The sequence below is a fragment of the Rahnella sp. CG8 genome (assembly GCF_023701875.1).
In the GTDB taxonomy this organism is placed as follows: domain Bacteria; phylum Pseudomonadota; class Gammaproteobacteria; order Enterobacterales; family Enterobacteriaceae; genus Rahnella; species Rahnella aceris.
The window spans coordinates 57288-114958 of sequence record NZ_JABAED010000018.1; the positions used below are offsets into that span (position 1 = coordinate 57288).

50 protein-coding genes (2 of these 50 cut by a window edge) are annotated in these 57671 nt (G+C 47.8%); 28 read left to right on the plus strand and 22 right to left on the minus strand.

Annotated features, from left to right (window positions below; translation table 11 throughout):
* From HGO41_RS17095 to HGO41_RS17120, 6 genes are all read left to right on the plus strand, one after another.
* Positions 1-278 carry the end of a carbohydrate ABC transporter permease gene (locus HGO41_RS17095; RefSeq protein WP_037034551.1) on the plus strand. It extends 703 nt beyond the left edge of the window, so 278 of the gene's 981 nt are visible here — the last part of the coding sequence; its start codon lies beyond the left edge, outside the window; the stop codon is at positions 276-278.
* Positions 279-280: 2 nt separating this feature from the next.
* Positions 281-1126, plus strand: coding sequence for a carbohydrate ABC transporter permease (locus tag HGO41_RS17100; RefSeq protein WP_250981250.1), 846 nt, complete (start codon positions 281-283; stop codon positions 1124-1126).
* A gap of 35 nt (positions 1127-1161) precedes the next feature.
* Positions 1162-2523, plus strand: coding sequence for a family 4 glycosyl hydrolase (locus tag HGO41_RS17105; RefSeq protein WP_250981251.1), 1362 nt, complete (start codon positions 1162-1164; stop codon positions 2521-2523).
* A gap of 62 nt (positions 2524-2585) precedes the next feature.
* Positions 2586-3695, plus strand: a complete 1110-nt coding sequence (locus HGO41_RS17110; RefSeq protein ID WP_217147261.1) for an ABC transporter ATP-binding protein — start codon at positions 2586-2588, stop codon at positions 3693-3695.
* A gap of 22 nt (positions 3696-3717) precedes the next feature.
* Positions 3718-5373, plus strand: coding sequence for a glycoside hydrolase family 13 protein (locus tag HGO41_RS17115; RefSeq protein WP_250981252.1), 1656 nt, complete (start codon positions 3718-3720; stop codon positions 5371-5373).
* Positions 5373-7031, plus strand: a complete 1659-nt coding sequence (locus HGO41_RS17120; RefSeq protein ID WP_250981253.1) for a glycoside hydrolase family 13 protein — start codon at positions 5373-5375, stop codon at positions 7029-7031. Before HGO41_RS17115 ends, HGO41_RS17120 begins: the two co-directional genes overlap by 1 nt.
* Positions 7032-7532: 501 nt before the next feature.
* Here the strand turns inward: HGO41_RS17120 and arsH are convergent.
* A complete protein-coding gene (gene arsH / locus HGO41_RS17125; RefSeq protein ID WP_023136915.1) occupies positions 7533-8231 on the minus strand; it encodes an arsenical resistance protein ArsH in 699 nt (232 codons plus the stop codon).
* A gap of 85 nt (positions 8232-8316) precedes the next feature.
* On the opposite strand from arsH, the gene HGO41_RS17130 reads away from it, so the two are divergent.
* The 6 genes from HGO41_RS17130 (at position 8317) to HGO41_RS17155 (ending at position 13368) form a co-directional block, all read left to right on the plus strand.
* A complete protein-coding gene (locus HGO41_RS17130) occupies positions 8317-8637 on the plus strand; it encodes a transcriptional regulator (RefSeq protein WP_023136916.1) in 321 nt (106 codons plus the stop codon).
* 44 nt (positions 8638-8681) lie between these two features.
* Complete coding sequence (locus HGO41_RS17135; RefSeq protein ID WP_250981254.1) at positions 8682-9971, plus strand: arsenic transporter; 1290 nt, start codon at positions 8682-8684, stop codon at positions 9969-9971.
* Between the two features lie 12 nt (positions 9972-9983).
* Positions 9984-10409, plus strand: a complete 426-nt coding sequence (gene arsC / locus HGO41_RS17140; protein ID WP_250981255.1) for a glutaredoxin-dependent arsenate reductase — start codon at positions 9984-9986, stop codon at positions 10407-10409.
* A 637-nt stretch (positions 10410-11046) separates the two neighbouring features.
* Positions 11047-11985 (plus strand): hypothetical protein, encoded by a 939-nt coding sequence (locus HGO41_RS17145; RefSeq protein ID WP_032175462.1) that lies wholly within the window; start codon positions 11047-11049, stop codon positions 11983-11985.
* Between the two features lie 78 nt (positions 11986-12063).
* Positions 12064-12543, plus strand: coding sequence for a hypothetical protein (locus HGO41_RS17150; protein WP_353050903.1), 480 nt, complete (start codon positions 12064-12066; stop codon positions 12541-12543).
* A gap of 21 nt (positions 12544-12564) precedes the next feature.
* A complete protein-coding gene (locus HGO41_RS17155) occupies positions 12565-13368 on the plus strand; it encodes a TIGR02391 family protein (RefSeq protein WP_003036327.1) in 804 nt (267 codons plus the stop codon).
* A 420-nt stretch (positions 13369-13788) separates the two neighbouring features.
* Here HGO41_RS17155 and qatD read toward each other — a convergent pair whose 3' ends face one another.
* From qatD to HGO41_RS17185, 6 genes are all read right to left on the minus strand, one after another.
* Complete coding sequence (gene qatD, locus HGO41_RS17160) at positions 13789-14541, minus strand: Qat anti-phage system TatD family nuclease QatD (RefSeq protein ID WP_032175461.1); 753 nt, start codon at positions 14539-14541, stop codon at positions 13789-13791.
* A 13-nt stretch (positions 14542-14554) separates the two neighbouring features.
* A complete protein-coding gene (gene qatC / locus HGO41_RS17165; protein WP_023137337.1) occupies positions 14555-15922 on the minus strand; it encodes a Qat anti-phage system QueC-like protein QatC in 1368 nt (455 codons plus the stop codon).
* The gene (gene qatB, locus HGO41_RS25860) at positions 15919-16794 is read right to left on the minus strand and encodes a Qat anti-phage system associated protein QatB (protein ID WP_023337495.1); all 876 of its coding nucleotides are present in this window, start codon (positions 16792-16794) and stop codon (positions 15919-15921) included. Before qatB ends, qatC begins: the two co-directional genes overlap by 4 nt.
* On the minus strand, positions 16794-18728 hold the full coding sequence (gene qatA / locus HGO41_RS17175; RefSeq protein ID WP_250981257.1) for a Qat anti-phage system ATPase QatA: 1935 nt from the start codon (positions 18726-18728) through the stop codon (positions 16794-16796). Before qatA ends, qatB begins: the two co-directional genes overlap by 1 nt.
* A 125-nt stretch (positions 18729-18853) precedes the next feature.
* Complete coding sequence (locus HGO41_RS17180; RefSeq protein ID WP_250981258.1) at positions 18854-20665, minus strand: ATP-binding protein; 1812 nt, start codon at positions 20663-20665, stop codon at positions 18854-18856.
* A gap of 2 nt (positions 20666-20667) precedes the next feature.
* A complete protein-coding gene (locus tag HGO41_RS17185; protein ID WP_031604802.1) occupies positions 20668-21702 on the minus strand; it encodes an SIR2 family protein in 1035 nt (344 codons plus the stop codon).
* 514 nt (positions 21703-22216) lie between these two features.
* Here HGO41_RS17185 and HGO41_RS17190 point away from each other — a divergent pair.
* Positions 22217-23164, plus strand: a complete 948-nt coding sequence (locus tag HGO41_RS17190) for an ArdC family protein (RefSeq protein ID WP_250981259.1) — start codon at positions 22217-22219, stop codon at positions 23162-23164.
* Between the two features lie 194 nt (positions 23165-23358).
* On the opposite strand, the gene mobC is transcribed toward HGO41_RS17190, so the two are convergent.
* From mobC to HGO41_RS17220, 6 genes are all read right to left on the minus strand, one after another.
* Positions 23359-24048 carry a MobC family replication-relaxation protein gene (gene mobC / locus HGO41_RS17195; RefSeq protein ID WP_250981270.1) on the minus strand — a complete coding sequence of 230 codons (690 nt, stop codon included), beginning with the start codon at positions 24046-24048 and terminating at the stop codon, positions 23359-23361.
* Between the two features lie 66 nt (positions 24049-24114).
* Entirely contained in the window at positions 24115-25974 is a 1860-nt protein-coding gene (locus tag HGO41_RS17200) for a type IV secretory system conjugative DNA transfer family protein (RefSeq protein ID WP_023137331.1), read from the minus strand.
* A 941-nt stretch (positions 25975-26915) separates the two neighbouring features.
* Positions 26916-27497, minus strand: a complete 582-nt coding sequence (locus HGO41_RS17205; protein WP_153376550.1) for a Rossmann-fold NAD(P)-binding domain-containing protein — start codon at positions 27495-27497, stop codon at positions 26916-26918.
* Between the two features lie 45 nt (positions 27498-27542).
* Positions 27543-28100: an NADPH-dependent FMN reductase gene (locus HGO41_RS17210; protein ID WP_250981260.1), complete on the minus strand. Its 558-nt coding sequence runs from the start codon at positions 28098-28100 to the stop codon at positions 27543-27545.
* Between the two features lie 3 nt (positions 28101-28103).
* On the minus strand, positions 28104-29054 hold the full coding sequence (locus HGO41_RS17215; RefSeq protein ID WP_153376548.1) for an NAD-dependent epimerase/dehydratase family protein: 951 nt from the start codon (positions 29052-29054) through the stop codon (positions 28104-28106).
* Positions 29051-30229 carry an MFS transporter gene (locus tag HGO41_RS17220; RefSeq protein WP_153376547.1) on the minus strand — a complete coding sequence of 393 codons (1179 nt, stop codon included), beginning with the start codon at positions 30227-30229 and terminating at the stop codon, positions 29051-29053. The genes HGO41_RS17215 and HGO41_RS17220 overlap by 4 nt, the downstream gene beginning before the upstream one ends.
* 331 nt (positions 30230-30560) lie before the next feature.
* Here HGO41_RS17220 and HGO41_RS17225 point away from each other — a divergent pair, with 331 nt between their 5' ends.
* The 6 genes from HGO41_RS17225 (at position 30561) to HGO41_RS17250 (ending at position 36126) form a co-directional block, all read left to right on the plus strand.
* Positions 30561-30710 (plus strand): hypothetical protein, encoded by a 150-nt coding sequence (locus HGO41_RS17225; protein ID WP_153376546.1) that lies wholly within the window; start codon positions 30561-30563, stop codon positions 30708-30710.
* Positions 30711-30771: 61 nt separating this feature from the next.
* On the plus strand, positions 30772-32583 hold the full coding sequence (locus HGO41_RS17230) for a hypothetical protein (RefSeq protein ID WP_153376545.1): 1812 nt from the start codon (positions 30772-30774) through the stop codon (positions 32581-32583).
* A gap of 14 nt (positions 32584-32597) precedes the next feature.
* Positions 32598-33158 (plus strand): NAD(P)H-dependent oxidoreductase, encoded by a 561-nt coding sequence (locus HGO41_RS17235; protein ID WP_194286523.1) that lies wholly within the window; start codon positions 32598-32600, stop codon positions 33156-33158.
* Between the two features lie 10 nt (positions 33159-33168).
* Positions 33169-33876, plus strand: coding sequence for an O-methyltransferase (locus tag HGO41_RS17240; RefSeq protein ID WP_153376543.1), 708 nt, complete (start codon positions 33169-33171; stop codon positions 33874-33876).
* Positions 33869-34882 (plus strand): pyridoxal phosphate-dependent aminotransferase, encoded by a 1014-nt coding sequence (locus tag HGO41_RS17245; RefSeq protein ID WP_153376542.1) that lies wholly within the window; start codon positions 33869-33871, stop codon positions 34880-34882. Before HGO41_RS17240 ends, HGO41_RS17245 begins: the two co-directional genes overlap by 8 nt.
* An 8-nt stretch (positions 34883-34890) precedes the next feature.
* Entirely contained in the window at positions 34891-36126 is a 1236-nt protein-coding gene (locus HGO41_RS17250) for an ATP-grasp domain-containing protein (protein WP_153376541.1), read from the plus strand.
* A 131-nt stretch (positions 36127-36257) separates the two neighbouring features.
* Here the strand turns inward: HGO41_RS17250 and HGO41_RS17255 are convergent, their stop codons facing one another.
* Complete coding sequence (locus tag HGO41_RS17255; protein WP_153376540.1) at positions 36258-36734, minus strand: GNAT family N-acetyltransferase; 477 nt, start codon at positions 36732-36734, stop codon at positions 36258-36260.
* Between the two features lie 461 nt (positions 36735-37195).
* On the minus strand, positions 37196-38464 hold the full coding sequence (locus tag HGO41_RS17260) for a tyrosine-type recombinase/integrase (RefSeq protein WP_153376539.1): 1269 nt from the start codon (positions 38462-38464) through the stop codon (positions 37196-37198).
* 969 nt (positions 38465-39433) lie between these two features.
* Between HGO41_RS17260 and HGO41_RS17265 the strand changes: the two genes are divergently transcribed.
* The 6 genes from HGO41_RS17265 (at position 39434) to HGO41_RS17290 (ending at position 45948) form a co-directional block, all read left to right on the plus strand.
* Complete coding sequence (locus HGO41_RS17265; RefSeq protein WP_250981261.1) at positions 39434-39697, plus strand: helix-turn-helix transcriptional regulator; 264 nt, start codon at positions 39434-39436, stop codon at positions 39695-39697.
* 140 nt (positions 39698-39837) lie between these two features.
* Positions 39838-40890 (plus strand): pPIWI-associating nuclease domain-containing protein, encoded by a 1053-nt coding sequence (locus tag HGO41_RS17270; protein WP_129544603.1) that lies wholly within the window; start codon positions 39838-39840, stop codon positions 40888-40890.
* Positions 40891-40914: 24 nt separating this feature from the next.
* On the plus strand, positions 40915-41328 hold the full coding sequence (locus HGO41_RS17275; protein ID WP_250981262.1) for a hypothetical protein: 414 nt from the start codon (positions 40915-40917) through the stop codon (positions 41326-41328).
* Positions 41329-41809: 481 nt separating this feature from the next.
* Positions 41810-42184, plus strand: a complete 375-nt coding sequence (locus HGO41_RS17280; protein WP_129544601.1) for a hypothetical protein — start codon at positions 41810-41812, stop codon at positions 42182-42184.
* Positions 42185-42797: 613 nt separating this feature from the next.
* Positions 42798-44534, plus strand: coding sequence for an ATP-dependent nuclease (locus HGO41_RS17285; RefSeq protein ID WP_129544600.1), 1737 nt, complete (start codon positions 42798-42800; stop codon positions 44532-44534).
* Positions 44524-45948, plus strand: a complete 1425-nt coding sequence (locus tag HGO41_RS17290) for a UvrD-helicase domain-containing protein (protein WP_129544599.1) — start codon at positions 44524-44526, stop codon at positions 45946-45948. The genes HGO41_RS17285 and HGO41_RS17290 overlap by 11 nt, the downstream gene beginning before the upstream one ends.
* A 58-nt stretch (positions 45949-46006) precedes the next feature.
* On the opposite strand, the gene HGO41_RS25865 is transcribed toward HGO41_RS17290, so the two are convergent.
* From HGO41_RS25865 to HGO41_RS17320, 7 genes are all read right to left on the minus strand, one after another.
* Positions 46007-46399: a 3-keto-5-aminohexanoate cleavage protein gene (locus HGO41_RS25865; RefSeq protein ID WP_353050902.1), complete on the minus strand. Its 393-nt coding sequence runs from the start codon at positions 46397-46399 to the stop codon at positions 46007-46009.
* Positions 46400-46978: 579 nt separating this feature from the next.
* The gene (astE, locus tag HGO41_RS17295; RefSeq protein ID WP_250981263.1) at positions 46979-48004 is read right to left on the minus strand and encodes a succinylglutamate desuccinylase; all 1026 of its coding nucleotides are present in this window, start codon (positions 48002-48004) and stop codon (positions 46979-46981) included.
* A 12-nt stretch (positions 48005-48016) separates the two neighbouring features.
* Positions 48017-49357 carry an N-succinylarginine dihydrolase gene (gene astB, locus HGO41_RS17300; protein WP_129544597.1) on the minus strand — a complete coding sequence of 447 codons (1341 nt, stop codon included), beginning with the start codon at positions 49355-49357 and terminating at the stop codon, positions 48017-48019.
* An 11-nt stretch (positions 49358-49368) separates the two neighbouring features.
* The gene (gene astD / locus HGO41_RS17305; protein WP_129544596.1) at positions 49369-50844 is read right to left on the minus strand and encodes a succinylglutamate-semialdehyde dehydrogenase; all 1476 of its coding nucleotides are present in this window, start codon (positions 50842-50844) and stop codon (positions 49369-49371) included.
* Positions 50844-51872: an arginine N-succinyltransferase gene (astA, locus tag HGO41_RS17310; protein ID WP_250981264.1), complete on the minus strand. Its 1029-nt coding sequence runs from the start codon at positions 51870-51872 to the stop codon at positions 50844-50846. The genes astD and astA overlap by 1 nt, the downstream gene beginning before the upstream one ends.
* Before the next feature lie 15 nt (positions 51873-51887).
* Positions 51888-53102, minus strand: a complete 1215-nt coding sequence (locus HGO41_RS17315) for an aspartate aminotransferase family protein (protein WP_129544594.1) — start codon at positions 53100-53102, stop codon at positions 51888-51890.
* A gap of 794 nt (positions 53103-53896) precedes the next feature.
* Positions 53897-54817 (minus strand): LysR substrate-binding domain-containing protein, encoded by a 921-nt coding sequence (locus HGO41_RS17320; RefSeq protein WP_250981265.1) that lies wholly within the window; start codon positions 54815-54817, stop codon positions 53897-53899.
* 337 nt (positions 54818-55154) lie between these two features.
* Between HGO41_RS17320 and HGO41_RS17325 the strand changes: the two genes are divergently transcribed.
* The 3 genes in view from HGO41_RS17325 to HGO41_RS17335 are tightly spaced (each overlapping or abutting the next) and all read left to right on the plus strand, a layout consistent with a single transcriptional unit that may run on beyond the window.
* Entirely contained in the window at positions 55155-56336 is a 1182-nt protein-coding gene (locus tag HGO41_RS17325) for an NAD(P)/FAD-dependent oxidoreductase (RefSeq protein WP_250981266.1), read from the plus strand.
* Positions 56317-56613 carry a (2Fe-2S)-binding protein gene (locus HGO41_RS17330; protein WP_129544593.1) on the plus strand — a complete coding sequence of 99 codons (297 nt, stop codon included), beginning with the start codon at positions 56317-56319 and terminating at the stop codon, positions 56611-56613. Before HGO41_RS17325 ends, HGO41_RS17330 begins: the two co-directional genes overlap by 20 nt.
* Positions 56610-57671, plus strand: the 5' portion of a protein-coding gene (locus HGO41_RS17335; protein ID WP_129544592.1) for an NAD(P)/FAD-dependent oxidoreductase. 342 nt of this gene lie beyond the right edge of the window; only the first 1062 of its 1404 coding nucleotides appear in the window; its start codon is at positions 56610-56612; its stop codon lies off the right edge, out of view. The genes HGO41_RS17330 and HGO41_RS17335 overlap by 4 nt, the downstream gene beginning before the upstream one ends.

The following is a 57671-nucleotide window of genomic DNA, read 5'->3' on the forward strand; positions in this document are numbered from 1 at the left end:
AGCGTTTTCGTCGAATCACACTGCCGTTGATCATGCCGGCAATGATTGTCGCGCTGATTTTCCGCGTCATGGATGCGCTACGGGTGTTTGATCTGATTTATATCCTGACCTCCAACAGTGAAGCCACCGTGTCGGTGTCGGGTTATGCACGAGATTTGCTGGTGAGTTATCAGGAGATGGGATCCGGTTCCGCTGCGTCGGTACTGGTATTCATGATGGTGGCAGGGATTGCAGCCTGCTTCCTGATGCTGGGTCGCCGCCGCAATGGAGAGGAATAATCATGAAAATGAAACGTCAGCAGCAAAAACTCGCACAGCGTTCACTGATTTTTGCAGGATCTGCATTTGCCTGTTTGATCTGCCTGTTCCCGTTCTACTACGCGATTATCACCTCGCTACGTTCGGGGGCAAATCTGTTCACCGTGATCTGGTTGCCCGATGAAATGAACTGGGGGAATTACGTGACCGCGCTGATGGATAACGGCATTGCCCGCAGTCTCTTTAACTCGGCGGTGGTGGCAACGCTCACTGTTGGTCTGTGTCTGCTGGTGTCAATCACGGCTGCTTTTGCGCTGTCGCGCATTCGTTTTACAGGGCGAAAATATCTGCTGTTCACCATTCTCTGTGTGTCCATGTTCCCGCAGGTGGCTGTGCTGTCAGGTATGTTTGAGCTGGTGCGGTTTATGGGATTGTATGACTCGCTTGGCGCGCTGGTCCTGTCCTACTCCACCTTTTCATTACCCTTCACAATCTGGGTGCTGACCACCTTTATGAAGGCGATTCCCGTCGAGCTGGAAGAAGCGGCAATCGTCGATGGTGCCAGCACCTGGACCATTATCAGCCGTATCTTTGTGCCCATCATGGGGCCGTCGCTGGTGACGACAGGACTGCTGGCGTTCATCGGCGCCTGGAATGAATTTATGTTTGCCCTGACGTTTGTGATTTCCGGCGACAAGCGAACCGTTCCCGTGGCGATCAGTATGTTGCAAGGATCTTCCCAATTCGAACTTCCATGGGGCGCCATCATGGCTTCCTCAGTCATCGTCACGCTTCCCATTGTGGTGCTGGTGCTTATTTTCCAGCGACGCATTGTCAGTGGATTAACCAACGGCGCAGTCAAAGGCTGATGCCTCAATCAGTATCGTCAGGAGACCCGAATAATATGGCTACAAAAATTGTTTTAGTGGGCGCAGGCAGTGCGCAGTTTGGTTACGGTACGCTGGGTGACATTTTCCAGAGCACCGCGCTGTACGGCAGTGAAATCGTACTCCATGACATCAATCCGGCCTCGCTGGCGGTAACGGAAAAGACGGCCCGTGATTTCCTGGCAAAAGAAGATCTCCCCTTTATCGTCAGTGCGACCACTGACCGTGCCACGGCGTTGCGCGGTGCCGGGTTTGTGATTATCTCGATTGAGGTGGGCGATCGTTTTGCCCTGTGGGATCTTGACTGGCAGATCCCGCAGCAGTATGGCATTCAGCAGGTCTATGGCGAGAACGGCGGCCCGGGGGGATTGTTCCATGCGCTGCGTATTATTCCGCCTATTTTGGACATCTGCGCCGACGTGGCCAACATTTGCCCTGACGCCTGGATATTTAATTATTCCAATCCGATGAGCCGCATTTGTACCACCGTGCATCGTGCCTTCCCTGAGCTGAATTTTGTCGGCATGTGTCACGAAATAGCGTCCCTTGAGCGCTATCTGCCTGAAATGCTGGGAACCTCCTTCGATAATCTGAATCTGCGTTCGGGTGGCCTCAACCACTTCAGCGTGCTGTTAGAAGCCCGGTATAAAGACAGTGGTAAAGACGCGTATGCCGACGTCAGAGCCAAAGCCCCGGACTATTTCGCGACTTTGCCGGGTTACAGCGACATCCTGGCGTATACCCGCACCCACGGTAAGTGGGTGGAAACCGAAGGCAGCACCGAGCGTCATGCGCTCGGCGGCAAAGACAGTTCGTATCCCTGGGCAGACCGTACGTTATTCAAAGAAATCCTTGAGAAGTTCCACCACCTGCCGATCACCGGCGACAGCCATTTTGGCGAATACATCAGCTGGGCGGGCGAGGTCAGCGATCATCGCGGCATTCTCGACTTTTATACTTTCTATCGTAACTACCTCGGTGAGGTGCAGCCGAAGATTGAGCTTAAGTTGAAGGAGCGCGTGGTGCCCGTCATCGAAGGGATTCTGACCGACTCAGGCTATGAGGAGGCCGCCGTCAACATTCCGAACCGCGGATTTATCAAACAACTGCCAGCGTTTATCGCCGTGGAAGTGCCTGCGATTATTGACCGGAAAGGTGTACATGGGATCAAGATCGATGTCCCGGCCGGTATCGGCGGGCTACTCAGTAATCAGGTTGCCATCCACGACCTGACGGCGGAGGCCATCCTTGAAGGGGCCCGCGATCTGGTGATTCAGGCACTGCTGGTTGACCCGGTGAACAACAAATGCCGTGCTATTCCAGAACTGGTGGATGTGATGATTTCTCGTCAGAGCCCATGGCTTAACTATCTGAAATAAAAACAGACTCTATTGATGCCGGGAGCTTCCGGCATAACAACATCATGGATTCGGAGGGGAATATGGCGCAACTGACCTTGGACAAGATTCAAAAACGCTATGGTGCAAAGACAGAGGTCATCAAATCGCTGGATCTGCACATTAAAAGCGGAGAGTTTGTGGTGATCGTCGGGCCTTCCGGCTGCGGCAAGTCAACACTACTGCGGATGATTGCCGGGCTTGAGGAGATAAGTGGCGGGGGCATGTATATCGACGGGAACTATGTGAACGATGACACGCCGGCAGAACGCGGCATTGGCATGGTATTTCAGTCATATGCCCTCTATCCGCACATGAGCGTCTATCAGAATATGGCGTTTGGGCTGGAGCTTGCGCGCCATCCGGCATCCGAAATCGACCAGCGCGTGCGTGAGTGCGCACGTATTTTACAGCTCGAACCCCTGCTGGCGCGACGGCCAAAAGACTTGTCCGGCGGCCAGCGCCAGCGTGTAGCGATTGGCCGTGCCATCGTGCGTGAACCCCGCCTGTTCCTGTTCGACGAACCGCTTTCAAACCTCGACGCTTCCCTGCGCGTGCAGATGCGCATGGAGGTGTCGGCCCTGCACAAACGTCTGGGCGTCACCATTATTTATGTCACCCACGATCAGGTCGAGGCGATGACGCTTGCCGACCGTATTGTGGTGCTCAATCAGGGCAACATCGAGCAAGTGGGCACGCCGCTGGAGCTGTACGACCAACCTGCCAATGAGTTTGTGGCGCAGTTTATCGGTTCGCCGAAGATGAATCTGCTTCCCGCCACGCTGCGCCAGGCGGGTGAACAACAAAGCGTGGTCGAGCTGGATAACGGCAAGGCGCTGGTTCTGCCTGTTGCCACGCCGGCAGCGGCACAGGGCCACAGCGTGAACTTGGGTATTCGCCCGGAACATATTCGCAGCGGCAATCGGGAAGAGTGTGAATATCAGGGAGAGGTGATGTTTGTTGAGCAGATGGGCAACGAAACTTTGTTGTATCTGGATAACGGCAATGCCAGTGAACCCTGGGTGGTCCGTCACGCAGAACGTTCAGCCATTCAGGTTGGCGAGATCGTTGGCGTGCGGCTGCCGGTGGAGCGCTGTTACCTGTTCGACAGTCACGGTCGGGCGTTCCATCGCCATCTGACCATGAATCATTAATCCGTTTAGGGAAGAGAAAGTCATGAGTGATATGCACAGCGCACAGCAGTGGAAGGATGCCGTGGTTTATCAGGTCTATCCGCGCAGCTTTATGGACAGTAACGGTGACGGTACCGGTGATCTCAACGGCATCATCAGTAAACTCGACTATTTGCAGCAGCTCGGCATCAACATGCTGTGGCTGTCGCCGGTTTATCGTTCGCCGATGGACGATAACGGCTATGACATCTCCGATTACGAGAATATTGCCGATATTTTTGGCTCGATGGCTGAAATGGAGCATCTGATCGCGGAAGCAAAAGCACGGGATATCGGCATTCTGATGGATCTGGTTGTCAATCACACCTCCGATGAGCATCCGTGGTTTATTGATGCGCTGACATCAAAAAACAGTGTTTACCGTGATTTCTACATCTGGCGCAAACCGGCGGCCGACGGCGGACCGCCCAATGATCAACGTTCCCATTTTGGCGGCAGCGCCTGGACACTGGATAAGGCCAGTGGGGAATATTATCTGCACCAGTTTTCAACGCGCCAGCCGGATCTCAACTGGGAAAATCCCGACGTACGTGCCGCCATCCACGCGATGATGAACCGCTGGCTGGCGCGTGGTATCGGCGGGTTCAGAATGGACGTTATTGACCTGATCGGCAAAGACGTCGATCAACAGATCATGGCGAACGGTAAAAATCTGCATCTTTATCTTCATCAGATGAACCGCGCCACCTTTGGCCCGTACGGCAGCATAACCGTTGGTGAGACGTGGAGTGCAACGCCGGAAGATGCACTGCTTTACAGCGCCGAAGCGCGGCAGGAACTGACGATGGTCTTTCAGTTTGAGCACATCAGGCTTTTCTGGGATGAACATCATGGAAAGTGGCGCAACAAGCCCTTTGATCTGCTGCATTTCAAGGCTGTTATCGACAAATGGCAGACAGCGTTAGCCCACCGCGGCTGGAACTCGCTGTTTTGGAGCAATCACGATTTGCCACGCGCCGTTTCCAAATTTGGCGATGAAGGTCAGTATCGCGTCGAGTCGGCAAAAATGCTGGCCACAGCGCTCCACTGCCTTAAAGGCACGCCTTACATTTATCAGGGCGAAGAGATTGGCATGACCAACGTGCGTTTTCCGCGTATTGACGACTATCGGGATATTGAAAGTCTGAATTTGTATCAGGAACGGGTGGCCGAAGGCGTCAGTCGCGAAGAGATGATGAGGGGGATCCACGCCAACGGTCGCGATAACGCCCGAACGCCGATGCAGTGGGACAGCAGTCAGCATGCTGGTTTTACAACATCACAGCCCTGGATTGACGTGAATCCCAATTATAAACAGATAAACGTGGCGGCGGCGCTTGACGATCCCAACTCTGTTTTTTACCACTACCAGAAACTTGTGGCGCTGCGTAAGCAACAACCGCTGCTGGTTCACGGCGACTTCAGGCAGATTTTCAACAGCCATCCGCAGGTTTTTGCCTGGTTACGCACGTCGGGCGACCAGACGCTGGTGGTGATCAATAATTTCACCCGTGAACCCCTGACGCTTGACGTACCGGACAACCTGCAGTCGTTGCAGGGCCAGTGCCTGATCAGTAACTATGCGCCACGTGAGCAACTGGGTGCGCGTTTACAACTGCAACCCTATGAATCTTTTGCTTTATTAATCGGGAGTCTCTGATGGCAAACTGGTGGAAAGAGGCCGTGGCGTATCAGATCTATCCACGCAGCTTCAAAGACAGCAACCGCGATGGTATTGGCGATATTAACGGCATAACTGAAAAACTCGATTATCTTAAGGATCTGGGGATCGATCTGATCTGGATCTGTCCGATATATCAGTCACCCAACGACGACAACGGCTACGACATCAGCGATTACCAGCAAATCATGGCAGAATTCGGCACGATGGCCGATTTTGACCACCTGCTGAAGCAGGTTCATCTGCGCGGGATGCGGTTGATTATTGATTTGGTCGTTAATCATACTTCTGATGAACATCCCTGGTTTGTGGAGTCGGGTTCCTCCCTCGATAATCCGAAACGCGACTGGTACATCTGGCGCGACGGTAAACAGGGTGGGGAGCCGAATAACTGGGAGAGCATTTTTAACGGGTCCGCCTGGAAGCATAGCGCGGCCACCGGGCAGTACTTTTTACATCTGTTTTCTGAAAGGCAGCCGGATCTCAACTGGGAGAACCCCGGGGTGCGCTCGGCCATTTACACCATGATGCGCTGGTGGCTTGATAAAGGCGTGGACGGCTTCCGAATTGATGCTATCTGTCATATGAAAAAAGAGCCAGCATTCAGTGACATGCCTAATCCGCAGGGACTCCCTTATGTGCCGTCGTTCGAACGCCATCTGAATTATGACGGATTGCTCGATTACGTCGATGACATGTGTGAACAGGTACTCAGCCGCTACGACATTGTTACCGTCGGTGAGATGAACGGCGTCACCGCTGAACAGGGCGAAGAATGGGTTGGTGAGCAGCGCGGCAGACTGAATATGATCTTTCAGTTTGAGCACGTAAAGCTGTGGCAGGACGGTCAACACACTAAACCGCAGTCTGGCCTCGATCTGATGGGCTTAAAAGATATTTTCACGCGCTGGCAGACGCTGCTGGAAAATAAAGGCTGGAATGCGTTATACGTCGAGAACCATGATCTTCCCCGCGTGGTGTCAGGATGGGGCGACGCCGAAAACTATCATCGTGAGAGTGCGACTGCCATTGCAGCTATGTACTTCCTGATGAAAGGAACGCCGTTTATCTATCAGGGACAGGAGCTCGGCATGACCAATACGCATTTCGCCAGCCTGGATGATTTTGACGATGTTGCCGCAAGAAAACGTGCGAGTGAAATGCGCAGACAGGGCATGGAGGAGTCAGACATTCTGGCAATTCTTAGCCGTACCGGGCGCGATAACTCACGTACACCGATGCAGTGGGATCACAGCATTCATGGCGGTTTCAGCTCCGTGACGCCCTGGTTTCCTGCAAACAGCAATTACCGCGAAATCAACGTCGCGCAGCAGCGCGAAGATAACCATTCCGTTCTGAATTTTTATCGTGCGCTGATCCGCCTGCGGCGGCAGATGCCAGCGCTGATTGAGGGGAACTATCAACTCCTGTTGCCTTCCGACCCCCATATTTACGCCTATCTGCGTACGCTGGAAAATCAGCAGATCCTGGTGATCGGTAATTTCAGCGCCTGTCCACAAGAGGTTGATTCACAACAGTTGGTGCTGGAAGGTGCGCAATTGCTACTGGGTAACTATCAGGAGGAGGGAGCGCTGCACATTTTACGGCCCTATGAGACACGGATTTATCAACGTTAAGCTCTGTCTGCGGGAATATTCTGCGCACACATAGCCAGAATGCAGGGTTTACCTCCGGTAAGCCGTGGTTCCGTATCAACCCGAATCGAACTCACCTGACCCCAAATCTGACCACCAAATTTCCCGGTGCGGAGGGGAAACTGAAAATGCATCGGGAAGGTTTTCATGCTCACTGATTGCCTCAACGCCATACAGGCAGGGGCTCCGGCGTATAAAAACCAAAAATCCCGCTTAAGTTTCCTTAAGCGGGATTTTCTAATTTGGCTCCTCTGACTGGGATCGCCTTTGCCAGTAACTGGCTAATAAGTAAGCTAAACCTGAAAACACTCCCTGTCAAGACCACCAGAATGACCACCAATCAAAACTGATTAAATAAAACTGATTTGAGCGGTCTCGTGCATTTGGTGATCGCTACTATTGTCACATCTATAAGGGCTGTCTGTTCTGTGCCAGAGCGGACGTTGTTAAGCTCATGCAGTATGGATTAACGAAGAACAGACGTTATATTTTGTCCTGATTGATACGGGATGAAAGCTCCTGATGGCTCTCTTTTCGCTCGCTGTAACGATCCGCAAGATAACCGGTTTGTCCCTTAAGCAGCAGCGTGATTTTAAACAGCTCCTCGGCTACATCGACGATGCGGTCATACCATGGCGAAGGTTTCATTCGTCCGTTTTCGTCGAACTCTTGCCATGCCTTGGCTACGGAGGACTGGTTGGGGATCGTAAACATCCGCATCCAGCGGCCCAGAATACGCATCTGGTTCACTGCATTGAAGGATTGTGAACCGCCGCAGACCTGCATTACCGCAAGTGTTTTGCCCTGCGAAGGACGAACCGCGCCTTCACTTAATGGTATCCAGTCAATCTGCGCCTTCATAACTGCGCTCATAGCCCCGTGCCGTTCCGGAGAACTCCACAACATCCCGTCACACCATCTGACCAGACCGCGCAGCTCGGTGACTTTAGGATGCGTGTCCGGCGCATCATCCGGCAGGGGTAAACCGGAGGGGTTAAAGAGTTTTACCTCCGCGCCCATCGCCATCAGCAGGCGACCAGCTTCTTCCGCGGCAAAGCGGCTGTAGGAGCGCTCTCTTACTGAGCCATACAGGATGAGAATCCGTGGCGGCTCCTGCAGGTGCAGGCGTTCAGCGATGTGTTGATCAAAGCATTCAGTATTCAGGGCAGGAAATTGTTCCATTATTCTCCTCCGGAGAGAGCAGATGATTTCAAAGTTAATATATATGATTTAACATATGTATATTCTAAAGGGAACGGAGTGAAAAATGCTACAACCTGTTCAGCTTTTCAAAATCCTGTCGGATGAAACACGGTTCGCCATCATCATGCTTCTTCGGGAGTCAGGAGAACTGTGCGTCTGCGATATCTGCGCGGCCATTTCCGAATCGCAGCCCAAAATCTCGCGACATATGGCTATCCTTCGCGAGGCTGGGCTGGTTCTGGACCGTCGTGAAGGCAAATGGATCCACTATCGTCTGTCACCCCACATACCGGCTTGGGCAGCTGAGACAATCACGACGTCCTGGCAGTGTATGCGGGAGGATGTGCGTGAATGGCTGGATAAATCAGCCTGCACCTCCTGCTGAGAAAGAAAAACACATTTACATAATCATATATAACGGAGTCTGAGATGCTTTTGGCAGGGAGTATATTTTTACTGACGCTGGTACTGGTGATCTGGCAACCCAGAGGCCTGAGTATTGGCTGGAGCGCGAGTATCGGGGCTGTGCTGGCGCTGGTGACCGGTGTCATCCATATCGCTGATATTCCCGTTGTCTGGAATATCGTCTGGAACGCGACAGCGGCATTTATTGCGGTCATTATCATCAGCCTGCTGCTCGATGAGTCCGGCTTCTTTGAGTGGGCCGCATTGCACGTCTCCCGCTGGGGTAACGGACGTGGCCGCCTGCTGTTTACCTGGATAGTGTTGCTCGGTGCCGCTGTTGCTGCTTTGTTCGCCAATGACGGCGCCGCGCTGATCCTGACGCCAATTGTGATTGCGATGCTGCTTGCAATGGGATTCAGCAAGGGCACAACGCTGGCCTTTGTGATGGCCGCAGGATTTATAGCAGATACGGCCAGCCTGCCACTCATTGTTTCTAACCTGGTGAATATCGTCTCGGCGGACTTTTTCGGTCTGGGGTTTACGCAGTATGCCTCCGTTATGATCCCCGTAGATGTGGCAGCGATTGCGGTCACGCTGGTCATACTGCATCTCTTCTTCCGCAGGGACATTCCGGCGACGTATAACGTTTCGCTGCTGAAGACGCCTGCCAGTGTGATAAAGGATCCGGCAACGTTCAGGGCGGGCTGGATTGTCCTGTTATTGCTGCTTGTCGGTTTCTTTGTTCTGGAGCCTCTGGGGATCCCGGTCAGTGCGATAGCCGCTACTGGCGCAGCAGTACTGTATATAGTGGCGAAAAGAGGTCATGCCATCAACACCGGAAAAGTCCTGCGCGGTGCTCCATGGCAGATCGTTATTTTTTCACTGGGCATGTACCTGGTGGTCTATGGCCTGCGCAATGCAGGGCTCACGGAGTATCTGTCTGGCGTGCTGAACCTGCTGGCAGAAAAGGGGTTATGGGCAGCAACGTTCGGCACCGGCTTCCTGACCGCGTTCCTGTCGTCGGTAATGAATAATATGCCGACGGTGCTGATTGGCGCGCTGTCGATTGACGGGAGTACGGCGACTGGCGTCGTCAAAGAGGCAATGATTTATGCCAACGTGATTGGCTGCGATTTAGGCCCGAAAATCACCCCGATTGGCAGTTTGGCAACCCTGCTTTGGTTGCATGTGCTTGCCCAGAAAAATATAACGATTACCTGGGGATATTACTTCCGCACCGGCATTATCATGACTCTGCCCGTGCTGTCTGTCACTCTGGCCGCGCTGGCGTTGCGGCTCTCCATCACTTTGTAATGAGATACAGATATGAGCAACATTACCATCTATCACAACCCTGCCTGCGGCACTTCACGCAACACGCTGGAGATGATCTGTAACAGCGGCAACGAACCGACAATAATTTATTATCTTGATACGCCACCGACACGTGATGAGCTGATTAAACTTATTTCAGATATGGGAATTACGGTGCGTGCATTACTGCGTAAGAATGTTGAGCCTTATGAACGCCTGGGTCTTGATGAAGAGAAGTTTAGTGATGAACAGTTGATTGATTTCATGCTTCAACATCCGATCCTGATTAATCGGCCGGTAGTCGTTACGCCGCTTGGTACTCGTCTTTGCCGCCCTTCAGAAGTAGTGCTGGATATTCTACCGGAAGGCCAGAAAGGAGCGTTTACCAAAGAGGATGACGAGAAGGTCATTGACGAAACGGGGAAGCGGGTTAAGTAATCTGCCCACTTCAAAATATCGGACGCCTGTATACGCTATGCAGGCGTCCGCTTTTCGCTGTGAGTTCAACCGATGGATGCAACACACTAATTGATAGACTTTGTCTCTTCCCTAAATTTGTTTGGTAAACACAGTCAATCAGTGGGTAGCATCATCTACATATTTGTAGACGGACTTCTGGCTTTCAGATGTTGACACGAGGGGCTTGCTTGAGCACTTTGAGTTATTCTTCCATCCCGGCCAGATCCCACACAACGCATCGTAGCGTCAGATTAAAGCGAGGCGGAAACTCACTTCCGCACCCATCTCGTAGATAGTCGTTTTGGCTACAAGGCCAATCTCAATCTGCCTCAGCTCTTGGCGACGGATTGTGTTAAGAAATAGCAGAACGCCGTTTTTGATTAATTGAGACAGGTCGTTAAGGACACTCGATCCGGAGATTTGTTTTGTGCGCGAGCTACAGTGCTGCTGTCGCGTCCAGTTTACTAATAAGTTATTCTGCATTTCAAACTCCGTGGGCATTTGGCGAAGCAAGGTTTGCCACCAATATTTGGTGCTTTTCATTGGGTAACGGCGGAAATTCACAGGGACGTAGTAAGGTTTACCGAAGACTAATAGCAGCAGAAAAGGAGCGAGTATGGCGACGATAACGGTTTCTCCGGTTCATTTTGAGGACTACAGTGGTATCCAGTTCGAGCGCCTTGTTTTTGCATACCACCTGCGCGCGGGTTGGCATGATCTGATTTGGCACGGTCAATCAGGAGGTGATCAAGGGCGAGATATCTCGGGTATTGAACCATTTGATGACCAGCCAGCACGTAAGACCATCATCCAATGCGCGAACCGAGACACGTTGACACTGGCAAAAGCCAAGAGCGACATGAGTAAGTCGATTAAAGCAACTGGCAGTGTCCCAGACGTCTTTAAGTTCGTCTCTCGTGGTGCGGTCTCGGATGCTGGCAGAACGCGCATCGAGCAAGCAGCAGCTTCCCTGGGCGTCAGGCATGTAACGATATGGTCGGGCGTAGAGTTCGAAGAAAACTTGCGTCTTCGTGCTGAATATCTGCTGCACCGTTTTGTCCAGGGCGTCGAGTTTCCTGATGTTGAAGCTGATATTCAAAAATTCACGGATGATTTTCCCGACCTTTCCGACGCCGATGTTCTGCAACTGATGGCTGCCGTATTTGACCGACCAGCATTTCGCACACCGTTTCAACAAGAAAGTTCTCTCCCTGCTTTTCAGAAGGCAATCGAAGATACCATTGGCGCACTAAATACAGGTTTGTGGAGAACGCGTGAGGGCGTCGAGATCAGGCGCATTCCTTCGATCCACCATCTCAAAAATCAACGCATCCAGACAGTGATGGGAAAAGTGGTTCGTCAGGTCGACCAACTGCGGCGCATCTTCGTAACTCGGCTTAAGGAAGGGGAAATCAGACCTTGTGGATGTGGTCAGCCCGATTGCCCCACGTTTATGCTCACGCAACGCGTGGCTGACGAGCTAGACGACGCGAGACAGAGAATCCTCACGACGTTTCAATCAGTGTATACTTCCTTCAGTGTGAGCCTTAGTTAGGCAATGAAAAATGGAACCTACAGCGTACTCATTCTTCTTGAAAGCCCAATATAATTTCTTAAGTATGCGAATGTGATGATGGCACTGACCCCGGAACAAATTCACTTCCTCAACCAATATGCACCAGGCGAAGCTGTGTCACATGCATTGTCCGAGCTACTATTCATTGATCATGATCTTCTCGGTATCGATGCTAACGAACGGTCGATTACCTTTCGCTTTGCGATGTACCTCCAGCAATGTTTCCCCGGTTGGACTGTAGATTGCGAATACAACCGGGACAGCATTGAACCTAAACGGCTCAGACATTTGGAACTTTATCCAGACAGCGAAGACGTTGAGGCAAAGACAGTATTTCCAGATGTGATCGTGCATCGGCGAGGTACACGACAGAATCATTTGGTCTTGGAGTTCAAAAAATCAACGAGTCGCGTCGATAGAGAGATCGATCTACTAAAACTTCGAGGTTATAAGCAGCAGCTTGGTTACGAGCACGCTCTGTTTGTGGAGGTCGGCACCGAAGGGCAATCGATCATCACGGCGCTCGAGTGGGTCTGAGAGGTGATAGAAAGATAATTCATGATACGTATTCCATCATTCAACTCTCAGCACCTTGAGGCCGCCTGTCGCGTCCTTGCTGATACCGAACGTGGCTTGAGTGGGTCGCAGATCGAGCGACTGCTACAAGAAATTAAAGTTGCGGACACATCGCCAGGAATGACAAAGTGGAAACGTCTGTTTAATGCGCTCGCAGGTGCGCAGAACCAGTATCAGGTCGGCAACCATCTTATTATGTTCATTAACCGTGCGATGAACCCGGTTAATTACGCCCGTGATCCATCGGTGTTTGCCTGGCGACGTGATGAACTCAATGTTGTCCTGGCTTTTTCCGGTTTTTATATCCGTGAGGATGGTAAGGTCGCGAGCGCCGCTAAAGTAACGACTCTGGATTCTGCTCGAGCCCGCGCCGGTCGACTTAAGGCTGCACTCGAAAGCCGTGCTGTGCATGCGGAAGTTTTGAACTATTGCCGTGCCGAACTTCTGGACGAAAACTATTTTCATGCCGTCTTCGAGGCGACGAAGGGGGTTGCGGAACGTATTCGTCAGTTGTCCGGGTTGAGCGGTGATGGTGCTGACTTGGTGAACAAGGCATTTACCGGACAACAACCTGTTCTGACTTTGGGATCGCTCACCACCGACTCAGAAAAGAGCGAACAGAAAGGTTTTGCGAATCTACTGATTGGTCTATTCGGCGCTGTGCGCAATCCACTAGCCCATGCGCCTAAGAAGAATTGGCCCATGTCTGAACTGGATGCGCTGGACATCCTTACGTTGGTTTCGCTTATTCATCGCAAGCTGGATGGCACGCAGAAACAACTATAGCCGCACCATAGTGGAGTTGCATGAGCTACACAGTGTTGATCTTGCTGTACCATCATTATAAGAAAGCAATCCAAATTCTAAATTGATGATTATCTTTCAATAAACCTTCATCTATCTATTTATATGACTTAATTTGCTGATATCTATTTTTTTAAGTAACATGGTGTGTCTTATCTCCGTCTGAAGAGCTTGTTGCAACAATCGTTAACAGGCCCCCCAGTTCCGAGACTGAACTCTTTTCCATTGGTGCACAAAAGCAAAAAGCCTGCTAGTAATCAGGCTGTTCAAATTTGGCTCTGTAATTGGGATTGCCTTATTCAGTTACAAGCTAATATATAAGCGAAACTTGAGTCACTTCTCTGTCAAGACCACCAAGATGAACACCAATCTCTTTTTCATTTAATCATAGTAAGGTTGCCTTCAATAACTGATTAGGGTCCGCAAATTATTCCGAATGACGTAGACCATATCACTCGTGGATAGCCCATATAAATGGGCTAGTTCTTCTACAGTATTTTCTATATCAGCTGGTTGTGAAGGCCTATTATCAATACGTGTGAATGGACCATCGGTTTCTGTTAGCACTCGCTCAATTGGAATAGACTGTATCATAGGAATATGTCTGGCATTGCTAATCATTTCCATATTAATAGAAAAATAGCATCCTAACTCTAATGCTCGCTTCGCCTCGTTCTTTGTTCCAGTGAACCAGTGGAGAACAATTTTCCCACGCCCTAAGGGTAAATATGCTTCAATGAAGTCTAGTACAATTTTGACCGCTCTGACGCTATGGACTGTAATGATCTTATCGCCAGCCTGAGCGCAACGTTGCAATATATGTTGAAATACTCGCTTTTGCGCATCGAGTGACTTGAAAAAGCGAGGACCAGCATCCAGTCCAACTTCACCAACATAGCGTGTCTCCGATAGGTACTGATCCCATAGTTCTAGTTCATTTTCATGGTTGGCTACCAATTGGGGATGTAACCCTAATGCTGCTCGGACATACTTTGTACGCTTTGCAATCTCGTGATTGCGAGGCCATGCGCGCGGTGTTGTCGTAACTGCCAATGTAAATATTCCAGCTTTCTCTGCATCTCTGACTGCTGAATAATGATCAGGGTAGAGATCAAGGTGACAGTGAAAATCGACAAGCCCTTTAGTTGCATTCATGTAAATATCCTTTTCAAGCTGGTCTTGTCGAAACACCGTCGATAAGTCGCGCAACTTCAGCAAGTCCGCGCTGATATACACCAGCTAGCTGGTCTAAATGCATTGCTTCATCCGCAAGCGAGCCAGGCTTGTGAATCAAGATACTTGCTAGTTGCGGATTATCTTTCAGACGAGCAATTGCATATTGAAATGATCTGACCTGTACTCCAGTTGCTTGGCGCGTGTCCAAGGGGTGAGCATGAAGATCTGCCACTGTATACACCGTTGGATCACTATCAGGTCCCCATGCTGCCATTAATGCTGCTCGGCGGATCAGGCATGGCAAACAATAGCCACACTGTTCAATGCCATGCCCCAACCAACGGGCCTTGGCCGGTGATGAGCACGATAGAGAATCTGATATCAGGCTTTTTAAAAGAGAAGGATTTTGGCAAGACGAAGCCATCTCCCCTTTAGTTTTGTTCCAATACGGATTTTGAATTTCGCCATTGATGCCAAGTATGGAAAGCAGTTCATTCCATCTCGCCATATAATATGGGTGCGTCGTGCGAGTGCTGTTTGATCCCAATCGTAGTGGATCCAACGGTACATTTAGAGCAATCAATCCATTTTCAGGGACGCGCAAAACGAAATGGTTTCCTAGTCCGGTTCCTGCGAAAACACCGAGAGCAAAAAACAAGAAAGATCTGCCTCGAGTACTATTCTCTGAACTTACGCCTTCCACAAGTCCTTCCTCAAAGGACATACCAACTCGCAATCTCTCTAAAGATGATTTGACGTAATGTTTTTTTAAACCGGCAAACAGCTTAGTTTGTGCATCACTTGTTGCCCCCTCTCCGAAATGACTAACCAGAAGCGGTGTAGTTCCACTCTCTAACGAGTCGATAGCTCCAATTAAACTATCAAGTCCACCTGAGAATAAACTGACTGAATCAAATGGGTGAGCAATCAGGGTTGGTGGTGCTTCTTTGACGACAGTATTAAATCGCTCGGGGCGTGGCCTAAAATCGACCGTCCAGCGATCGCCGGTTAAAAAATCAAGAGAATTTTTGAGGGTTGGCGCTGCTGAATACCAACGAGAGGGATTACTCACAGGTACTATCAATCTTATCTCGCGTGTCCACGAATCCTGCGATTGCTCAACACGCGAGATTCGTGTGTCAGCAGCATGGACATGGGCTGCTAAAACCAACAGGTCAATGCCCATTTCTGTTGGGAATATGCCGATATTGTTAAGGCTGGACAGTGCATGACCAATTCCATAATCCAAAGTTTGTTTGCTGGCGACGAGCTGTAGGGAAGTTATCTGTTCATCTAAGCCTGCTACAGGGTCAAATGAATCGTCATAACCGAAATGACCAACTAGGAGTTGTCGCATCATTGTTTATTAGCCTCTGCATCGCCAAGAGCCTGTAAAATTCTAAACGCAGACTCATAGATCGTATCCACGAATCCTTGAATTTGCTCTGGAGTAAGATGATTTGTCCCAATTTGAGCGCGTGCGAGTGCATCGCTTACTCCACCCCGGATGAAATCTCGCACCTGCTGCTCAACAAGATGTGCTGTATGCGCATTTATTGGCATCGTCACCGCTTTGGTTCCAATGTCATTACAAATGCGTGCTTCGATCGCGTGAGTAGCATATAGTTCGAAAACGGTTTGCATTTGATCTGGTGTAAATGTATTCAAATCAGTGAGACCTTCGTTAGCAAGTTCTACGATAGTCTCGATGTATGCTTCACGGGCAATGCCCTCATCAACAGTACCTGCTCCTGGGCAGATGAAATCAGCTAGCCCAATGAAAATTTCAGTGATTGGACGGCCTGCTAGCGATTCTAAATTCAGTGAGCGTAGCGCTTCGTTGACACCCCTTGTTTGTACCTCCGCTAGGAAACCGAGGAGCCGTGCCCCCGCCCCTCTGGAAGCTCCCATACGTTGTGCTGCCTGCCTGGCACCACCTGATGACGTTGAAACATACTTCGATATGGCCCGCCCGAGGCTTGCTCGATCTGAACCACCAGACCCTGCAAATCGTGTGAAGTTATTGCGCGCGTTTGAGAAACGTTGCGGATCAGCTGTACCTGGTATTGGTGGGCGATTTGGTGGAGTCAGGGGTTCAGGACGATCTATTGGCTGCTGGTCGTCTTGTCCTGGGCCATTGCCTTGCGGGGATGCCGGGGGGGCGTTATCCAACCATGATGGAATAAGTGGAGTCCCGCCGCCAGGCCCTCCATAAGCTGTTGAGGTTCCCATTAATGTATTCCTTTGTGATTTTTAAGCGTTGCTTCGGCTGCGACTTTGAGGCTGGTATTAGTAGTTAGTTTGCTCCAATTCCCCAATAGTACAGTCAAACGCGCTAAACATTCGGTATCCTTTATAGCACTCTGCCAACCACTTACAGCCCAAGGACCACACTTATCATTTGGCAATGCCTCTAGAAAATCCATTAGCTGGCTCTGTAATTTTGGTTGTGCCTTTACAAGAACGGTCAAACCATCAATTCCTGCCGGTTTGATATCAAAAGTAGCTGTGCTCATTATTTTGCTACGAACTGCCTCGAAGACCTTTTCGGCTTCAGGTTGCACAAGTTGCTTCAACTCTGATTCGTAACTTTGGACCGCCATTTTGCCGCCGAACAATTTCTCGACCACCTCGGCTAAGTGGCCCAAAACTGATACCGGACCAAAATAATCTTTTTTATCTTTTGTTACAAACAAGTAGGGACGTAAGTCGAGACCTGATAACTTCGGTGGGAGCCGAGCCCAGTCACTTATCGTTTCTGAAGATTTCCATTCAGTCAAAACCGTACTATCAGGTGGCAATAATACTTCTGCGGCTTTTTTTTCTTTTGGTTTATCATCGTTTTTATTGGAAATCGTAAGAAACGTCTCTAATGCTTCAAGATCTTTGCAGTGTCCATCTGAATGTATCGCCGCAACAAACGCGATCTGTTCGAACAATCTTGGAATAAATCGCTCAGCAAGCATGAGTTTTGCTAGTACTGGCAGTTTGATATCATCGCCAAAACCTCGCGCTGTTGCGGTGCGGTCACGTAGCAAGAGGGTATTAAGAAAACGCTTGATTTGGCGAGGATTACCTTTTGTTCCGCTAGCCAAAATTGGTCCGATCTGATCACTCAGAATTAGTGCATTATTTGCTTTATCGGCTTGCGAGCCGAGAGTTATTTTTACCGTGGCAGCGTCCAATCCACCACTTGTCCACGGGCGTTTCAACTTTTCCCGCGCAACGATGATTAACTTTTCATAGTCTGGGTCATTCTCACCTATTTCAGCACCAGCAAGAAGTAATGTGACATAAATTCTCGTCTCTGTTTCGCCTAAAGAAGGGATCCGGAACGGGACCTGAATGAGTTTTTCAAGATAATTACGGGCATAGTCTCGTGGCCCAGTGCTGTCAGGCAGGTCAGGGAAGTGCTTACGCACTGAGTACTCAATCATAGCCTCGTCAGCAGCAACAACAAATGCTGTCCGCGAGGTAAATACAAATAGACGAATCGCTTCAAGAGTTTCAATGGCCGTATCAGGTAGACAACGATCAAGATCATCAACCAATACCACAAGTTGCTTGATACCAGCATCTTTCAGTAGTTGATCAAATGCTTTGCGAAATGTTTCCACTTCCATCGGTACATTTTTTGTTTCTCCCTCTTTCGTCACCGCCTTTATTTCATTGATAGTATTAGAGATATTCTCTTTCGTCATAAGTTTGACGGGATCTTCAGCCAAACCTTGCAGGGAGTTGATGATGGAGCCAATTTGCTCAGGTGTCGGAACACCGGTAAATGCGGTTAATGCCAGACCGCCGGCTCGCTTGGCAACCTTTAGCCAGTCGATACTACGGAATACGTCTTTAATAGCTCCTTCAACTTTTTTCAATGCAGGACGTTTCTCTACCAGACCTGAGACGATGCCTTCAATTAAGGCTATCTTTGCATCTTCAAATCCTTGGAAACGCCAACCATTGAACTTTAAGCATAAAACATCATCTTTGTCGGAGAAGCCCGACTCAATCATTTCGAGTACGCTCGACTTACCTGCACCCCAATCACCATGAACACCAATTGTTACTGGGTGATTGGGCTGCTCTCGAAGCAATCCAATAATGGTGGAGGCAATGGCCTCATTGTTTAGCAGATCGATTTTTGTTTCGTTGTCAGTTAGAATCATTCTTTTTCCTAATAGTCGTTGCTATTCATCTTATTCAAATAAAAATATTAATGAGCACATCATAGGGCTATCCCTAGTAGAGACGCAGATCTCTAATCTTGCACTGTTCTGATATTGAATCATGATCATAGTAGTGAAATTTCTTCAAAAGTAATGGTACTGCTGTGGGGGCTATGATGTATCTCCAATTCATTGATGCGAAGTTTCAGCGGCATTGGACATACCACACCGCTGAATATGCAGGTGCCAGTAGAAAGGGTGGGAATTGATTCCTCGGTGAGACGGTCAATATAAGAAACTGACTTCTCAATAGCGTATAAATCATTCTGGTTTATCAACCTATGGATGAAATAATTATGCGCCTGAGAAATAATAGTGGAGGAAATATCATTCGGTCTTTGACTCGATAGGGTTACAAATACACCGAATTTTCTCCCTTCCTTGATGATTTCTTCAAAAGTTTCAAGTCGATAATCTTTCCAACTCTCGGTTTCACGAAAAGATGTATTAGACAGGATATTATGTGCTTCATCAATGATGAGACTGAGAGTTGAGTAGGGGTCACCTGCTTTTTTATCAGCATAGGCCCATTTAGCGAGTAATAATGGAAGTGTTTTTTTCATGGTCAGATTGACCATATTCAGGTTGATGACTACAAAATTACTGTTGCCCCAAAAATCTCTATTCCCATTGGTATCAAAGACTTTTCTAATATCTTTTCTGTTTGCACTCATTCTATTTACTACTGGTGCTATGTGTTCAGGATTTGAGCGACCGGATAAGAATTCGAGGATTAGCTGCAAATACATGAATCCAAGCAAGGATTCTATAACATCATTTGGAAATTCATAGGATTCTGCGAGTCTGAACAGGTTTGAATGCTCCGTATCTTCAGGAGAGTCAAAAAAGCGACCTGTGTTGTTAAACCAAACTTTTCTACCGAAATGAAACTCTAGATCGGATGTCATATGCTCATGATCGTTAAAAATTGGTCGAAAAAGATCAAGAAGGGCATCACAACGTGTCTTATCGCTACCACACAAAGTTTCCCTGATCTTTTTCTTGAGTATATTTCTAAAAAAATCAATAGGGGCATCAGAGCGATGAACTGCCGATTTGAGTTCAAGTACTCGCCTTAAAAATGGTTTCTGGGTTTTGTCTGTTGCATCAGTAAGGACAGAAAGGATCTCATGTTCAAGTAATACACCTTCCGGCATAGGGATTTTATCCCCTTGATCATTATAAGTGCTAAGGTTATAGACAATTTTCTCCGAAGTTATGCATTCATCGGCACCATATTCACCATTGAAATCAAACAATATAAACTTACACTTGCTTTGAAAGCTCTCTTTTAGCATTTCAGACAACGCGGCATAACCGTGTTTGTACAGAGATGCCAGAGTGTTTGACTTCCCACTACCGGTATTACCGAAAATAGCAATGTGAGAATTTAATAAACCGCTAACAGGTAGGGTAATATCGATATCTTCAAGATCAGTACGGGCGAATGTGATAGCACAAGTTTGTGCTCTCACTATCTGATGAATGAGCTGAATTATCTCTTCGGTCACTATAAATGCTTCGTTTCCAATTAAGGGAATTTCCCTTGTACCGACAGTAAAATGACCGTTCCGATCAACGTAACCCGACAAAGAGACAGTCAGGTAGCGGCGAAAACGTATGGACTCAGCACCGCTTCCTAATGGATTTTTCTCCTCAAGTATCTTTTCTGCCTCTATTTTACCGATTAGGCTCATGAATCCTTTCTTGATTTCGATAAATCCGCCAACGGATACGTTCTTAAGTACTTTTCCACGGAAAAAAAGATCGCTAAGGTTTTTATTTTTATCGACCAATATGCTTATTGTTCTTCCTGACACCTCACATACTTCACCGACACGGAGAACTGCCTCTTCATGAATAAATTCTTGTGCCACAGTTATCTCCTCAGAAAACAATTTATAATTTCGTTTACCTTAGTGAAATCTAATTCTTTACCTGGAGTGTAAACTATTTCCACATTAGAGTAGTCTCTGAATTTTTCCATAAATGCGATTCGAGAAATTTCATTATAGGAAAATATTATAACTTTAAGAGACATGTTTCTTAGCGCTTTTTTTGTTAACGTCTCTATGTGTTCATCTGCAAATGAGAAACCAAAAACTACAAGCAATGCTCCTTCCTTGTCTAATTCATTAGAATAACTTCTAAGAAGATCGTAATAGATATTCTCAAGAAGAGTTTCGCGAAATTTATCCTTTCTGGGAAGAATGAGTGCATGTGAGAGCACCCAATTTCTTAGTTCTTCATGGGTAGCAAAAGCTACAGGTCTCAATGGGGGTACTTGGTAGTAAAAATCATTTTTATATTTAAGCCATGATAAAGAACCATGAAGCTTAATCAGGTTTATTGTCGGTAGCTCAACGCTATAGTTATAAAGGTTTCCAGTAGCATGAGTCGTATGGTAGAAGCTGGCTGGATCAAATAAATGTGCACCATACAAATTTCCTCGCCGACTAAAACCATCATTTAAGATAACGTTATAGCTTTTGACGGCAGCATCTTCGATAAACAGATCATAATTTGTGGTAAAGAGATTTATTCTCCTAGGTAATAGGCCAGTTCTTCTTTGGGTAAGAATCTTTTCAAGAGAGTGTAGGAAACCGGAGTAATAGGTGCGAGTGACAGTTACGTTATCTAACGTGGGTTGACTATGCGGTATACCTTGCTGAGTTCTATCGAGTAGAACGTCATTAGCTTCCCAAACTGAGGTTAGAAAATCGCCTGCTTGCTGAAAATAGGCTAAGTCATCTCCTGAACGCACGTGCTCTTCTAGTTGCGCTTCGATATCTCCTAGTATGCGGATAGCTGGTAGTGACGCTCCGGAGCCGATAAGAAAGTTGATGTTTGCTGACTGAAAAACACGCTCAAAATACTCTCGATCCCGATCCTGACCGTAGTATGCTCGTTGCATTGCCACAGTAAACGCTTCCTTAAGTTTAATTTTAGTGTGTAGATAGGAATTATCTTACCGATACTGCACATAATTGCACCACTTTTACGAGCTGTCATCGAGAACTTTTTGGGACTAATTTTCTTCTTTTTGCTTCAGCTTTAGCTAGTAGCGTGTATCTCGGATCTTAAGAGATATGCAGATATAGCACTGTGCGATAATCAATAGAGGGCATGTGAACATCTAGTCTGAAAGCAAAACATGAACCGTATTTTTAATGCAAAACACTGCCTTTCCCAACAACATTTCACCGCAGCGAACTAAGGGGCGCTACGCCCGGCTATGCAGGGGCAAGTTTTGTCTCCTGTGCGCTTTTCGTTCCTGTATCGGCTTCCTGTTAATCGTTTCCCAACACAACCCGTCCCGCAAGGATAAATGGCACGCATGCTGCGCCCTTGCAGGACAGAACGACGTCGGGAAAGCGAACCGTCAGGCGATACGAAGACGAAAATCACACACTGACGGAGAAAAAACGATGACGATTTCCCTGCATACCACCCGGACAAGCGCCCCTAACACCGCAGCGGCGACCAGCGTATCCCCGCTGGACCCGTCAGGCTCCTCAAAAACGAAATTTTTTAAAACCAGAAAGGATATTTATCAGACCGTCACCGACAACATCATTGCAGCGCTGGAAGCCGGTGTTAAACCCTGGTCCTGTCCGTGGCAACGCGCATCGGGCATGTCTGGTCTGCCATCTAATTACGCAACCGGAGCAGCCTACAGCGGTATTAATATCATGCTGTTATGGTGCAGCGCATCTAGACAGGGTTTCAGCAATTCTCGCTGGATGACCTACAAACAGGCACAGGCAGCAGGTGGACAGGTTCGCAAGGGTGAGCATGGAACAACAGCCATTTTCTACACCACGCTGGAGAAGGAAAACGATGCCGGAGAAATTGACCATATCCCGATGCTGAAAACTTTCACCGTGTTCAACGTTCAGCAAATCGACGGCCTGCCCCTGACAACTGAAACGGTCAGCCCGGAAGCAACCTTTGACTCGTTGCCCGAGGCTGAAAACCTGTTCAGGAAGAGCGGCGCAAAAATCATTGAGAAAGGACAAAACGCCTTTTTCAACCCATCAACTGATGAAGTCTGGTTACCGGAGCGCCATCTATTCGCTGATGCGGCTAACTTCTACGCTACTGGCCTGCATGAGCTTGTCCACTGGAGTGGTGGCAAAAAACGCCTGAACCGTGAAATGAAAGGGAAGTTTGGCAGTGCAGATTATGCAGAGGAAGAACTGGTGGCGGAGCTGGGAAGTGCCTTTCTGATGGCGGATCTGGGGATTGATGGCGAAGTACAACATGAAAGCTACATTGCTTCCTGGCTGAAAGCGCTGAAAAACGACAAGCGCTATATTTTCAAAGCGGCCAGCGCCGCCTCTAAAGCGCATTGTTATCTGATGAATAAACTCTGAGTCCGGAGCCGGACAACCGCAAGGGAATGTGGTTACATGGTTTTTACCGGCAACGCTGCGAGGCGCAGACTGAGGCGGAACGCAGCACAGCGAGTACCGAACAGCCTGCGCCTCGCAGTGGAATAAAAAAATATTCCGGGCTGGCGGTATCGCCGCCAGCCCGGTGAGGCCATCACGATGGCCTGAGTCAAAGCTTACGTATAACTGTCTAATGACAGGCGCTTTAGTTCATCAAGGGTATAAATGCGAAACACCCGGCGGTGACGTTCTTCCAGCGGGACGTGCTGATGGTTGATGATGACATGTTTGATGCTGTCAAACAGCAGTTCAAGCGCCCGTTTTTTCTGTGGGTCAGGCATGACATAAAAAACATAAATCCAGTGCTTGCGTGTACGGGCCAGCAGGTGGCTGGCGATAATAGACTGGTAACGGGCTCTGGTTTTCAGGCGGCGCTCGGTTTCAAGGGCAATAACGTTACCGTCGGGCAGCGTCAGTAATCCGTCCGGGCGATGTTTTACCTGATATTGGCTGAGAAAGCTGGCCCGGTCGCCGTTAATCCATCCCGAAGCGCCTTTCTTCTCCAGAATAAGCCTGGCGGCCTGATTATCAAGATGGTGCTCCAGCGTCCAGCCGGTGATTTTTGATGGTTCAAACCGCGCAGGAAAGATTTTATCATTCGGGGCTAACACCACCGCCAGCCCGTCGCTGGTGATCCCCCATAATGAAATCTTGATTGTCCGTGATTCAAGCATATGCTTCTGGATTAACCCCATTCGCTCCGTTTTTGCCAACAGCGAATAAAGCGACTTATGATCCCGGAAACCAAATAACTGCATCAGAGTTTTAAAATCACTGTAGGTTTCTTCTTTCAGGAAGTTCAGCAGTTATTTTATTTTTTCGTTGTTACGCGTCTGGCGCTCGCGAAAGGACGAAATCAGCATAACCGCTCCTTAAAAATCCAGCGGGGACAGGTGTTCTTCATCATCAGGTTTCGGCTTTACCGGTTTTACTTCGATTTCGTCGAAGAAAAGAGCCGGGTGCGTTGTCATCACATCCGGCATGGCTGGTTTATCATCCTCGCCAAAATCCAGCATGATCTTCACCGGGGCTGCCGCTGCGGCAATATCAGGGGAAACCGAAAAGATTTTTAGCTGACGCTTTCTGACCTTTATCGGCGAGATCAGTGAAGCAGAAGGTAGCGTTTTTGTCGTAAAGATAAAGCTGACAAAATCGGGCAGGTTCAGGATCATATTGCTGTCAATAAAGAAACGTTCGGCCTGGCGGATTGTGCGCTCACTGTCGATGGTTTCAGTCAGCATATTATCCGTTTTAGCCTTACGGAGTTCGTCATCCACCAGAATCGTGCCAGACATTCTCGCTATCCAGTCCGCTGTATCCGGGTCCATAACCCGGTAAACAAGTTTGAATTTGGCATTTTCAACGACCGCACCGACAACAGCGTCACTTTTCAAATCTGCCGGGCAGTCTTTTAAATCAGCAATGGACTGGTGGTCCATTATAATATGTACGCCTTTATCTCGTGCCGCACCTAAACCTTCAAGCGCAGGCTTTGATAAATGGTATTTCAGTTCGGAAAGATAAATAGCAATGGGGCGAGGAATGTCTGTCACACGGTCGCGTTTTTCTGCCATTTGGTAAAGGCGAACCAGCAGCATCCGCTGGGCGGTAATAATTTTGCTGTTTCGCATGGAACCGACAACATAACAGCAGCCACCTTCATCAAATATTTTCCTGAGTGAAAAACCTTTCGGTGAATTAACGGCGTTGAGTAATGCCAGTTCCTCAATCTTGCCGAAAAATGCTTTGATTCTTTCAGCAATACCCTGGACATAATCACCGTTATAAACATCCCGGAGTGTTGCCGATGGATTATCGCTGGCAAATTGCGCGGCCATACGTGCGGCTTTTCGGTCATCAATGCGATAAAAGTCTGACTCCTGACCTTTCTCTGCCAGACTGAAACCAGCAACGAAAAGTTCTTCCAGTTCATCGGCGGTGATCTCTTCAATCAGGTTTAACTGGTATTGGGGTTTTCTCAGGTCAATTAAGGCAAAAGGTTTCCCTGCATCCTCGCAGGCTTTGCGGTAAAGGTGGGGGGCCCATTCATCGTCTTTGGGGTCCATAACAAAAACGCCTTCACCGGCAATAATACTTTGATATAGCAATATCCCGGCAGCTACCCCTTTACCGGCTCCGGTGGTGCCGATAATATCCGCGTGCTGTTTCTGCCAATCTCTTAACGGGAGATACATTGGTTCGTTCTCCCTGTCCATGCCAGTGAAAATGCCTTTATTCAGGTCGATATAATCCAGCGGGTTATAATGCAGAGTTTCCGGCAGAAGGGATTTTACGGTGCGGACATCGGTGCGCAATTCCCGTTCAAGGGTGGTTTTTTTAATAAGGCGTTTCTTTATTTTGTCCAGTTCCGGCGTGAATATCCGGCGAAGCATAATATGAAAAATAATCCCGGTCACAGTGAAAGCAATCCGTACTGACCAGGCCAGTACCGTATTATCACTGGTGAGTCTGGTCTTATACAGCCACTGGAAGGATCCGATAACTATCGGGGCCAGTGTGCCAGAGAGAAAACACAGCAGGGAAAAAGCGATAATCAAACTTTTCCATAACGGGGCTTTCTGCCGTTCATCGCTTTTCATTGATGCAAAAAACGGCATCGTCAGCCCCGCTAATAATGCCAGCACCAGTTGTTTCTGTTGCACAAAAGCCAGCACCGCCAGCATCCCGTTCACTATCGGGGACAGTGAAGCGGCAAGCTTATCTAAAATCATGATGCCTCCTTCGTCAGCTATTCGCCCCATGACATCGCCCCATCAATTCGCCCCACGGTGTCGGGCGAAAAGACGGGGCGATGTCATGGGGTAAAGAAGGTGGCCGCTGTGCGGCCATGTGCAGGAAAGCATGCTTCCCGGTACGAAACGGCGTGCGCCGGTACATGCGGGCTGGACGCCCTTATTGCCCGGTGCATGGGGGTAATGTCGCGGCTGGACGCCACGTCAAAACCCCCAAACGTCAACGGCGGCACACCGTCGCCCGCTACGCGCGACCACCCCCTTTAAGACGGTCGCTTTCGCCTTTTTCTTCCCTTTGCTCGTGCCTCGCAGCGGGAATAAAAGGGAAGCTGACCTTTAAAGAGGGTGGTCGCGCCACGCTACCGGCTTTTGGCCGGAGACTTAGCCGCGACGGTGTGCGGGGCTGTGCCCCCCAAATAAACCGCTGTCGTGGGCGACAGCTTTTCGCTCGCCGGGGCGGCGAAATTTATTCGGCTCCCCCCGGCCGGCAAAATCCGCGTGGGCGCGGCTGTTTGCCGGTGAGGCGCGGTACCTGAACTATTCTCGCTCCTTAACCCGCGAAAATAATTCTGTCCGCTGCCTCATTTTTACGGCCCGCATTTCTTCACTCCTTAATCCGCGAAAAATGTGGAGCCTTAAAAACCTGAAAACCGTCACGCCTTAAGCCGGACTCGCCCAGATTTCCTGTTCAATTTCTCCAGCTACTGAAGAGATGGCTTCGCCATGCTCGGCTAAAATAACCTGAATTCGTCGGGGCAGTTGTGAATGAAAATAAGTCAGTAATATCCGGTCAGGTTAATATAGAAAATGAAGGAACTGATATCGCTAACTGAGAGTGGTAGCTAATTCTGGGGCTGGTGAAAGGGTGTGAGAGCGTCATTATTAGGCTTACATATTGACCATGATTGATGTTGATGAAGCTAATGAAAGGCCGGACGAAAGGTCCAAGGCATAGTAGTTCCGATAGTTGTGATTTTAAGGTCATTATCTAAAGCATGATTCACACCATCAGAAATTTCATAATTAGATAACCATCTGGAAGATTTGAATATCAGCCCTTTATCAATAATAAATCCCAATATGATGATCCTGTAATCAATGTTGGGATGCATCTTGGAAAAATACATTGAATTTTGTTCTAATTTTTTAGGTTTAGAAGGATCAGCAGCAGAGCTCCCGACAACATGCCAAAGAGTACACTCTGTATAGTGAGCGATTGTAGAACAAGTATCTATATCAGAGGGTTCATGTACCCAGCATATTGCGAAGTTAAAAAGGCCGAATTTATGTGTATGCAACTCTAACTTTTTTTTAGTAGCATCAGCATCATGATAATCACAGGCAATATGAAATATATTATCTGACTTAAGATTAAGTTTTAATTTCCTAAAATTATCTTCCCCACGAGATAAGATAGAAACCATATTTCCGTCTTTAATCAAACGCTCAACAACACCCGATAACATTCCAGTTCCTCCAACAACAAGATAATGTGAACCCATTTTTCATTCCTCATATTATAATTTACAATAGTAATATAAATTCGTTTAGTATTTTGACAGAACTTGATTCATTATATTAAGTTCAATAATTTGTCTTTCAAGTCTTTTGATGACATCATCACTAAAGCGAATGTTGCCAGATGAATTTTCAATAATATCAGACTTAGATGCAGCAACTTCGGTTTGAAGTGGATATCCATACATGGTTTTTACCAGTGTATTCATTGTGATACAGGGGAATGCACATCTTTGAGGAGAGCTTCCATAACTAATAAGGCCGACAGCCTTGTTACGAAAAGCATCATATCTTAAATGATCAATCGCATTTTTGAAAACGCCGGATATAGTACCATGATAAAGTGGAGAGCCGATTAAATAAGCATCAGCTTTGTTAAAGCGTGAAAGAAAATTTCTTACGTTTTCATCGGGATAATCCTCAGGGTGGGAATGGTAAGCGGGATCGGCAAATGGTAGTTTAGAGAATCTAAGATCCTCGAATGTTACTGTTACACCAATTTTTTTAAGGAAGAAATCACTTTTCTCCATCAATAAGCGAGTTTTAGAGTTTTCTGAAATGGAGCCGCAAAGAATAAAGACATGCATAATTCATTCCTCATTATTAATCATATGGTATGAAAGATAATCTCTAAAACCTTTTTCGAAGGAACTGTAATCACAATCAAACCCCCATTTCCGAGAAAGGGTAGTGCTTAACGGCTTACTCCTATTAAGAATTACAGAACACTTTTTACTACCAACGATGTCAATACAAATATCATGCCTGACTTGTTGCAGTGTCGATACTAGTTCCTGAAAACTTGTAATTTCTCCTGGGCTAATATTCAGAGCTCCTGTAGCATCATTAAATGCAAAGTGATATAAAGATTTTGCTGCATCAGAGATGTATAAATATTCATTATTACCAATTACATCTTCCTCAACTATAACTTTCGTACCAGAAGAAGCATTAAGAATATTCTGGACAATAGATTTTAAGTATCTGCCCATCCAAGCACCACCAACAAAGTCGCCAGCACCATAAACACCACAAAATCTCAGAGACAAAGTTTTCGTATTGCTTCTCAGAGCAATTTTGTTCAAGTAATTTTCACAAATTAGTTTTCCGAGACCATACATATTGGTCGATGTTTTAGGAGAATACTCATCGAAATCAAAATTCTGGTTATTGAAGTCATATACAGCAAGGCTGCTGGTAAATAGGATTTTTTTGACAGAATTCTTTTCACACTCGTCGAAAATGTTTAAAGAATCAACAATGTTAACCTGTAATGCAGCAACAGCATTAGAATTAACTTTAGAGTCCATTACACCTGCAGTATGTATTACTATTTCTGGGCTAAAGTCTTGGAATACTCTTGAAACATTATTGTAATCATTAATGTTCATCACTAAAAAAGAATTTTTGATTTCTACCTGGTCAGCCAAAGAACCGTCTAACAATACTTTGTCAACTATTGTGACTGTATGACCTTGATGAATAAAATTTAAGGCTGCATGAACTCCAATTGACCCTGCGCCAATAATTAATATTTTCAATTATGCACCTCTTCTTGAGAGTTGGTAAAGTAAATAATCACAATGAGAAAGGTTATTATTGTAAAAGCAAAGCTTAAAGTAAAAATCGGTTTAAAAACCACTAATGAAACAATAGATGTTGCAATTGAAGAAATAATAAACTGAAGGAAACCAAAGACTGATACAGCTTTGGACGCATCCTGATGAAATTTTGACAAGCACTTTGTGAACGACGGGGGAAAAATCAATGCGCATCCTGCATTCCACAAAAAAGCGCTGAATACAAATGCTTCGAGCAGAAAAGTTGCTTCTGCAAGAAACACGAAAAATAACAAAATTAGAGAACTGAGTAGTAGAAAACCAATACCAAAATGAAATGGTTTATTAAAAATTATGAGACCAGGCATAATGAGATTCATAATTGAAATCATCAAATATCCAACTGCGCTCAGTGGTGCTATATAACCATAGGCATAGCTAGGCAAATGTAAGTCTTGCTCAAAAATAAAGGGCCCGAGAACTGTAAAAGAAAATATTCCTGCAAAGGCCAAGCTAGCTACGAATGAGTACTTAAGGAAGTATTTATCAAGGAAGATGAATTTAAGACCTGACCTGACGGTTGTTTGGAACTTTACTTTTTCGGTACTAGGTACTGCACTGACACTCAATATCAAGAAAATAACGCCAAAGAAAATTTGTAAAAAGAATGGTGAGTACCATCCCCAGTTAGTAGTTGCAAAGGCACTGAGTATTGGTCCAAGGATTGGCGATAGGGAGAAAGTTACCCCTGAGATGAAAAATGCTCTAGATATAAAGTCTTTATCGATTTTTTTTCTAATAACTGCACGTGAGGATATAACGATTATCGATGTTGCTAGTGCCTGTAATGCTCTAACAACATAAAGTATTTCAATTTTGTTATATACAAAGATTAGTAAGGTAGCTAACAAATACAAGACCGAACCAATTTTAAGTGAAATTTTTTCACCGAACTTGTATACAATAACATAAACAAAGAGCTGGGAAACTCCAAAAACATACAAGTAAATAGCAGTAGAAATTTGAACTTCTTTTGGTGTGGCTGATATAGCCTTAGCTATTACAGGTAAAGCAGGAGCGAGCAAAGCAAGTGATATTGGTGAGCTAGCGCCTAGTACAGCACAGACCCAACTAAGACTATATGTGCTGTTTTTCATCTCAGCCTCCAATGTTAACTACCTTTAAAAAAATTTATAAAACAGCAAGTTATCATTAAAGTGATTTTACATCACATCCTATGATCAACGTTTAACAAAATAATATGTACAAGATAGAAGAAAAAGCAAATAACAATAACTTATAATTAATGGCATTTATTTTGTTTACATTTCTTTACATCTTAAAATGTAAAAATTACAACTTTAAAAAAGTTTTGATGTATTAGTTAATATGTCAGCCCGAAAGACTAAATCACTCCAGCATTCATTTGGGGTGTGCTTTAGGAATGACAACTACTAAGTTTTCTAACCTATGAAAAGGAATATTGCTATGAATACTGCAAAAAACAACCCTAAAGTTTCTGCAAAAAGCGTTTCCAATTCCGTACAAATGCTCAAAGATCTAGAGAAAATGGTAGCATCTGCTCGTACTTCAACTAAGGCCGATGATAATCTGGCTGTTCGCGCAATTGCATGGTAGTTGTGTTCGGGGAGAGAAATCTCCCCTTTAAATAACTAACTGATTTAAAAGGGAGATGGACATGAAGGCATTACCGCTAATTCTTGCTCCATTCAGTACTTCTTCGCAGAGACAATTATGGTTAAGTCCAATTGATATCCCAGAGAGTAAATCAAAGATTGAGTTTAAAATACAGCAGCAAAGCCATGAAACATTCTCGTTTATCATCACGTTACTAAATCAACTTTACAACCAATTTCCGTCATACCGCGATAGTATCCAGGCTCTACTTTCTCAAGTTCGAACAGTAAGTGACTCACAATCAGAGGATTTTGCTTTAAGCGATAGCAATTTTACTGCTGATGCTGTCCAGTTTGCTGTATTAAGAAGAATTAGTCGTGAAAGCGTCTATACGGCAACTGTAATTGACCAGGTTGCTAAAGAACTGAACAGGGTACTCTGCGGGAGTGAAATAACTGATGCTATTGTTCAAGATTTTGATGAAATTGATCGCCCATCATTGAAAATACTTTGTAGGGCAGTTTTATTACTACCTAATACAGAAAAGTTGAAATGGCATTGGGGCGGAGGAGATGTTTCAAGATCAATTTATTTAGAAAATAGTGAATTAGCAACAAAATCAACTCCAAGATCAAATTTATTAAAACAAATTTTTCATGTGATTATTAAGCCCCAAGTTAACTATCCGCCCCTTTACCAAGCTAAATATGATACATCGATGCCTGTTAAAGTGCTTAAATCTTCAAAGCCAAAAAATGTTTTAGATATTAGTCGTGCGCTTGTTATGCAGAACTATGATGGCTGTTTCCATTGGGCTGAGGAACTTCATGATTGTACGAAAGATCCTCAAGAGAAATCAGAGTCTTTAAGACTGCTGTCTTTAAGTGCTGTTAATACAGGCTCTTATATAGAAGCTATTTCTTATTCCGAACAGGCCGAAATAATTACCTCAGATCCTGTCACAAAAGCTAAAATTTGTTACATGGCTGGGTTGATATACGCCAAACGCCTCTACAATTCAAATCTAGCACTAACGCAATATGAAAAAGGAATGCGATATCTAGAACAGGTACCAAAGACACCAGAAGTTTTAGTTGAACAAGCATGGTTAAAAAATGGAATTGCTCTCTTAAACGCGTTATCGTGGAAGAAAACAAAAAATGATGACGATTATCAACGAGCCTTCGCGCTTGTTAATGAAGCTTTTTGGCTAATAAGCGAGCTTGAAAATCCAGCAAGTGCATATCTAAGATTCAATTTACTGGCAAATGCAGCTTTTTTGATGGAAATGCGCGGTGATTATAATGCTGCAATAAGCGTATTTGAAAATGTTTTTGAACGTTTTGCTTTAAGAGACCAGCAAAGTGCTAGAGGCCAGATGACAATAAATTACCGGATGGCCGGTTTAAGGATGAGAGCAAAGGATTTCAATGGGGCTTTTCTACATATTTCTCGAGTCATTGAAGCTGACGAGGTATTAAGTTGTCCATTTATGGCCGATCATGTTAAAAGGCTTATTGGTTATTATTACTTTATGACTCAAAATTATAACAAAGCATATTTTATATTTAAGGAAGGTTTGGACATAACATATGCAGCAAGGTTGGGCTCTGGACTTATAAGTCATGTTACAGGAGTAATTTCCACCTTAATCGCTTTAGGTAAGTATTCAGAGATAAACTACTACTTTGACATGCTAAATTCCTTGGGTTTAGATGAACATGTAGTCGATATAAAGGATAAAATTAGCAAAAATTCATGCACACCATTATCTCCATTATGGAAACTTCCAGCTTATATACCCGAGGTTGATTTAGAGGATATTCCTGTAAGTAATCTGAACAAACAGTTAGTTAATCCTGCTATAGCTTAATCATGAGGCCATCGATGATTGTTGTTATAAATGCAACTAGAAAACCTGCACCTTCTGTACAGGGTAACAGTGCAACACGCACACTTTTAAACAATGCACTTGAAAAAGTAACTCCTCATTATGATAGTTTTAAATATTATGACATTAGAGATATGGACCTGCCTTTTTTTGATGCCAGAGAAACAAAACTTTATAATAGCTTAGATTTAAATAACTTGTTAACTGATCTAGTTAAAGCCAAAGGGGTCTTTCTGGGAGTACCAGGTTACTGGAGCGGAGTATCAGGATGCTTTAAAAATCTTATAGATTTAATTTGTGGAGCTCACTATGACTCACTAGAACCTGAGACAGTTCTTAAAGGTAAATATTTTGCAGGTTTTTCTGTAGGCACGGACAATCTGACCACACTACGGACGGCTGAACAAACATACAGTATACTTGTATCAACTGGTGCGCTACCGGCAGAAAGGATTATACCTATTCCTAATCCGCGCTCCGCATCTTTTGATCTTGAAACTTCAGAAATTCTTATTTTGAATGCTCTAGTACAACTGATTAAATCAATAGAGCTATAAGGCGAATCTAATGAATACAGTTGAGGGTATTATTGATAGACTATTGGAAAACTTATCCAATGATGGGTTGAGGATCTCTTCTAATCAATCTGTAGATTGGGCCTTTTTTTCTTCTGCCGGAAAAGAGATAAATCAAAACTTTAATATTCTTTCAACAACTATAACTCCTGCTATGTGTAGGCTTCTTTACGCATTTGGTTGGATAACTGTCCCTGAATCAATCATATCTTTAGGAAGCTATACGGGTTATGCATCAGCATGGATCCTTTGTGGCGCGCAAGACTATCATAAAAAAACAAATAAAGGTTCTAATAATATCTTGTTAAGTTGTGTTGATATTAATGAGGAATATTTAAATATTTCAACCGAAAACTTTAATAAGATCAATAAAAATTCAAATATAGAACATATCTTAATGGATGCCAAAGAGTTTATTACGGAAGATGATGGCAAAAGCAGTATATATTTCATCGATATTGACAACCCATTAAACGGAAAAGATGATTATAATGAGTTACTTAAGTCAATCTTAGAGAAGCCACCAAGCAATAAGTTTATACTTGCACATGATTGCTCAGTCGCTAAATTTAAAAATGTATTTTTAAATTACAAAAAAATTATTGATAAACTTCATCATAGTAATAAATTTTACTGTGAAATTCCCATCGACGAATGTGGTATATCTTTTTTACATTTAGAGGGCTGCCAAGATGTATGATCTCAGTTTGGGACACATAGTTTTAGATCAAAATGATGAAAGCTCTATCTTTTCAAGATATGGCAATCCATTTGGTCAACCATATTTGTGTGATGCGTTAGCAGCACTCCACAAAGTTTCACCTTCAGAAGTGGCCGTTACAACTGGCGCCTCTATGGCTCTAGCCTCTATATTTTCACATTTACCGATCGGTTCTGTAATAGCGTGCCCTCGCCCTTATTACCCTCCCTATTTAAGCCTGATAAATAGATTCGGACTTACACCTTATCTTTACAACTGTAACTCAGAAATAGAGTTAACTGACTCTATTTCTGAGTTAGCCGAAGTAGATTACAAAGCAATAATTTGGAACTTTCCACATAATCCAACAGGGATGGTTCCAAATAAAAAATTAGTATCTACTGCTATAGAACAGTCAACTGCAAAGAATGCTTTATTTATTTCAGATGAAGTATATTCAGATATTTTCTATGAAACTCGCAGGCCATTCTATGCTTCGGAAACAAGAAATAATACAATGGTTATTGTAAAAAGTTTCTCTAAAACACTGCAATTAGCTGGAGAACGTGTTGGATATTTAATCGGAGATAGTGAAGTAATTCGCAACATTATGAAACAGCATTGGATTCTATCAATGAGTGCCCCTATAAGTGGACAGGTACGTGCATTCAATGCCTTGAATTCTGGCTACGAAACTAACCTAATGATTCTTAGGGAAAGACTAAACGAACATATGAATTTAGCACTAAGCATCCTTTATGAGCATGGTGTTTCTCCTATTATGTATCCGCGTGGGGGAGTATTTATATGGTTAAAAAATACTATGAGATCATCTATGATTGAAGATTTTTCATTCTACGAATTATTAAAAAAAAATAAAATTGTTGTATCCCCAGGTAAAGCGTTTGGTGTTGACCAAAGCCACATTAGAGTTTCTTTTGCAATTCCAAAACCAGAACTTATTGAAGCATTTACTTCTTTGGGAAGGGTGTTTTCTAATTCATAGGTGAATCAATGAATATATTAATTATAGAATCAAATCAATCTGGCTTAAAATCTATCCCCACAGCTAAAAGCATGATGTTTGATGTTACCTTTGTCCAAATTGACGACTACTCTCCTTGGCCTAAAACCCCTGAAAATATTTCGCTGACTCAACAATCCAATGAAATAATATCAGTTCCTCATTTAGAGGATAAAAATTATATTTTAGATATAATTGCTAAACTTCATATAAAAAAACCTTTTGACTTTATTTTACCTTTAGAGGATTTAACGGCAGAACTTGCGACCTGGATTGCCAAAAAATTAAATATTAAGTCAACTAATTACACCGCGCTAATGAACTGCAGGAATAAATTTATTTGTCGGAAAATAATAAAATCAAACTATATAGCATCAGTACCTTGCGAGATTTTAGTTACACTTGACGACTTAGATAAGTACACTGGGAAATATCCTGCTGTAATTAAACCTTCATTTGGCAAACTCAGCCTGAACGCATTCATCGTAAAAAATTACGACGAAGCTCGATATACCTTGAAGTCTTTGCTCTCAGATAAAAAAGACTTTATAACTGAACGCGGTTTTTTGATCGAACAATATATACATGGTGAGCTTATATCAGTTGAAGTTGCTTGTTTAGGTAATAAGTCTGAAGCATTTATGACTACCTCTAGAAAACGTAGTTTATTGAATGATGCTTTCGAACTAGGTTCTGGGATGCCCAGTGGCATATCTGAAGATCTTTACAAAAAAGTAACTAAATATGCTGAATCTGTTGTTGATGCACTGGGTTTAGATTTGGGTATGGCGCATGTCGAGTTGATAATTCAAAATGGTCAGCCTATTTTAGTTGAAATAAACCCAAGAATTATGGGAGGGCCTTTAGAAGTAATTTATAGAAATGTAACCGGTGGTGAAAATATTTATAAATACTTGTTAAATATTTTTGCAGGTCAACCTACAGTTCCACCTAAAGCTTTAAAAAATACAGCTGTTAGTTCTTTATGTTTGTTCAGCAATGCTGAGCAAATTTTACCTTCAGATTTTACACCAAACTGGATTAAAGATAACTTGCCAGATATTCTTGAATCGAGAATAATTGCTAGGTCAGGTGAGGTGATACACAAAAACTCGATGATAGGATTTATATTTTCTATCGCAGAAACTCCCAAGGAAGCTGAATATCTTTGTGAGTTGGCATTCAATAAAATTAGGAAAGACTTCAAATTAAACTTACTTACATGATTTTAAATTTCAAAAATGTACTGATCGCTAAAATTTACTTGAAAAATAAATGTTTTCGCTGATAACTGCCCTTAATCCTTCACCGGGCAGATCAGAGTCAGAAACCAACGTTAAAATTATCCAAGAGAACTTTATACCGTGGTCAGTTTTTTACTCATAAAAACGGTCGTGCCACCTTTGAACGGTTCACGTCTATCGATTTTATATCCGAGCGCTGTATATAGTGCGATGTTCGCCTCGAACGCCTCGTTCGTCTGCAAGCGGATTTCCCCAAGCATCGATTGAGCAGTCTTACTTTCAACATGCGCCAGCAATGTACGCCCGATCCCCATTCCCTGCCAGTGCGGATGGACCGCTATATTTTCTATCCAGAAATGATCGGCACCTGGCCATACTTCGATCAGGCCGACAACTTCCCCTGCGACAATAGCGAGATTAATATCATGCTCACGGACGGTTTTGTTAAAATCAGCCGTCATGGGCGTCGGTTCGCGACCAATAACCGAAATCCATTTGGAATAGGCAGCACACACTATCTCACGCACTAATTCTGCTTCATCTTCTTCCGCGCGGCGTACCGAAAGGATTGCTTCAAGCGACTTGCTCATATAAACCCCTTAAAGCTCGACTTGTCACTAGAATATACAACATAGCAGGCTTTGCAGTTTTGCTACTGCTTAACCCTAGATTGCTGCCACCAATTTGGCCTTGCCACTGCCGGATGGTTGGCGCTGGACAGAATAACTAAAGTGTATAACTGGAGGGAAAATTAAGAAAGAATCCGTGCTAGCGACCTGGCTGTGCGGATTGAATCGATAATTGGGATCTCCCCTGTATCATCAAATTGAACAGGCAGGTAACGTCCGTTTCTCCCAGCTCATAACAGACCTAAGCCGTTTCCGTGAATAGTTTTGTATAAGAAGAGGACCTCACACTTTCGATTCACGCAAGTTAATCCGGTTGAAGATGCTCATAAACGGCTTAACAATTTCTCCGAATTAAAGCCAGAAAAATGCCGTACCAGTACAGACTGATACGGCTTTTTTTGAGGTTTATTTTGTCAGAAGGGCTATCTCATTGTGTAACTGATTTCCTTCCCACAAATATAAGGCGGCACATACTCTTTCCGGCACATATCCAGATAATCCGACCACCATTGCATCATCGCTTTACGGGCATCGAGATATTCTGCTTTATGGATGTAAGCCGCTCGAACGCTGTTACGCTCCTGGTGACTCATCTGCCGTTCAACCGCATCCTGCGGCCACAGCCCAGACTCCATCAGGGCACTACAGGCCATTGCCCGAAACCCGTGGCCGCAGATTTCATCTTTTGTGTCATAACCCATCAGGCGTAGCGCCTTGTTGACCGTGTTTTCACACATCGGTTTATACGGATTGTGATCGCCGGGGAATACCAACACCTGATGCCCGGATATTTCCCGTATCTGTTTCAGAATAGCAATAGACTGACAGGAGAGTGGAACGATATGTGGAGTACGCATTTTTGCACCACGCCCAGAGTAGCGGACACCGGGGATGGACTCGCGAGTGGCAGGAATGGTCCAGATTCTATTTTTGAAATCGATCTCAGACCAACGGGCGAAACGCAGTTCGCTGGAACGGATGAAAAGGTGCAGGGTTAGTGATACGGCCAGGCGGGTTAACTCTCGTCCTTGCTGGTAGTCCTTAATGCGAATCAACAGTTCCGGCAGTCGCTCCAGCGGAAGGGCAGGGTAGTGGCGTTTAATGGGAGGGGCGATGATACCGTCCAGATTTGCTGCCGGATTGTTCTCTATCAACTCCTGATGTACGGCATGACGTATGATGTTGCACATATGCTGCCGGGTACGTGCTGCGACTTCCAGCAGACCTTTTTTCTCAATCCCTTTCAGCAGGTCGATGAAATGGCGGGTTTTCAGTTCTGTGACCGGCAGGTGTCCAATTATCGGGAAGATATGGTTGTTCATGCTGGCAAGCAGGCGGGTTGCGTGGTTCTCTGACCATGTCCGGTTGCTGTTATGCCACTCCAGTGCCACATGTTTGAAGGTTTTTTCTGGTGTGGAAGGGGTTCTTTCAGCAGAGCGCTGCTGTGCTGGATTGATATTCTGCGCCAGCAGCTTGCGGATACCGTCACGCTGTTGTCGGGCATAAGCCAGAGAAACATCGGGATAGGCCCCTAAACCGAGGCGGGATTCTTTTCTATCGATACGATATTTGAGATACCAGAGACGTGAACCGCCTGGATTGACCAAAAGGTATAGACCGTGCGAGTCGGAGACTTTGAAGGGTTTTTCGGATGGTTTTAAGTTGCGGATTTTTGTGTCGTTAAGAGACATTTGGGGGTCACTCCGTCATCGAACCAACTTGACCCCAAATCTGACCACCAAATTCTCCCGATGCGGAGGGAAAACTGAAAATGCATCGGGAAGACTTTTCACGCTAACTCATTGAATTCGAATCATATAGGGATTCGCAAAGTGGCATGAAAATAAGAATTTGGCTCCTCTGACTGGACCTGAATCCAGGCTCTAACCAATTGATGAAATAAAAGTTTCATGGATAAACCAAATTGGTTAGGACTTAATTATGGACTTATTTTATAGCGGTTGCCACCATTTTGTATGCTGAGTTTCGTCGAGGAAATTTCTTTGATCTGAACGAAGCGGGTAACTAAACAAAATTCGGGTCGCGTGCCCTTCAAGTATACTTCGTGCAGACTCAGTGCCAATCACGCACAGCCATTCGGCTCCCCTCATGTCCAAGATTTCACTTACGCCCTTTGTTGTTCTGCTTCGTTTTTATAAAGGTTACTGAGTGTTCGGCTTACTTTTTACTGTGGTCGCAGCCAGACACTTGTTTACACCGAAGGGGGATCTCATTCAAACGCGCATACTGCAAAATTGTTGTCCTTTTCGTTGGAGGATCTTGCCACACCTCTGACCTGGATTCTTCTCGTCTTAGGTATCAGGCTATTGGTGATTGGCTGGTTGAAAGCCATGCTTCTTTCCCGCTTACTTAGGCGCGATCACGGGCGAGATGAATTCTATCCATTAGGTGGCTGCAGGGGAAAGAGATGTTGGCCGAATAGCAAATCTACATTTTTGGCTAACTTGCCATTGGCTGCTCTATTTTACGCCCCGCACTATGAAACAAGGCTCCGTCTTGCGAACGGAGCCCATAAGCTTCAATCATTATAATGACGATTTCCTTGGTGTATGGCTGATGTAAAGGTTTTACTTTACAAATAAAATGTAAAGGAATGCTAGACAGACGTCAATGATAAAAATTGATTGTCTGGATTAACAATGATAGGGAAAAGACTGAAAGAAGCCCGGAAGATGTGCGGTATGACACAGGAAAGGCTTGGGGTGATGATTGGCATTGAAGAAGCTACCGCAAGGCAACGTATCTCACAATACGAGCTGGGAACTCATACGCCAAAATTTTCACTTGCGTGTCAGATGGCTGAGCTGCTGGGTATGCCTGAGTGTTATTTTTATGTCAAAGATGATGAGTTTGCGAAAAAAGTCCTGGATTTGTACAGGGAAGAACTGAAACACAGAACCTGACGTAGCCAGGTAGTCGCGTAGCCAGGGGAGGCCCGAAACGCGTTTTCGACGACAAGATATCGCTCTTCAGCGTATCATTGCGTTCTGTCACATAATGACGGGCTAACCAGCCCAGTATCAATTGATACTTAGGTACTTGTATGAAACTAAAAAAAATGCTTGAAATGGATTTTATTAAAGAGTTTCGGGAGCACTTGGAAACAGACTTTGAGTATGAACTCCTGTACGCCAGTCTTCGTAACTACTGTTCTCACGGCAATCCTCTTCGCTTAAACAACTTTGCTTATGCAATGCGTGAGCTGATAAATCATGTGCTGAAACGATTGGCGCCGGATGAAAGAGTTATGGCGTCTCCATGGTTCACTAAAAACAAAAATAACGCCACTGTTACCCGTAAACAGCAAGCTAAATACATTGCCCAGAAGCATATACCCGATCAGCTTCTTGATGAGGCAGCTCTCGAAATTCTAGAGGCTGGTATAGGCTGGTTTAATAAAAACTATGCTTCGTTAAACGATTACACCCATATTAGCGAACATTCTTTTGATAGTAACCCCAAGCTGTTTTTTGAACGTGCCAAACTGCTCATACAACTGTGTAATAAAATATTCGATGATTTCGATGAGCTTGAGCGACTTATTACTGAATCAATAATTGAAGAAGTTCAGAATGAAGTTAATGAAGTCACAAGAAATAACATTCCGGACGAACTGGATATTTTATCATCACAGACAACTGTCGATTGGTGCAATGTAGCCTCCACTGAATTGCTCAGCCTTGATGAAGTGTATATCTATCTTCTGGTTCGCGGAACAGTTGAGATTACGAGGCAGTATGGGCGTGGGGAAGATTACTTTGCGCAGGGAGACTCGTATCCATTCAAGTTCGCTGTTTCTATTCGCACTGATAATTTCAACGCAATATCACCATTACTTAACACTGCAGTGGTGGATACAGGCTCATGGTATGACGATGGTGAAGGGTCTGCTCATTATGACACAATTTATACAACCAGACGTTTTTTAGCGATGATCTCACATGTACACATTAAACCAAGTACAAAGAGAAAATTATTTCCCGAGCTTAATACGATAGTTGCGTTAGACACACAAGAAACAGAAGGCATATCAGGCTCGTTGGTATCAGAAACATTATTTTCAAATCAAGAAAGCTTCAGTTTAAGTGAATTTTAGGGTTGGCGGCGGTAAGAGGAAAAAATGTCCGATAAGATACTGAGCCTACATAGAATGCCTATTGAGTCTTTCAAAATATTTGCAATGTCATTACCACATGGACCAAATTATGGTAATGCAGAATTCCTTTCAGCTTGGGAAAATGAAAAAGGGCTTGGATATGGCGCAGTGCTTCGATTCAGTAATAGCTTATATGGCCTTGTCGTGCTCAGGCGGCGAGAAGATTACGTTCTGGTACCTATCGAGCATAAAACCTGTTTTACTGAGCAGGAAGCTGTAGCGCAACTGGATAAGCATCTTTCAGAGGGAGGGGGACCATTACCTATTCCATCTGGGCAATCACCTAGAGCCCGACTGGATCAGGTTGGTGGGCGGAATATTTGTCAGGCATTTCTACAATTATCGTCCACGATAAAGTACCGAGGACATTTCATTTAATTGCCGAACTTTATCTGGCATTGCCCAAACCTGATGATAATTTCATAACCGATCTCCAGAGCCGGAGGTTCAACTCTAGAATCTGGGCGCTATATCTCTTCGCATGCTTTAAAGAGCAGGGGATTAAAGTTTTTCAAGATTACCCATCTCCGGACTTTATGCTTATGTGCGGTAATAACAAAGTTTGTGTTGCAGCAGTCACCGCGAATCCAACTGGCCCGGGTAGCCTGGAGTTACCTCAAACACAGCATCCCCCTGAAGATCGATTAGCCCGCACAGCAGGTTATATGGCTGCACGGTTCGCCAAGACTATCAGGTCTAAACTCCAGAGAAAATATGAAAAATTACCGTATGTTAGAGGGTTGCCATTTACAATCGCTATAGCTGATTTTAGCGGTGGAGGCACTATGCTCTGGTCTCGCGAGTCACTTCCTGCCTATCTGTTTGGGCAAACGGCACATACAGTCGAAACGTCCAGGGGATGAAGGCTGCTGCGTTACCGATTGACCAACTTATAGGCCATGAACATATACAGGCTGGACTGTTTAACAATCCAGAAATAGCAAATTTGTCTGCTATCTTATTTAGCAATGCTGGGACATTGCCAAAATTTCAACGGATGGCCATCCAGGCTGAATTTTCCCCACCAGTTGTGAAAGCCCGCAGAATTGGTATTTTATTTGACAGGACTGAAGGTGCTTTGGAACCAATCAACTTTGATCTTGATATTCAATCACCTGAATATATAAATCTTTGCGATGGCAAAGAATTTTGGTGTTTTGAACTTGAAGTATTTCATAACCCCAATGCTACTCATCCAATGTCCCACGATTTCCTACCAGGGGCAACTCATTGATTTGAACACAATGGAGAGATCACCTGTGAGACCCAATGGAAAAACCAAGTACTTGCATCAGTAACCAAGTTTCGTATTGATCCAGATATCGCCGACAAACTCAAAAGTAAGGAAGAATCGTGATTTGTTTGGTGCTTGGTGCTTGGTGCTTGGTTACTCGGGGAAGAAGAAAATTGACAAGAATGGTGGTGGAATGAGGACGATAGTTGTCACGAGTTTGATGGTCACCTCTGTGTTACTCAATACCCGATAGGTAGGCTTGCTCCTCGCTCGCAACTGCCCATCATCCTTGCTTACGGCAACTTCGTGCCATAAGCAGACATGGTTAATACTACAGTGTCTTAATCAATGGTCAGCTTAAGTGAAACGAATAGTGCACGGTGGACAATACCGGTACACTTAACGAGCAAAAGACTGACAGTGTGTTCCCAGCATATGCCATCGGTTTGGGGTGTAGATCAGGAAACGAGCAGATAAAACAGCATGGTAGATATCCATGTTTAGCTCCTTGCTAATTGAGAGAGTAATATATTTCGGCGCGTTATATCTCTTTTGTGGCTGTTTTTTGCGATCATGCCGCAAGTGAGGAAAAAAATAATTAAGGAGCAGGTCTGTGGTCAGAATTTGCAAAGTCGAGATCCAGAATTTCCGAACCATCCGCTTACTGAACTGGCAACCTTCACCAGGTCTCAACTGTCTGATTGGCCCTGGAGATAGCGGCAAGACCACGATTCTCGATGCGATTGACCTTTGCCTTGGCGCCCGCCGCAATATCAGTTTCGCCGATACTGATTTTTATGGGCTGGATATCGCCCAGCCCATCAGCATTACGCTGACGCTTGGCTCGTTGCCCGATGCCCTGATGCGTCTGGATTCGTACGGAAATTATTTACAGGCCTTCAACCGTGCAAACGGACTGGTCACCGAAGAACCTGAACAGGGTCTGGAAACGGTTCTTTGCTTACGTTTGACGGTGGATAGCGAGCTGGAGCCTGTCTGGTCGCTGGTGTCACAGCGCGCTCAGGCACAAGGGCAGGAGCGCAACATTGCCTGGAAGGATCGGTTGCTGTTAGCCCCAGCTCGGCTCGGGACTTATGCCAGCTCCAACCTGTCATGGACACGGGGTTCGGTACTCAATCGCCTGACCGAGGAGCGTCCAAACCTTGGCGCTGAATTGGCCAATGCAGCACGCCAAGCCCGAACCAGTTTCGGCGGTCAGGCCGGTATACAGCTGGCTGCAACACTGCAAATCGTGACTCAGAGAGCCAATGAACTTGGCGTGCCTGTCGGTGGTAGCGCTCAGGCATTACTGGACGCGCACGCGGTATCCATTGGAGACGGTGCTATTGCGCTGCACGATGCGACAGGTGTGCCCTTGCGCTCACTGGGTACAGGTTCGTCCCGTCTACTCGTCGCAGGTATGCAGCGTGCAGCAGCACAGCTGGCGTCTGTCGCTCTGGTCGACGAAGTGGAGTACGGACTGGAGCCGCATCGTCTTACCCGATTGTTGAATTCCCTTGGTGCGAAGGAAAATCCCCCACCCCTTCAGGTATTTCTGACCACCCATTCTCCGGTTGCTGTCCGCGAGCTTAACGGCAATCAGCTCTTCGTGGTACGCAAGTCTCCGGATGGTGCACATTGGGTTCTCCAGGTAGGCGTCGCTGATGATATTCAAAGCACTGTCAGGGCTGATCCGGAAGCTTTTCTCGCCCGAAGCGTCATTGTCTGCGAAGGCGCTAGTGAAGTCGGCCTGATCCGTGGCCTGGACCATTTCTGGACAAGCGCAAATGGAGCGTCAATGCTGGCCGCTGGGACTGCGTATGTGAATGTCGGCGGCGGAGAGCCTGACAGATGCTTTGTTCGCGGACTCGCATTGCGCCAGCTTGGTTATCGGGTATTGGTCATGGTTGATGCGGATAAGCCGCCCACTGTGGCGACCGTGCAGGCATACGTGAATGCCGGTGGGGAGTACATCACTTGGCGAGAAGGACGTGCTCTGGAGGACGAGCTGTTTCTGAGCCTACCGGATGCGGGTGTGGATGCTCTGCTTCAGCGGGCCATAGACCTTGTGGAAGAAGATCTGGTGGCTGCGCATATCCAGACTCAGTCAAACGGACGACTGACTCTCGCCCAAATCCGGCAGCAGCGTCAACAGCTAGGTGTGCCATATTCTCTAGCAACGCGACAGCTACTGGGGCTGGCAGCGCGTAATCGTCGAAACGGCTGGTTTAAATCGGTCACCAAGTTCGAGGATGTGGCACGCGATATTCTCGGTCCCTATAGCCAAATCTCAGAGGCAGAATTTGTCGCTCTGATCAATCGCCTCTACTGGTGGGCCCATGCCGCCTAAGTACAATTTATTCACTTTTCGTCGAGGCGCGATCACGGCCCCTGCAGGTTGTGGCAAGACGCAACTCATCGCCGATACACTGTCCCAACATACCGGGGCAAAGCCGGTTCTCATCCTCACTCATACCAATGCGGGTGTCACGACACTGCGTCTGCGCATGCAAAAAGCCGGAGTGCCCGCTTCGGCTTACCACATTGCCACAATCGATGGTTTTTCCATGCGGCTGGTGGCGATGTTTCCGCAGCGAAGTGCTGTTGCCGCTGACGTCCTCCAGCTCCGGAATCCAGGAGCCGATTACCCGGCAATACGCCTTGCTGCCAGGCATTTACTGCAAAGTGGGCACCTCAATGAGGTCCTCGCGGCAAGTTATGCCCACCTGATTGTCGATGAGTATCAGGACTGCAATCTTGTGCAACACGCTCTGGTGACAGCACTTTCCATGGTGTTCCCCACCTGCGTCCTTGGTGACCCGATGCAGGCTATCTTCGGCTTTCGCGGTAACCAACTGGTGGACTGGAATACCGACGTACTTCCGTATTTTCCTGCTATCGGTGAGCTGAATGAGCCCTGGCGCTGGACGAACGCAGGCACGTCTGAGTTTGGCCAGTGGCTTCTGGAGTGCCGGCGAATACTCTTGGCTGGAGGTGGCATTGATCTGCGCCAGGCGCCAGCAGAAGTCGTCTGGGTCGCGTTGCAGCCGGCTACTGCCATTCAGCAACGGCTCACCGCTGCGTTAACACAGGCTGTTACGCAGGATGGAGACGTGCTGGTGATTGGTGACAGCCGCAATCCTCGTGGCCGTCGGCAAATGGCCAGTCAGACACCGGGGGCGACTGCTGTAGAGCCCGTTGACCTGGCCGATCTCACGTTGTTTGGAACGACGTTTAACCTGCAGGCTACCGACGCACTGACTCGTCTGGTGGAGTTTGCCGCGGAGGTGATGACGCAGGTCGGCGCTGCTGCCTTGCAACCCCGACTGGAGAGCTTACGCCGGGGGACTGCACGCAATCCTGCTACAGAGGCAGAAGCCGCACTGATCGCTTTCGCGAATGCCCCAAGCTTCACCCTGGCTGCCGAGGCTCTGCGCGCGTTGACCCGGCAAAACAATGCCCGGGTCTATCGTCCGGATGTTTTGTATTGCTGTCTACGCGCGATGCAAATGGCTGCAGGAGGCAGTTGCAGTTTTGCCGATGCCACGGTGCGGGAACGCGAACGAAACCGGCACGAGAGCAGGCCCCTTACGCGACGTGCCATTGGCAGTACTCTGTTGTTGAAGGGGCTGGAGGCGGAAGTGGCCGTCATAACTGCTCCTGAAGAGATGGATGCCCGGCATCTCTACGTAGCCTTCACTCGTGGCTCGAAGAAGCTGGTTGTCTGCTCGTTGACTCCCGTGTTGATGGCCCGCTATCGCTGACGTAAAGCGCCCTTGCTAATTCGACGGAGTACTGACCCTTTATAAGGAACTGAGTGTGTTAAACAAAAAGGTACTTTCCCTGATACGGGATGTCGCTGATAGCGGCAATATGTCTCTCGCAGAGCAGGTTTACAATCTCTGCTGAGTCGGTCTCAGAGAGATTTACTGAGGCATAGTCCGGTTTGAGTTTCCATGCAAAAATTGCACTTTTGGTATTTTCTGTGCAGCCTTCAATCCAGCCTCCGGTTGAGACCCCGATCAGGGTTCCCGGACATACCCTCCTGATAGCATTCACAGTTGTATCAACCGCCCACAGACTTTCTGTTCCTGTCTCAGATCTGGGGTGTACATGTATTTCGGCTGCGCCTGCAGCCACACATGCGAGGACATCTGCGATTATTTCATCCGACCGAAATACATGGATGCTCCTGCTTAGTTCTGGCACCGTCATAACCGGGGGATGCGGCTACATACTTGTGATACGGGCGATATGCCTGTCCTAGTTTGGATAATGGCCCAGAAATCTGAGTTCGCCGAAGTCATGTCGCGTCAGGAACGTACCACTCTTGATATGGATAGACTCAAGAAGAAACGATTGAGTCCGATCAGGGGAGTGAATATTATGCCTGATTTCTGTTTCTGAATGGAGCAGGATTTTGGGTCAGGGTCGGTACCCTAGAAAACCGTGATTGAGCAGCGCTTGAGTAAACAACTCACAGCGACAGTGTGCGGTAACTGGGTATCTTGGGAAGTAGGATGTCAGTAAAATTTACATATATAGGCAAAAGAGCCTAATGTTCAGCATTTTTATACTGCATAAGCTGCGGTAGACTGCTTCTGGGATTGTTAACATCACGGCTCATCGCTGGGAAACCTGTTTTATGTATTTTTTTAAAATAAGCGCAATCTGACAGGTAATGTATTAATCCGGTGGTTTGTTTTCGTGTGAAACCACATGATCTTTTTATGTCAATACAGAGAGTGCTTATCTACCCTGATAAAACAAAACGAATTAATCATTATATAAATATCAAATTGTTATCGCCCTATAGTCTGCTGTTATTGGCAGTTTAATGCCCTCTACCTCCTTCAGCACTATGCCGGCGCGTAGTCCCGGCGCGACATTGGGGTTGGGAAACAGGATCCACTCTCGTTCGTGCTCAACGCGGTATTCTTCCCCAGGTTGCTCGCACAGCAGCGTACCACGCCCAAAACTCATAAAGTTGGGCGTGGTGGCTGGCAGATGCAGTTTGAAATCATCGCTGCGTTTAATCAGCGATCGGACAACGCTGAATAGCCGCATCGCCTGAATGTTTCGAACTTGCAGAACAGATTCGCTCACCACAGCCCGCAGGGCGTTGTCAATGGCGCGGAACTGCGACAGATCATTCTGGCCGAACGGCCATGCCTTGCCCAGCTCCAGCGTGCAACTGGCTGCCGACAACTGCTCACTGCTGAAGTGGCTAAAGGTACCGCCCGGTTCACGGTGTACTACCAAAGCATCCAGTTCCGCCGCGTCTAAACTGGTCAGCAGACTTTTGTTATAAGGTCGGGACTGAAATGGTAATAGCCCAAAACGCGGCAGCACCGATTCGCGGATGGCGGTGTGCAGGTCGTAGTGATAACGCTCCACGTTGTTCGGCGAAGGATTCACTGAGAAAAATGCCGTCAGCACCTGTTCCAGTTGCCGCGCCCGCGCCGTTTCGCCACTTGCGGCGAACTGGCGGTGACGGCCGCCAAACATCCGGTTCATATCGTCATTGAGATAGCGCTTGCCAGCGCACATCGCCGGCGGGTTGCCCAGGATCAGCAGCAGACGCACAGCCAACGGCAGGCGTCCAGTCAGTAGGTCGTCGGTCAGCTGGTTCAGCAGTTCGATGGGCGCGGTTTCATTGCCGTGCACCCCGGCGGATATCACCACCGTCCGCCGGTAGTCCGCTTGCGGCATCAGCTCCAGCAGCCCTTGCCCCAGCCAGCGCCAGCGCAGGCCGTGCTGCTCGCCGCTCTGCTGCGCCGGCGTTTCACCGCGCAGCGTCAGCGCCAGAAAATCGTTCATTGTTCACCTCGCTTATCGTTGGAACGGATAAACTGATCCCAGCCCTAAAATGGTTGTCAGCTCGTCCAGTGCTGTGCGGCTTTCGCGCAACAGTTGCTGATCGGCCAGATCCTCCTGCGTCAGGCGATCGCGGTAGTGCCTGTCTATCCACAGGTTAAGGGTGGAGAACAGTGCATCATTCATCATCACCCGTGGGTTCACCGACTCCAACTCCTGCTCGTTGAGCGCCACCCGCAGCCGCAGGCAGGCCGGGCCGCCGCCGTTGCGCATGCTTTCGCGCAGGTCGAACACCTTAATATCGTTGATCGGGCCGCCCGAGGTGGCCATCTCGGTCAGGTAGCGCCACACCCCAGCGTGTTGTCGAGATTCCTCCGGCACCACGATGGTCATGCCACCGTCAGGACGAGTCAGTAGTTGACTGTTGAAAAGGTAGGTGCTCACCGCATCCGCCACAGACACTTGTTCCTTTGGCACCTCAATTGCCATCAGTTCCAACTTCAGCGTCGCCATTTTGCGGCGTATTTCATCCAGCGCCTGGGTTTGATGAAGGAACGCTTGCTGATGGTGGAACAGTACCTGTTGGTTGCTGACGGCGATCACGTCGTTATGGAATACGCCCTGATCGATAACCTCAGGATTTTGCTGCACGAACACCGTGTGCGCCGGATCGAGCTGATGCAGGCGGGCTACGGCTTCACTGGCTTCCCGCGTCTGACGCGCGGGATAGCGCCGCGGCCCCGGTTCGCCGCCGAATTGCTGCTGACCGTAAACGAATACCTGCACGCTGCGGCTATCATAAGCACCGCCAAGACGGTTGTGGTTGGCTGCACCTTCGTCACCGAACAGTGCCGCCTGCGGCAGCGCCTTGTGATGGGCGAAATAGCGTTCATCGCAGAACATGGCGCGCAATACCGCGGTGGTCGTATCTGCCTCGATCGCGCGGTGAAATTTGTTATTGAGGTTGGCGGCTGTGAAGTGCACACGGCCGTCGGCGCTGTCCGCCGAGGGCGAGACGGTGGCGGCGTTGGCCGTCCACATCGACGATGCTGAACTGAGCGCCGAGAGCAGTTGCGGTGCATACTTCATCGCTTGCGCCAGCACCGATTCGTCGCTGCCGCTGAAGCCGAGGCGGCGCAACTGCGGCAGGTGCGGACGCTCCTGCGGCGCCAGTACTCCCTGTTGCAGTCCCATCTCAGTCAACGCCTTCATTTTCAGCAGTCCCTGTTTGGCGGCCAGTTTCGGGTTGGCGACGCTTCGCTGATGACGTGTCGAGGCTTCGTTACCGAAGGACAGTCCGGCGTAGTGGTGCGTTGGCCCCACCAGCCCGTCAAAATTCACTTCAAATCCAGACATTATGCTCTCCATTAATCCGTCAGCGACAGGCCGGGCGACAGTGCGGCGGGCAGCGTGAGGGTATCGCTTTCCAACGAGGACATCGGCCAGGCGCAGTAATCAGCTGCGTAGAAGGCACTGGCGCGGTGGTTACCCGACGCGCCAACGCCGCCGAACGGCGCGGCGCTGGATGCACCGGTCAGGGGTTTATTCCAGTTAACGATGCCAGCGCGCGCTTCCAGTAGCAGGCGGTCGAATAGTTCACGGTCAGGTGTTACCAGCCCCACCGCCAGCCCGAAACGGGTATGGTTAGCGAGGCGTAGCGCCTGGTCGAAATCGTCGTAGCGCGTGACCAAGGTCAGCGGACCGAAATACTCTTCATCCGGCACGCCGTCCACGTCGGTGACGTCGAGAATGCCTGGCATAAGCAACGCGTTGCCGCCTTCCGGGCGGGTCATGGCCAGCAGTGCTTTAGCGCCCAGCGCCAGTAGCCCCTGTTGCGCTGCCATCATATGGTCTGCCGCCAGGGCGGATATTACCCCGCCCATAAACGGCTGTGGCTCGGCATCCCAGCGCCCAACGAGCAATCGGCTAACTACGTCCACCAGTCGTTGCAGGAAGGCATCCCCTTGTGCGCCACGCCTTATGAGCATACGGCGGGCACAGGTGCAGCGCTGGCCGGCGGAGATGAAAGCGGACTGAATGGCCAGATGAACCACCGCGTCCAGGTCGGTAACTTCATCAATAATCAGTGCGTTGTTACCGCCCATTTCTAACGCCAGAATTTTCTCCGGCTGACCTGCCAACTGGCGATGTAGTTGATAACCGGTGCCTGCGCTGCCGGTGAACAGCAGGCCGTCGATGGCCGGACTGGCGGCCAGCGTTTCTCCGGTGCCGCGTCCGCCCTGAACTAGGTTCAGTACGCCGTCAGGCAGCCCAGCCTGTTGCCATAGCCTGACTGTTTCTTCGGCGGTGAACGGAGTCAGTTCACTCGGCTTGAACACCACACAGTTGCCTGCCAGCAGAGCGGGAACGATGTGGCCATTCGGCAGGTGGCCCGGGAAGTTGTAGGGGCCGAACACCGCCAGTACGCCGTGCGGACGGTGGCGCAGAGAGGCTGCGCCACCGTCCATCGACGTGTGGCTTTCGCCAGTGCGCTGCTGGTAAGCCAGCAAGGAGATACCAACCTTGCCGATCATTGACTGGACTTCGGTTAGCGTTTCCCAACGCGGTTTGCTGGTTTCACGGCTGATGACAGCCGCCAACTGCGCCTTGTGCTGTTTCAACAGCGCGGCGAAACGTTCCACTACTGCTGTACGCTGCTCCAGCGTGAGCCTTGCCCAGGCAGGAAATGCCGCACGCGCCGAGGCGCACGCATCGGAAATGTCCGTCGCATCTGCGGCATGTCCTTGCCACAATGGCTGGTTGTCCAGAGGATCGGTTTTGATAAATTCAGCGCCGCGGCCTTGCCGCCAGACGCCGTTGATAAACAAACCAGTATATGACATCAGTGTGTCTCCGGGGAGTTAAGGGGCACTGCACGTACCTGAGCGCCAGGGCGCACGCCCAGCACTTTGGCGGCAACGGCGCTCAGTCGCACCGTGCCAGTGCTCAGATCGTCCGCCACCAACAGAGCACGATAATTGAGGTAGTTGTCATTGGCCACCAGACAGACAGACATGTCTGCCGGGGCAGTTCCTAGTGTTACCTCTACCCGGCGGCTCTCTTTCACCGCCCGTAGTTTATCCAGCTCTGCTTCCAGCGTTGGACCGCCATCGAAAATGTCGACATAGCCCTGATAGCGCAGTCCTTCGGACTCCAGCACCCGGCGTGCCGGGGCGGTGTGTGGATGTACTCTGCCAATTACCTCTTGAGCATCGGCGGGCAGGAAATCCACGTACAACGGATGGCGAGGCATCAGCTCGGCGATGAACGTCTTATGTCCGGTGCCGCTCAGGTAGTCGGCGTTCGCGAATTCCATCGCAAAGAAGTGTTTTCCCAGCCCTTCCCAGAACGGCGAACGCCCCTGTTCATCGGAGTAGCCGCGCATTTCGGCCAATACCTTGAGGGCGAAATGCTGACGGAAGGCGGCGATAAACAGGAAGCGCACTTTGGACAGCAGTTTGCCGTTAAGGCTATGGCGATAGTCCGGGTCGAGAAATAACGTACACAGCTCGCTGTAGCCAGTGTGGTCATTGCTGAGATACAGCGTCGGCAACGCCTTGTAGATGTTGAGCTCTTTGGATGCATGCACCTGGGTACCGACGCGAAAGTTGTACCAGGGTTCGGCCAGGCCCAGCGCCACTTCCAGCGCACTGACGCCCACTACGCGCTCGTATTCAGTATCTTCCAGCACGAACAGGTATCCCTGCTCCCCTTGGGGCAGTTCGCCCGACAGCGTTTTGCGTGTCCGTTCAATACGTGCCGCCAGCATCTCTGCGTTGCGCGGCAGTGACGTCAGCCCGATACCGGATTTATCAGCCAGCGCCAACAGGTCGGCCAGATCGCGCGGTTCGGCGTGGCGAATGATCATCATGATGTGAACCTCTTCTTAATGGCAAAACCGCGCCAGTGCTCGTGCCAGTCGTGCCAGACCTGCGTCGATGTCCGCGAAAGGAATGATCAAAGACGGTGTAAAGCGAACCACGTCTGGTCCGGCTATCAAAAGCAGAAGACCTTCTTCACTGGCCAGTTGGGTTAACTGTTTGGCCTTACCGGTATATTCGGAGCGAAGCTGGCAACCCAGCAGCAGGCCGCGGCCGCGAATATCGACAAATACCGGGAATTGGTGATTGAGACGATTCAGGCCATCAACGAAACGCTGATGGCGCTCATGCACCCCATCCAGTACTTCCGGGGTATTGATGAAATCGAACACCGCACTGGCCACAGCTGTTGCCAGTGGGTTGCCGCCATAGGTCGTACCATGAGTGCCAACAGATAGCACCTGAGCCAGCCGTTCGGTGGTAAGCATGGCACCAATTGGGAAGCCGCCGCCCAGTGCTTTGGCTGTGGTCAGCACGTCGGGCGTTACGCCGTAATCCATGTAGGAATAAAGTGCACCGGTGCGGCCGACGCCAGTCTGAACCTCATCAAAAATCAGCAGCGCGTCGTAGCGATCGCACAGTTCTCGCAGTCCTTGCAGGAAAACAGTGTCCGCCGGCAGCACGCCGCCTTCGCCCTGGATGGGCTCGACAATCACCGCGCAGGTATGATCGTCGATCGCCAAGGCAGCGGCGGTTAGATCGTTGAACGGAATGTGGTCGATACCACCGGGCAGAGGCGCGAAGTCTTTTGAATATTTCGGTTGACCGCCAGCGCTGACAGTAAACAGCGTACGACCATGGAAGGCGTTGTTAAAGGCGATGATGCGGTTTTTGTCTGCCGCACCGCCATCGTGGGCCACTTTGCGCGCCAGTTTCAGCGCTGCTTCGTTGGCTTCCGCGCCGGAGTTGCAGAAAAACGCCTTGTCGGCGAAGGTGGCGTCGATCAGCTGTTTCGCCAGTCGCAGCACCGGTTCGTTGGTGAAGCCATTGCCCAGATGCCAAACCTTACTTGCCTGTTCGGTCAGCGCCTTCACCGCCACCGGGTGCGCGTGCCCGAGCGCGTTGACCGCAATCCCGCCCGCGAAGTCAATGAATTCTTTCCCCTGCTGGTCCCACAGGCAGGAGCCTTCGCCGCGTACCGGAATAAACTCGGCGGGGGCATACACAGGTACTATCCAGTCGTCGAAATTGCTGCGGGTTATTGGTGTTGCTTGTTTCATACAGACCTCTGCTATCTGAAATTGCTGTTATGAAAAACTGTTTATATGAGTTTTAAGCCCCTGTTTTTAACTGAACTGGACATAATCTGTTAAAACATAGGCTTGATGTTTTTTTTTGCTGGTCTGACATCCTATGGTTGTTTGTTAATGCTATGTTTTAAAAGAATTTATTATGCATTCCTGGGCCGGTAATCTTTACTTCTGTCTCGTAGATGTCTGATGGTCAGTATAGAGCAGCTAACGTGCCATAAAGTGAATAAAATTTATAGTTACACTATTTATATTTTAAAAACAATGGCTTAAAATGCATAAATATGCAGTATTTATGCATTTACACTGAGGTGTGATTGGAAAACTATAATAAATCGTTTAAAAAAGAGAAATGTTATGCAAAAGCGATAAAAAAAGAATTTATTGAAAAGACATCACGAAGTAATGCCTGAGTTAGCCCTGAAAAGGGGAGGAGGGAACTATGTTGGTGCAATTAATGCTTTGATATGGGGCATTTTGGCAATTAAATGGCCCAGCCAGTTTGAAGGCAAAATAACCACACAGGCGTGGGCGCTGACTCACTCATCAGCGCTCAGGTCGACATAACGCTGAATGGATTTTAAGTTGATGATATTTTCGTTGTGTGCTTCCCGAAAAATCAGCTGGATAATCAGCAAGATTATTGTGTGGGTGAGTAATCATTTAAGCAAAACCACGTTCGTACAGAAAAATTAGCTCCAGGTAATGCTCGGTTTTTCTGAGTTCAGGTAAACTTCGAACGTGACACTAGTCCCACATTTTCCTCAGACAATCAGGTGAGCAGGTAATATCTTGCGGATTTCACGCCGTACATGATCAACAAATGGCTTTAGAATGAGAGTGGATGAATTGCGTTGTGAAATGACGAGTGCGTAAGAATCAATGATTGCGGGCTCAAAGGGGATGAACTTGAGCATACCTCCTGTATAGACACTTGCCGTCAATGCATCGATGATAGAAATACCGACTCCCGCTTCTGCCAGCTTGATAATCGCTTCGGAAATCTGAGTTTCAACATTGATGCGCCGATTGACGCCATGCGACAGCATTAGAGAATCGATCTTAGTGCGTTCAGCCATCAACGGTGAAAGAGAGATAAAACTCTCTCCCTCAAAATCTTCTGGAGACAAAATCCGTTTATTCGCCAGCCGATGGTTTACAGGCACGACTCCCACCATTTTTGCACGCAATATTGTCTCACTGTTTCCATTCCGGGTTGTCTTCATAGGCAACATAGCGAACCCTAAATCGCAGCGGTCACGCTGAATCATGTCCAGCACAGTCGCCGAACTGTGCATATGCATGGTAACCACAACATCTGGGTGTTCATTCGTGAAGCTTTTTATTGCGTGAGGCAATAATGACAAAGCCATAACGGGAGCTGCGGCAATTTCCAGATGTCCCATCTGCAGCGCCTTGATATTGCTGGCGGCATTAACGATCCGCTCTATACCTATCAATGACTGCTCAACATCAGTGCATAAAAGCATGGCTTCTGGTGTGGGCAACAGACGCCCTTTGGTTCGGGTGAAAAGAGGGATTGCAATTCGTTCTTCCAGATCAGAGAGCAGTCGGGTCACCACGGGTTGTGTGACCTCAAGCATGTCTGCCGCGCCGGTAACCGTCTTTCGCACCATAATGGCGCGGAACGCCTCAAGATGGCGCAAGGTAATTCTGTTCTCCATCATCTTTCCTTTAATATCTATAGTATTTAGACATTGTATCATGTTCAATGGCTATTGAAATCGTCATTTTGTTGATAGATATCACATATAAAGCAGTAGTTTATTTATGGCACACCTATTGCTAAATAACATTGTACTGATTGGATTCTCAATTTTTTAACAATCTGCCTCTAAATTTTTAACGAGGCCGATCCCCGGGAATTCGACAGTTCCAGTGTCTTTTTGATTATTAACCGGAGGTCATTATGGAAATACTCCAAGCACGATTAGGAGGCATATCACTCAATACTAAAGCCGTGCGTCATGTGGCGTATCAGGCCAAAAAACGGAGTGAGCGATGATCCGTCAGGCCACACAGATTCGGTCCATGCCCATGAAGAACGTCTCTGAAAGGCGTCATGAGTACGATGTGATTGTGGTAGGTGGGGGAACAGTCGGTGCTGCCATAGGATATGGGCTGGCGGGAATGAACCGCCGAGTACTAATGCTGGATGGTGCGGATACTGATTTTCGTGCAGCCAAAGCTAACTTCGGCCTGGTCTGGGTGCATGGAAAGGGACTGGGGCATCCCGCGTATCAGCGTTTGTCTATCCAGTCGGCGCAGGCCTGGACCGAATTCGCAAAGCAGCTTGAAGAAGAAAGCGGCATCCATCTCGCGTATGAGTGCAAAGGCGGCCTGGACTTTTGCCTGAGTGATGATGAGTTCGTTTCGTGCACCGCGGAAATTGATGCATGGAATGCCCAGACACCGGAGTTAGCTCACTCAGCCCATATGCTTAACCGCGACGAGCTGCAAAGACGTTTTCCTTCTCTGTGTTTGGGTGAGGAAGTGGTCGGAGCCAGCTTTGGAGATCTGGATGGTCATGTTAACCCGTTACGCCTGCTGGTCGCTCTGCAAACAGCATACCTGCGTCGTGGAGGTGAGCTACGGAATAACTGTGCTGTTACCGCCATTAAACCGTTGCCGGGGGGTGGCTTTGAGGTCGTAGCTGGAGACTGCAGAATGCGAACCGAACGCGTTGTGATCGCGGCTGGCCTGGGATCATCAGTGCTTGCCCCAATGGTTGGGCTTGAGGCTCCCGTGCGGCCACAACGTGGCCAACTTCTGGTAACTGAACGTTGGGCACCGCTACTACCCGTGCCAGCCAGTGGGCTCCGCCAGACAGAAGAAGGCACTTTCATGATCGGAGTGACTCATGAAGAGGTTGGATATGAGCTTGACACGACCATTGAAGGTGCGGTGCGTATGGCCCGCAGAGCCTTGCGCATCCTGCCGGTACTCGCTAAAGCGAAGCTGGTGCGCCAGTGGTCCGCCTTGAGGATCATGACACCAGACGGCAATCCCGTATATGCAAGTTCTGTAATCCACCCCGGCGCGGATATTGTGCTCTGCCATTCCGGCGTGACGCTGGCTGCCTTTCATGCAGGCGTTTATGCAAGGGCGATCGCTGACGGTATGTTACCGACTACTTTGGATATCTTTCATTATGAGCGTTTTAATGTTCAAAAAACTCTATGAACCTGGCACATCCAGGCTGGTTCTTTATATAGATGGTCAGCCTGTCGAGGCGGAATCCGGTGAAACCGTCGCCGCGGTACTCTTGCGACAGCAAGAACCAGCCAGCAGGACAACCCCTGTTCATGAAAGCCCTCGGGCACCGTACTGCATGATGGGCGTGTGCTTTGATTGCCTGGCCATTGTCGATGGTGTGGCGTCAACGCAGTCCTGTTTGATCACGGTTAGGGAAGGCATGCGTGTGGAGCGGCAGTATGGCCGCCGGAGCGTGATGCCATGATCCGCAGGTTCGATGTGGTTGTTATTGGTGCCGGACCCGCGGGAATGAGCGCGGCCATAGGTATGTGTGAACTGGGGCTCTCTGTTCTGGTAGTGGATGAGCAACCCGCGCCTGGCGGTCAGCTCTGGCGTGCTGTTGAATCAGTGGCGCCCACGCCTCTGGGCTCGATTCTGGGCGATGAGTACCGTTCCGGTACTGGCCTGGCTGCACGTTTTCGTGCCAGTGGTGCGGTCTACGAAGCGCAGACTCAGGTCTGGCAGATCGAACCCGAGTGGCGTGTATTCATGAAACGTGACGGTCTGACAGAGATGGTTAACGCCAGTCAGGTTGTTCTTGCCACAGGGGCTCAGGAAAGACCGGTACCTTTTCCCGGTTGGACTTTGCCGGGAGTGCTGACAGTAGGTGCAGGCCAGATCCTGTTGAAAACCTCGCGACAGGTGCCATCAGAGCCGGTATGGGTTGTGGGCAGCGGTCCGCTACCCATCCTCTATATAGCACAGGTACTGCGTGCAGGCGGAACGGTTGAAGGATGGCTGGATACTTCGCCGCCGGGTGAATGGCGCCGGGCGTTGCCATGGGCCGGAGCTGCGATTAAGGGATGGAAAGAGCTCGCCAAAGGGCTTATCTGGCTGCATGAAATCAGGAAAGCGGGGACGAAACGGGTGAGGGGAGTGACATCCGTTCGGGCACTTGGCGATGGCCGTCTGCAGGAGCTGGAATATACACAGGACAGTGGCAAAACCACGCGCGTCGCAGCCACTGTTCTGCTGACACACGAGGGTGTCGTTCCCTCCATTCACATGACGCAGGCATTGGGTTGCGCGCACAGTTGGAATACCCAGCAGACCTGTCTCTCTCCCGTTCTGGACGACTGGGGGCAGACCAGCAGGCAGGGGGTGTATGTGGCGGGGGATGGCGCCGATATTGGTGGAGGGCAGGCGGCTTGCGTTCGGGGGGAGCTTGTCGCTCTGGGGGTTGGTCAGCGAGCCGGGCGTATCTCTGCAGAAACTGCGGAAAAACAAGCCGGGGCGCTTCGGGAAAAGTTGCTCCGGCTGCTG

What these genes read in the sequence shown, in the direction of transcription:
- HGO41_RS17100 (WP_250981250.1), top strand. Translation starts at nt 281, where the DNA reads ATGAAAATGAAACGTCAGCAGCAAAAACTCGCACAGCGTTCACTGATT.
- HGO41_RS17105 (WP_250981251.1), top strand. Translation starts at nt 1,162, where the DNA reads ATGGCTACAAAAATTGTTTTAGTGGGCGCAGGCAGTGCGCAGTTTGGT.
- HGO41_RS17110 (WP_217147261.1), top strand. Translation starts at nt 2,586, where the DNA reads ATGGCGCAACTGACCTTGGACAAGATTCAAAAACGCTATGGTGCAAAG.
- HGO41_RS17115 (WP_250981252.1), top strand. Translation starts at nt 3,718, where the DNA reads ATGAGTGATATGCACAGCGCACAGCAGTGGAAGGATGCCGTGGTTTAT.
- HGO41_RS17120 (WP_250981253.1), top strand. Translation starts at nt 5,373, where the DNA reads ATGGCAAACTGGTGGAAAGAGGCCGTGGCGTATCAGATCTATCCACGC.
- arsH (WP_023136915.1), bottom strand. Translation starts at nt 8,231, where the DNA reads ATGGAACAATTTCCTGCCCTGAATACTGAATGCTTTGATCAACACATC.
- HGO41_RS17130 (WP_023136916.1), top strand. Translation starts at nt 8,317, where the DNA reads ATGCTACAACCTGTTCAGCTTTTCAAAATCCTGTCGGATGAAACACGG.
- HGO41_RS17135 (WP_250981254.1), top strand. Translation starts at nt 8,682, where the DNA reads ATGCTTTTGGCAGGGAGTATATTTTTACTGACGCTGGTACTGGTGATC.
- arsC (WP_250981255.1), top strand. Translation starts at nt 9,984, where the DNA reads ATGAGCAACATTACCATCTATCACAACCCTGCCTGCGGCACTTCACGC.
- HGO41_RS17145 (WP_032175462.1), top strand. Translation starts at nt 11,047, where the DNA reads ATGGCGACGATAACGGTTTCTCCGGTTCATTTTGAGGACTACAGTGGT.
- HGO41_RS17150 (WP_353050903.1), top strand. Translation starts at nt 12,064, where the DNA reads ATGGCACTGACCCCGGAACAAATTCACTTCCTCAACCAATATGCACCA.
- HGO41_RS17155 (WP_003036327.1), top strand. Translation starts at nt 12,565, where the DNA reads ATGATACGTATTCCATCATTCAACTCTCAGCACCTTGAGGCCGCCTGT.
- qatD (WP_032175461.1), bottom strand. Translation starts at nt 14,541, where the DNA reads ATGAATGCAACTAAAGGGCTTGTCGATTTTCACTGTCACCTTGATCTC.
- qatC (WP_023137337.1), bottom strand. Translation starts at nt 15,922, where the DNA reads ATGATGCGACAACTCCTAGTTGGTCATTTCGGTTATGACGATTCATTT.
- qatB (WP_023337495.1), bottom strand. Translation starts at nt 16,794, where the DNA reads ATGGGAACCTCAACAGCTTATGGAGGGCCTGGCGGCGGGACTCCACTT.
- qatA (WP_250981257.1), bottom strand. Translation starts at nt 18,728, where the DNA reads ATGATTCTAACTGACAACGAAACAAAAATCGATCTGCTAAACAATGAG.
- HGO41_RS17185 (WP_031604802.1), bottom strand. Translation starts at nt 21,702, where the DNA reads ATGCAACGAGCATACTACGGTCAGGATCGGGATCGAGAGTATTTTGAG.
- HGO41_RS17190 (WP_250981259.1), top strand. Translation starts at nt 22,217, where the DNA reads ATGACGATTTCCCTGCATACCACCCGGACAAGCGCCCCTAACACCGCA.
- HGO41_RS17200 (WP_023137331.1), bottom strand. Translation starts at nt 25,974, where the DNA reads ATGATTTTAGATAAGCTTGCCGCTTCACTGTCCCCGATAGTGAACGGG.
- HGO41_RS17205 (WP_153376550.1), bottom strand. Translation starts at nt 27,497, where the DNA reads ATGGGTTCACATTATCTTGTTGTTGGAGGAACTGGAATGTTATCGGGT.
- HGO41_RS17210 (WP_250981260.1), bottom strand. Translation starts at nt 28,100, where the DNA reads ATGCATGTCTTTATTCTTTGCGGCTCCATTTCAGAAAACTCTAAAACT.
- HGO41_RS17220 (WP_153376547.1), bottom strand. Translation starts at nt 30,229, where the DNA reads ATGAAAAACAGCACATATAGTCTTAGTTGGGTCTGTGCTGTACTAGGC.
- HGO41_RS17225 (WP_153376546.1), top strand. Translation starts at nt 30,561, where the DNA reads ATGAATACTGCAAAAAACAACCCTAAAGTTTCTGCAAAAAGCGTTTCC.
- HGO41_RS17230 (WP_153376545.1), top strand. Translation starts at nt 30,772, where the DNA reads ATGAAGGCATTACCGCTAATTCTTGCTCCATTCAGTACTTCTTCGCAG.
- HGO41_RS17235 (WP_194286523.1), top strand. Translation starts at nt 32,598, where the DNA reads ATGATTGTTGTTATAAATGCAACTAGAAAACCTGCACCTTCTGTACAG.
- HGO41_RS17240 (WP_153376543.1), top strand. Translation starts at nt 33,169, where the DNA reads ATGAATACAGTTGAGGGTATTATTGATAGACTATTGGAAAACTTATCC.
- HGO41_RS17245 (WP_153376542.1), top strand. Translation starts at nt 33,869, where the DNA reads ATGTATGATCTCAGTTTGGGACACATAGTTTTAGATCAAAATGATGAA.
- HGO41_RS17250 (WP_153376541.1), top strand. Translation starts at nt 34,891, where the DNA reads ATGAATATATTAATTATAGAATCAAATCAATCTGGCTTAAAATCTATC.
- HGO41_RS17255 (WP_153376540.1), bottom strand. Translation starts at nt 36,734, where the DNA reads ATGAGCAAGTCGCTTGAAGCAATCCTTTCGGTACGCCGCGCGGAAGAA.
- HGO41_RS17260 (WP_153376539.1), bottom strand. Translation starts at nt 38,464, where the DNA reads ATGTCTCTTAACGACACAAAAATCCGCAACTTAAAACCATCCGAAAAA.
- HGO41_RS17265 (WP_250981261.1), top strand. Translation starts at nt 39,434, where the DNA reads ATGATAGGGAAAAGACTGAAAGAAGCCCGGAAGATGTGCGGTATGACA.
- HGO41_RS17270 (WP_129544603.1), top strand. Translation starts at nt 39,838, where the DNA reads ATGAAACTAAAAAAAATGCTTGAAATGGATTTTATTAAAGAGTTTCGG.
- HGO41_RS17275 (WP_250981262.1), top strand. Translation starts at nt 40,915, where the DNA reads ATGTCCGATAAGATACTGAGCCTACATAGAATGCCTATTGAGTCTTTC.
- HGO41_RS17280 (WP_129544601.1), top strand. Translation starts at nt 41,810, where the DNA reads ATGAAGGCTGCTGCGTTACCGATTGACCAACTTATAGGCCATGAACAT.
- HGO41_RS17290 (WP_129544599.1), top strand. Translation starts at nt 44,524, where the DNA reads ATGCCGCCTAAGTACAATTTATTCACTTTTCGTCGAGGCGCGATCACG.
- HGO41_RS25865 (WP_353050902.1), bottom strand. Translation starts at nt 46,399, where the DNA reads ATGACGGTGCCAGAACTAAGCAGGAGCATCCATGTATTTCGGTCGGAT.
- astE (WP_250981263.1), bottom strand. Translation starts at nt 48,004, where the DNA reads ATGAACGATTTTCTGGCGCTGACGCTGCGCGGTGAAACGCCGGCGCAG.
- astB (WP_129544597.1), bottom strand. Translation starts at nt 49,357, where the DNA reads ATGTCTGGATTTGAAGTGAATTTTGACGGGCTGGTGGGGCCAACGCAC.
- astD (WP_129544596.1), bottom strand. Translation starts at nt 50,844, where the DNA reads ATGTCATATACTGGTTTGTTTATCAACGGCGTCTGGCGGCAAGGCCGC.
- astA (WP_250981264.1), bottom strand. Translation starts at nt 51,872, where the DNA reads ATGATGATCATTCGCCACGCCGAACCGCGCGATCTGGCCGACCTGTTG.
- HGO41_RS17315 (WP_129544594.1), bottom strand. Translation starts at nt 53,102, where the DNA reads ATGAAACAAGCAACACCAATAACCCGCAGCAATTTCGACGACTGGATA.
- HGO41_RS17320 (WP_250981265.1), bottom strand. Translation starts at nt 54,817, where the DNA reads ATGGAGAACAGAATTACCTTGCGCCATCTTGAGGCGTTCCGCGCCATT.
- HGO41_RS17325 (WP_250981266.1), top strand. Translation starts at nt 55,155, where the DNA reads ATGATCCGTCAGGCCACACAGATTCGGTCCATGCCCATGAAGAACGTC.
- HGO41_RS17330 (WP_129544593.1), top strand. Translation starts at nt 56,317, where the DNA reads ATGTTCAAAAAACTCTATGAACCTGGCACATCCAGGCTGGTTCTTTAT.